The organism is Burkholderia sp. Ac-20365 (genome assembly GCF_017104715.1).
Lineage (GTDB): Bacteria > Pseudomonadota > Gammaproteobacteria > Burkholderiales > Burkholderiaceae > Paraburkholderia.
The window spans coordinates 288,358-346,028 of the sequence record NZ_JAAGPI010000006.1 but is presented as its reverse complement, the minus strand read 5'-3'; the positions used below and the strand labels follow the sequence as shown (position 1 = coordinate 346,028).

Below are 57,671 nucleotides of genomic sequence, written 5' to 3'. Positions count from 1 at the left end.
GGTTCGACAATTCGAATCCGCCGTTCACAAGGTCAATCTTCTTTTCCACCTGAATGCCTTGAGTCGTATAGCGTGGCGCCAGCAGTATCCACGGTGGTCCTGGACGCGACTGCCTACCGTGATAGTTCATGTTCGCCTGCAGATAAAAGATGAACTGCGGTTCGTCCAGTTCATGCCCGAACGTCGGTGTGAGTGCGCCCAGTCGCATGCCCACTGGCCTCGGATTCTCGAAGTAATCATCTAGCCACGTTCCCACGATGTGTACCTCCGCTTATGGGCCTTCAACGTGAGGTTGAAGCGTGATTGTGAGCGTCGTACTTGCAGATTTTGTGGCGTCGCCCCAAGCCGTTGCGGTCCCGTTCAGAACGATGTACCCGCCCAGCGTCCCGATGTTTGTCGGACACAGCTGCAGGTCATAGCCAGGCGTCGACAATGAAGCATTGAATGCATATATCTCGAAGCCCGTTGTCTTCACGCTGTTAGCGTTGTCGGTGTATGAGAAGTTGTCGATGGCGCGCGTCTGCTTGGGGCCATCGTTGTGGAGCACGCGGACCGCCCTGGGGGGTTTCCCGCCTACGATGTAGGTGATAGTGCCGCATTGAACAGCGTCAAGATTGCCGCTGGTCGACACGCTGCCAACCCCGCCAGGACTGTTCGCGTTGAAATACACCGAGAAGGTATGGCCACCGACGACGTCTGCCTGGTACTGACCCGGCGCGACCGTGGTTAGAGCGAGCTGAGTGTTGGCCGTCTCGTCCCGTATCTGCCATCCGACGGTCGGCGTGGCAGGTGGCGCATTCACGCCTGGCGCGCAAGCCTGGAGCAAGGGGACGAGGACTAGAGCAGATGCGGAAATAGCAAAGCGTAGAAGCATGGCAACCTCCGAACAGCACGACAGCTTAAAGGTGCCGCAGTAGCAAGGCGGCCTGGCCAGGCAACGCCGGTACGGCGCTCGTGAACGCTATCGGTTGGCTTCGGGCCACCGATAACCTGGAGCACCAGCAGGTCTACTTGAGGAAACGGCGCACCATCGCACAAATTGAAAAGCGGCGCGATAGCAGGAGGTGCAAAGACAGAGCCCCTCGCTAGAAAGGCTGCCGGGAGCCGGACGGGGCCTGGCTCCCTTCTTCGACATTGAATCCACCTGCCCGACTTACCTAACTACGGCGTGGCGGAAAGCCAAAAGTCCAGCTCGGCGTTCGGTTTTCCCTTTCCAGCCGGGAAATACTGGTCCTGCCATCTGTCATTCGGCTGGAGCCCCTGCCAGCTGTCCTTCGTTCCATACTCGGCCAGCAGGTAGCGCCAGCGATAGTGGTCATACACGTCAAGTACATGAACCGTGTACGCGCGGGCAAGGCTTTCGTTGCCGCGGATGACAAGCAGATTTTCGTCGTTCGTGTAAGACGCCTTGTACCCGAGATTGTGGCTGCCAACCACAACGATGCAGTTTTTTGCGTCAAACGGGTCGATGACGACAATCTTGTCGTGAATGACTGCGTGGCCTGCGTTGAGCAGTTCCTTTTCCCACATGCCGAAGGTATCGTCGATGGCTTTTGCAGGGATGACCTGTGCTGGGTCATCCGGTTTCCGCCCGTTATCGTGTAGGTCAATAACAAAATTCCCTGCACGGTCGGCGTTGGTCAGCGCACCGCGGATGAACAGCTTGGGGTTTGCGTTCAGGGCCGCGGCCGCGGCGTCTACCACGCTCGGATTGCCTGGGTCGAAGCACAGGAACAGGACGGCCTGCTTCGCGGACTTGATAAGCTCCTCGATGTCGGCCATGTCGACAGGCGCTTCAGGGTTCTTGGGCTTGTTCTTTTGTGGAGTGTTGGGAGAAAACCAGACGGTCGCTTCGGATGCTCCTGGTACATTGACTTTGACAGGCGTCTGGTTGGCGGTGCGGAACGTCTTCCCCTGCAACGCGTGAGCATCTCCCTTTGCGTCATCCGTGTCCTGCTTGAGCCTGTCCCAGTAGTCCGAGTAAGCCTGCGCGACGCTAGGCGAGCGAACAATTAGGCTGTTGTTCGTCTGGGCGCACAGACCTGTGGACGTCCAATTCGTGGAGCCCGTCAGCACTGCCGTTGGCGCACCTTTGCTGTTCAGATAGAGGACGAACTTGTTGTGTCCGATATGACTGCCATCAGGCAGCATGCGGTCAAGAACGTCCGCACCAGAATGGTGGAGCGCATCCCGGGCCGGCTTGTTCTCTTTGTCAGGGTCGCCACTCTTGCTGTCGAACGTATTCGACAGAATCAGGTGCATGCGTTTATTTCCCGTGAGGTACGACTCCAGTTCCTTGTCATGCAATTCGTAAAGGGCCGCATAGCAGTCTCCGCCCTTCTCCTTCGCCTCGTTAAGTAACTGCGGCAATGCTGTCGTGAGGTCACTCGACAGGGACTTACGCAACGGGTCCTGTGGGTCGGCAATCTTTTTCAGCAGCGCACCCGCATCGGGCGCACCCGTCTTCTTGCTGATGGGCACCTCGTGGGTCAACGCCTGGGTCGCCAGAATCCCACGATTGAAGTAAGCCTGCAAAGAGGACGCGTCCTCGGCGTCGCCATGGTCCGCTGTGAGCGTCACGGGATTGGAGAAGAGCGGATGCACATCTGGATACGGAGTGAGCGTGGGAACGCCCTTGCCATCAAAGGTGCCCTTGAGCGGAATGACCTGATAGATGTATGGACCGGGCGACGTGAGGTCCGTTGCAGCCAGGTCCTTCCAGAAGAGCTTCTGGATTGGTGCCTGGGCGGTGGTCCGCCCACTCTTTCCGGCGTTCGGGTCGCCGGCAAATCCCGCCATGGCGGGGAGCGACTGGCCCTGAGGCTCCCCGCTTTTGATGTCAGCCGAACTGGCCGGAATGCGGCGGACGTCGCAGCCAACGCAACCTTCAAGCTTCTGCGCGAAGGTCCAAGCCACCATAATCACATCATTATTTGAAAACGCAATGCATTTCGTCGCCATGTCTCTCTCCATGTGAATGCGCGCGATGCGGGTTGACCACTGGCGGTCAACCCTGAGAGCGTAGGCGGCGAAGACGTCAGTTTTGAGGCGGGACGGTGACAGCCTAAGGGTACTGATGGGCCGCTGCCGCCAATCATCGAAGCTTCTGGGCTCAATGTCGCAAACTACCTCTTTACTGAGGCGTCGCGGCACTCCGATAGCGACCGCTCAGTCAGGTAGGGTTGCCTGCAGTTCCTCGTTGCCAGCCAGAATGCGCCCCGGAATCCGGTACTCTTCGAAGGCTTAAGCGGGAGCGGCGTTGAAGATGATGTCTCGACGCCCACGAAGCCAAAGCCTTCGATATTCGCAACTCAGTTCAGGCAGCCGATGTAGAGCATGCTGACGGGTACAAGCAGGAGTATCTTTATGCGATGGTCGCAGTTGCCATGCGCGACTTTATTCATCAGGCACGGCGAGTAGCGCCTCACCTCAGTGTTTTCAACGGAGGCAGCGATGAGCAAAGGAGCAAGCGGCAGCCAAGGTGGCACACGCGGCAGCGCGGGCGGTGCATCGAAGGGCTCGTCCAGCGGGGCCAAATCAACAGGAAGCGACGGCCGGTCTGGCAGTGGCTCTTCCGGTGGCAACTGGCCGAGTACGACTGGAAATTCGTCAGGCGGTAGGCGTGGCAATGCTGCGCCTCGCGGAAGTCGTTGACGAACTGTTCGTTGAGGGTCGCACACCCGCACAGCCAACCCTTCTGAAATTTTTTTGCTGGCAAAACTCCCACGCTCACGGCCAGTTTTCCGAGCGCGTCCTTCCGATGCGAAATCATCACCCCTGTTGCGCGGTATACATACTGCTGCCCATTCCGCGGTGCAGCCGCGTGACTGGTCGGACATCAACGGCAGCGGTCACGGGATAGCCGGTACTGTGGGATAGCCTTGAGATACCGGACAGGGTGGCGAAGTTAGCGCCCTGAGGCGAACGGCTGACGGGCGACGCTGGCTCCGAGGGGCATCTCACGATGCTTTGGAACGTGTCTGAAGGCCTCGCTCTGGATAAGGCGGGGCTCAACTTCACCAAGGGGCATTCATGAAAAGCGAAGTATGTAGGCTAGAGAGTATTGGTGATTGGACACTCGGGTAAACACAGCTAGACGGTAACTCGGAATACACCATCAAGCGCTCTACGGATTAAACCCCGAACCCGGCTCGCGCGACAAACGTATGAGTTCGTCGATAACGACCCGTACTCTGGGTTGAATATATTTGGTTCTCGGCCAGATTGCGTGTATCGGCATTCCGCCGCCAGTCCACGCTTCAAGCACCTGAACGAGCGCACCACTGCGAACGTGTTCGCCGACCAACCAGGTAGGCAGTTGAGCGAGACCGCATCCCGCAAGGGCCGTATTGAGCATTGCCTCACCATCACCTAACTCGTGCCTGACTTTTACAGTGACCGGCTCAAAGTCGCCCTGCGAATTCTTCAATAGCCAGCCTGCCGGCTGGCCTCTACGCAGCCCTACTATGCAGTCGTGGGTATGTAGGTCGTCTCTCGTCTCCGGTACTCCATGACGACTCAGATACGTGGGTGAAGCACAGATTACCAGGCGCTGCTCACCAAGCCTGCGCGCAGCAATATCCAGGTCGTCCTTGAGCGTCCCAATCCGAACTGCAACGTCGACTCCGTCGGCAATCAGGTCCGCCAGCCGTTCACTGAAATTCGCTGAGAGGTCGAGTCGAGGATGACGGCACGAAAGTTCCAGCAACGCTGGCAGCACATGCCGACGGCCGAAGGTCGCAGGCAATTCCACCCTCACCTTCCCTACCGGTTCCTGGCGGCCGGTCGTCAGAAACCCCTCGGTTTCCTCTAGTTCATTGAGCACGCGAAGGCAACTTGCGAGATAAGCCTCGCCCTCGCTGGTCAGCGTCAGCCGCCGAGTCGTGCGGTGGACCAGCTTGGTGCCGAGACGCTTCTCGAGTCGGGTAACGGCTTTGCCTACCGCGCTACTGGTTAGGCCCAGTGCGGTACCTGCTGCCGTAAAGCTTCCCTCCTGGGCGGAAAGGACGAACTCGTTTAAGCCGGAAAACCTGTCTTTGAGCACGATTTTAGAATTCAAGGATGAAGTCAATGGAATTCTAGGTGGTTAATGGCTCTAGCGAACAAAATTAAAATTAAGCAACTGGAGAATCACATGAATTCCATCGCCGAACACGACCTCACCGCCGCGCTCACCGAGCAGCCAGCCTACGCTCGCCTCTTCTCCCCGGAAAAGCTCACCGTCGGCTTGATTTTGCCGTTGGAAACCCATCCCGATAGTCCCGCACCGACGATGCGAGACCACGTCGCCATGGCGCAGAAGGCTGATGAACTGGGCTTCGCAGCTCTCTGGATGCGCGATGTCCCTTTCTATGACCCGCTTTATGGCGATGTCGGACAGGTATTCGACCCCATCCCGTATATGGCGTATCTCGCTGCCTTCACGCGGCACATCGCGCTGGGAACGGCCGGCATCGTTTTGCCTATGCGGGAGCCCTTGCTTCTCGCGAAGCAAATCGCGTCAATTGACCAACTCTCTGGCGGCCGTGTGGTGCTCGGCCTATCGTCTGGTGACCGGCCTGCGGAATACCCGCTCTTCGGCATTGACTTCGAAACACGTGGCGACCGATTCAGGGATGCATATCAAGTATTGAAGACTGTCCTCGAAGAGGACTTCCCCAGTTTCTCGTCGCCGCGCTTCGGCAATTCAATGGGTACCCATGAACTCATTCCGAAGCCACCGTTCGGCGCCCTCCCGACCATCGCAGTCGGCCAAGCCCAGCAGAGCCTTGCGTACATCGCGAAGAATATGGACGGCTTCATCGGCTCCGCGCCAGTCCCGCAACAACTGCAGCCATTCGCGAAGCGATGGCACTACCAAGTCAGCGCGTCGTGCGGCCCCGAACGGTTCAAACCCCTTGGCATCGGCGGCTTCCTTGACCTCGTCGACAACCGAAATGAACCGTTTATCCGCACTCGCGGCGGCATTCGGTCTGGAAGCAAGAGCCTCGCCGATTTTCTTCATAAGGCACAGGCTGCGGGCGTGAATCACATCGCGCTCAATCCAAAAGTCAGCCGGCGCCCCTACTGGGAAATCATGGACGAACTGGCATCGGAGGTTCTCCCGCACTTCCCGTCCAACTGAACACAAAGCAGTTCAGCTAGCACCGAGTGTGTGCCTGCAATCACCGAAGGTTCCCTACTGCGCCATCGCAGTAGAGGACCCGATACTGACGTGAGCTACCCAATCGCATCTGTGAAGCACAATGAGCAACCACAAACCAACCGTAGAACAGCGAATCACCAGACTTGAAGATATTGAATCCATCACGCGACTAAAGGCTGAGTATGCGCGCAAACTCGACAATCATTTCGATGGTGACGGGCTCGCTTCCCTTTTTGTTGAGGATGGCATTTGGACCATAAAGGGCGTGGGCGGCGAAGCTAAAGGTCGCGACGGCATCAAGCACCACTGCTGCAATCTTCGTCAGAGCATCAGTTGGGCGCAACACAACATCCTCTCCGCCATCGTCGATGTTAGCGCTGATGGTTACCGTGCCAACGCAAGCTTCTACCTGCTATGTCTGCTAACTATGAAGGCATCGCCAAACTCCCCGAAAGAAGAGGCAGTGGTGCTCTCTGGAAAATACAGTGACAAGTTCATCAAAATCGACGGTAAGTGGCTGATTGAAGAGGTCTCCGGAGTCATCGAGCAATCTGCACCATGGACACAGGGTTGGGTTGCGTCTCAACTAGTGAAGGAATCCTGGTAACAGCCATCTTCGGCGAACTCTGGTAGTTGCCTTCGTAGCCAGATTGCATCGCGCAATTTTATAGTCGCATCAAACCCAAATCATGAATAATCTATTCGACTCATTCAATCTCGCCGGCATGGTTCTCAAAAACCGGATTGTCATGGCTCCGTTAACGCGCGCTCGTGCTTCGCGCGACGTTGCAGACGAGCGTACTGCCCTGTACTACGCACAACGCGCAACTGCAGGTTTGATAGTCAGCGAGGGCACGTCGATTTCGCGCGAAGGTCGTGGGTATCTGTTTAATCCCGGCATTTTCACTGCAGAGCAAATCGCCGGCTGGCGACTCGCAACCGACTCCGTTCACGCCGTTGGTGGCCGGATTTTCGCCCAGCTCTGGCATGTCGGCAGAGTCTCTCACCCCTCTATCCAGGACGATGGGAAGCTGCCCGTGAGTGCGACCTCAAAACAAGCGATGAACGCAAAGGCATTCGGCTATGACGAGAATGGAAAGCCGAGCCCCATTGATACGCCCGCACCTAGACCGCTGTCGACAGACGAAGTCGCCCGGGTCGTTGAAGACTTCGCTCAAGCTGCCCAAAATGCTATCCAGGCCGGATTCGACGGCGTCGAAATCCACGGTGCGAACGGCTATCTTTTCGAGCAGTTCATGAATCCGCTGGTCAACGACCGTACAGATTGCTATTCAGCTGATACCCTCGCGAACCGCTTGCGCTTTACCCTCGAAGTCATCGACGCCGTTACGGCACGTGTCGGCAAGGAAAGGGTCGGGATTCGCATATCGCCCTACGGCAAGCTCTTCGACATGCCGTTCTACCCCGAGATTGATGAGACGTACACCGAGCTTTGCCGCGAAATCGGTCAGCGCGAACTCGCCTACGTGCACATCATGAATCAGTCTGGATACACACGTCTCGACAGTGCTCTGGAGCCAGTGGCTGAATCTGGGTTTTACGGATTGCTGCGAACATTGAAGAGCTTTCTGCCGCATACGGCACTCATCCTGGCAGGCGGTATGACCCGCGAACGCGCCGAGCAAATGATTGCTGACAAAATCATCGACCTCGTGGCTTTCGGGGCAGCCTTCATCAGCAACCCCGACCTTGTTGCTCGCCTGAAAAATAGCTGGCCGCTTACGCCTGCGGACCCTAACACCTTCTATGGAGGCGGCGCAAAAGGTTACGTCGACTACGCACCGTATTCGACCCAGTAATAAATCACCGCTGTCCGAACCGCACCGTGGACGGCACTCGCGGCGCCGCCTCCTCCCGCCGGCTAAAGCGCAGCCAGATGTCGTCCGATATTACGAACAGGACGGCGCTCGCCCGCCAGCGGAATGCTGGACGGTCTACACCGTTTGTCATTTATATCCATTGAGGACATACGGTGAAAAAAAGTGTTTCCAGTCTCATCCCTCTGAGCGGCTTCTGGTGCGGCCGGGCCGTATCCGGTGTTTTGTCGCTCGGAAATGACTTGGTCGGCGCCATCCTGGACTATTGGATGTCTTCACGGTTCCAGCGGTTTGCATTTCTCATATTTGCGCGCATCAACGCACGGAATTGCCTGATTGCCTGCATCGCTGGAACCGTCTTGTTTGCGCATCTGCATCCAGCCCAGGACGCGACCACAACGAGCGGCCTCGCAACTGCCCTACTGCTGCTGAATGTTGTTCCGCTCCAGAGCATGTATTTCCGTTTGCGTCGCGGGCCCGGTGCCATGCTGGTCACGTCATGCTACGGCAGGGAATTGCGCGTTCACTTTCCGAAGACGAGTCTCAAGTCTTCCGATGTTCCTGAGCTGCGCGCCCAGGTGATGGAGCTCGTCGGGATGGCACATACCTGCCGTGCGCAGACGTTGACGTTCCGGTCACCACTTCTGGCTGCGAAGTCCACGAGCACACTGCTTTCGCGTCAACTCGATGCGGCCGCTCGCTGCGTGGGCGCCGACCTAAGCGTGTCAATTCACGAGCCGCATGAGGTTAGCGCCGTCTCCAGCGGGATGCTGTCAGCTTTTAAAGGGAAATACGCAGCCTTGCGTGATGGTCGACTTTTGGTCGGTGCTCACGGACGGTTGCTCTCGCGCAAGGTCGAAGTCAGATTCCGTTGAGCTGCAAGCGGTAAACGCATAGCGCCCAGTGAGCAAGTGAATCGCTTGCTCACTGGGCGCTATTCCGCACGAGTCATTCGCTTCGAATTTCGTGTTGAATCCGGTTGACGATGAGCAGGTCGATAGTCGTCCAATACTCTGACGCCGCGAGGTCCATCTTCAGCGACTCGTGTTCTACGATGCTTGCATTTGCCGGGCTGGTAACGAAGTCTTCAAGTTCCGCGAGACTAGCGAAGCCGAGGAGGCTCACACCATCGATTTGCGCGGCTTGAGGATGATAGAACGGCTCGTCGGCAGTGGTCCCGCCGACGTTATGGAGCTGTACGTATCGCTTGACCAGCTCTTCTCCGCGCAACCGAGCGCTGACGTGCTGAGCATGCTCGTCGAGCCACCACTGCTGGAACGTATGGCGCGTTTCCCCGCCCTTGCGCACGTGGAGCTTCACAAGGGTTATCGCCTCGTTACCCGTTACGCTCGGGATAATGACCTGCTGCCGCGCGAGCACCGGCGCGATGTCTCGGAACATCGCCTGGTCTTCGGGAAGAATCTTGGTTCGCACCCGCTCGTTCGCGAAAACTGCCGCTATATCATCGCGCGTTGCAAAGTTCAAATACGCGACGCCATCCCAACGCGGGCGATGATACGGTGGAATGTGTCCGATAACCCCAGGCCACAACTTGCCGTTCGCATCTGCAGGTGCACGGTACGGTGGCGCATCGGTACTGGTCGGCCCGGGCGCGAAGCGATGGAGCTGGTCATATCTCAGCAATCGCTCGAGACTTACATCGTCCGGCTCCTCCACATGCGTGAACCGAACACCGTGTACCTTCCTCCAGTATTCGCCCCAGTGCTCGAAGCTGACATTGGCGTCGCTTTCAAAGCCCACTGAAGCCGGGTCATATGCAGGGTCCGCCATCAACGTACCAAACACATTCAGAGAATGCCCATCGGCAACACGTCGCGCCTCGCGCGTGCTGTTGTCAGCACGAGAAAGCAAAGAAAACAGAACGGTCAGGGGTTCGCTAGTCCCTTTACGGGTCGCTATATGCGGGGCCCGAAACAGCTTTTCGACGACAAAATTAGACATTGCGTCGCCCTTTGAAGGAGTGAAAGAAGGAAGTAATCAAGGCAACAGCACCAGCAATGACGCCAACTGCCCACAAACCATCGCGCCCATGAGTTTGCAGCGCCACACTGCCAATCGCCGCGCCGATTGCCATCCCACACATCGCGCCCGTCATCAGCATTCCATTCAAACGGCTTCGCGCGCTCGAGTCCAGTCCGTTTATCAGGTGTTGATGAGAAACCAGAGCCGCCATCACGCCCAGGTCGAAAATCAGTGCGCTGACGCCCAGAGCCCACAAGCTCGGCGGGAACAGCAAGAGCGCTCCGAATGCTACGACAACCAGACAGCAACCAATGCGAACGGCGTGCAAAGGACCCGACCTGTCGGCCAACCCGCCAAATAGCGGCGCGGCCAATGCCCCTGCTGCGCCGGCGAATCCGAATGCACCGGCCACTGCCGAACCTTGATGGAATGGCGCCGCAGCAAGAACGACGGACAACGAAGACCAGAATGCCCCAAGTGTTGCAGCGAGAACCGACTGTGTGACTATCACGAGGCGCAAAGGTCGGTGCGCCTTCCACAGGGTCCACAAACTACCCAAAAGCGCGCTGTAACGCGCTTTCGTCGTAGGCGGGATGGGAGGAAGTGTCCACGTGACCAGTGTGACCAGAACCATCGTCGCCGCGGCAATTTCCTGCATGGCGCGCCAACTGAGGCATTCAGAAACCCACCCTCCCAAGGCACGTGAGAGGAGGATGCCGGTCAGCAACCCCGTCGTCACAGTGCCGACCGCTTTTCCTCGCTGCGAGTCGGACGAAAAATGCGCGGCGAGTGGAATGAAATCCTGCCCGATGCTACCCAGGATTCCAATTATCGCGCCAGCAGCCGCCAACATACCGAGTGTGGGTGCTATCGACGCCGCGAGCAAAGCGACAATCATCAATATCGCCTTGATAACAATCAGGCGTCGCCGCTCGAGTACGTCGCCTAGCGGCGCAAGGAGCAGCATGCCCAATGCGTAACCAACCTGCGTCAATGTCGGAACGAGCCCCACCTGAGACGCAGAGACGCCAAATTCGGATTGGACCTGGGACAGGCTGGGTTGGAGATAGTAGACGTTCGCTACTCCCAGCCCGCAGCATACTGCGAGCGCAAGCAGCGACCCATTCCGAGGGACGGCTGCAATTGATGATTTGGCGTGCATTCGGGCAACCATGAGCGAGTTAACCAGGGTACTGGTAATAACCCTAATGATATTGACGAAATCGCGTCGAACAAAGACCCAGCCAATACAATGTAAGTTGACTAAAAATCGTCAATCCCAAACTATGGCAAATTTTGACCCATTTCGCGGCGTCGCCGTGTTTATGCAGGTCGTGGAATCGGGAAGTTTCACCGTCGCTGCCGAGCGTTTAGACATGACTAAATCGGGCGTCGCCAAGAGCATCAGTCGCCTCGAAGAGATGCTTGGCGTGCGACTGTTCAACCGGACGACGCGGCGCCTCAGCCTGACAGACGAGGGTGCGGCTTACAGTGAGGGTTGCGCTAAGGCCTTGAGCGAACTGGACGCCGTGCAGAGTTATCTGAGTTCCCACAGCCAGCAACCAGTGGGAAAGCTCAGAATCAACCTGCCGGTCGTATTCGGCCGTCGTTGGGTGCTACCCACCCTGCTTGACATTGCCGCTACGCATCCGGCGCTCGAACTTGACGTCACCCTGACGGACCGACCGGCCGACCTCGTCGAAGAGCGATATGACATTGCGATTCGAATTGGACCATTACGCGATAGCGCGACGCTGATAGCAAAACCGCTCGGTGTGCAAAAAGCCGTGCTGTGTGCTCACCCTTCCTATCTGGAAAAGCAAGGATGCCCGGAGACAATCTCAGATTTGAAAGGGCACCAGTGCGTGACGTTCGGCAGCGGTGCCCAGGCAAGAACGTGGAACTTTATAGACTCAAATGGCCACGGCTTTCCTTTCTATGCAAATGGCCGGGTTGCAGTGAACCACAGCGAGGCGATTTTAGATGCAGCTCTGCGAGGTGAAGGGGTCGCGCTTCTGGCTGACTGGCTCATCGCAGACGCTTTACAGGAAAGGCGTCTCATCGAAGTATTGCCGGATGTTCAGAAGGAAGGATTCCCTATTCATGCCATCTGGCCCAAGAGTGCCCACTTGTCCGGAAAAGTTCGCCTTGTAGTCGACTCGCTTGCTGCTCGCTTCCTGCCAAATGCACCGTGGGAGTTGGCCGCCTCGTAGCGGCCAACTTTTTTTCTCATCGACTTTGAGCTCGGCATCCTCTACAGCGGACGGGGACCCAGCAACAGGGTGAGCTTTCGCCCTATTCGTCGTCCGCGAGGTCCTGACAAACTCGACCGCCCTGCTTGTCGTCGTCGCTGTCCCAGTACGGGAGGCTGGTATTCCCTTGCGGCTTGAAGCAGTTCGCCTTCAGCAACGGCAAGTTCAGCGAAGACGGAGAGTTGGGTCCGAAATAAAGAGCCACCGTGCTTCCCGTCAAAGACACGACTTGAGGATGAGTCGGGAAGCACGCATCGGTACCAAGAACCGGAGAGCACTGAGAATTCGCCGGCGGCGGTGAGACGACACCGTTCGACTGCTGTGATGGGGTCTGGGTGCTCACGATGAGTCGTACCTTGCTCCCAGCGGGAATCTGCGCGAACTTCGGAGATATTAAGAAATCATATTTCCGGATTTGTCCTGCAGGAACGTAGTGGTCGGCGACATACTCGCCGTACGGCTTCACGGGTACACCCTTCCTGTCGACCCAAGACCGATTGGGGTCATTTGTCGCGAGACTACCGAGAACAGTACCCGAAGAAATGGGCGTGACGGTGCCGTCGGACGCGACCAATTCAACGGTCGCGATAAGCTCCAGATTGGTCGTGGTAGACGACGCATAGAACGATGCACTCATGGGGCCTGCGAGCGTCGCTCCCTTTTTGAGCACAGGACTATCAAACTGCAACGAGCTACCAGTTCCCGGCTGCGCCCACAACAGGTTGACCGTCGCCCATTTCGCTGGCGGAGTCTTCTGCAATGCGCCTTGCGCCGTCAGGAAATACTGTTTGTATGTCGGCGCAACCGGGTATGACGACGTGCTAATCCAGTTATTCGACAGCAGTTCATGCACGTGAATCGGCTGTGTCGTATCGGCCATCCCGGTTTTCTTGCCTTTGAGCCACGTGTCAAACCATTCCAACGTTATATTGTTGGCGATGTTTTGACCCGTTGTTTGCTCTTCGAACTGGCAATGTCCCCCTTGGCTGATAATAACCTGGTACCGGCCCGTTGCCTTTTGATTGAGCTGCATGGGGCCGTACATGTATTGCCCGCTATTCGCATTCTGCATGTACGCATACATCGACATTGAACTTTCCGCGTAGATGTCTTGATGCGTGCTCCAAATCAATGTGGGGATTCCGAGGTCGACTACCTGACGTACGTAGTTTCCTGGCGTTCGGATTTTCCAGAAATCGCGATAGTAGGCCCGCGGTCCTCCCGCGTCGATGTCATCGGCCAGAGATTGCCCGTACGCCGTCGCACCATGATTGTTTCCAACCGAAGGCCCAAAAAACAGGGGGAATTGTCCCGTCTGGGTCGGGATGCCGCCCGCAAAGTAAGTCTCGCGATAGAACTCTGCTCCCGAGCAAAAAGGGGCGAGCGCCTTGATGGGCGAGTTTCGCCCTGCCGCCACGGCAGTGTAGAACTGATTCAGCCCTGCCCATGAACCACCCTGCAGTCCGACCTTTCCATCCGAATTTTGCAGTTTCGTCGCAGCCCATTGAGCCAACTCGGCACCGTCCTTCGCATCTCGGTCACTGAAGAACGAAAAATCACCACCAGAGTTTCTGGTGCCTCTGACCGACGCAGTTACGAAAAGGTATCCGCGTTGGACGAAGTAATCTCCAGCGGTGGAAGGCGTGCCGAGATAGGGCGTCTGCGTTATCAGAACCGGAAACTGACCTTTGGCGCGAGCCCCGGTCTTCAAGTCGGTTGGATACGAGACGTCGACCATGAGGACCGCCCCATCACTCATGGTGACCGGAATATTCGTATCCAGTGCCGTCCCGTAGCTCGGATTTCCAGGCGTCCACACTCCTCCAGGAAAGGGCGTCGAGCTCGCGGTGTCTGAAGCGGAGGCCGGTACCGATACGCCGACCAATGATGCGACCAGCGCAGCCAAAAGCCACGCACTTGTTGAACGTTTCATTTCGTCCCCTTCCGATGTCGAGCCAGAATGTTGGTCAGTCTTAATTAAGTACACCTAACCTACCTTGCTATGCGTAAGCTGTAAAAATCATTAACATTACACATTGGCAAATGTATTTGGCCTCATCTAACCGAATATTGGGATGCGGACATACCCTATCTCGGACTTTTTACCGCACGGGGGTGCTATTGCAGGGAAGTGAAACGCCACAGCTCAACACATCGCGTGCTGCATGCATGGCCTTGGCTGCCGGAAAAAGTTGAACAGGCACCCTCCGTGCCTGAACTCAGATTTCCGATTGTGAGAGCATCACAACGATGCGCCGAATCGAAGCTGCTCGAATGCCCTAAATAATTCTGTGCTCTTCGACGAGGAACGCTGTAATTCCTGAAAGGAACGTCTCCGCGTGTGCCATAGTCTTGACGCCCACTTCCGAGGCAAACGCGAACTGCAACGAGTCTGTGCTTTCAAACCAGAATTCAACGACACCGTCGATGGGCAGGTCCTCGTAAGCGCACGGCTGCCCTTTGTGCACTTCGCGTTGAACGACAGCATTCTGTCGGTAGCCCAGAACGCCCGGCATCTTCCGGACCCAATCGGCATGCACCTTCCACTCGTTCAGGAAGTCTTGTTCGGACAGTTCCGGACGCCGTCGAATCAGCGACATCCGTTTTTTGACCTTGCCTCGAACGTCGTCCTGCGGAACGTCGACCACGGTTGTCTGTTTGACAGTGAGGATGTGCAGCTTTCCAAGGAAGTGATTCTCGTCTGCGAGAATCCTCCGCGGCAGTTCACCATCGCCGAAAGGCTTGTTCGGGTCCGAAATCCACAGTTGCGAGAATCCATCAAACTCCCACGGCTCTCGCGCGAAGCCGATACCGCGCTGTACACGGTCGACGATGTGGTTCTGCCTGTATTGGCTGAGCCCGGGGGCGTTCTTGACCAGGGGGCCGTGATGACCGAGCCAATACTTGTAAAACTCGTCGTGTGACCATTCGGGCTTCTTCGAAATAAGCCCCATGCGTACCGTGCTCATCAATCCTCCAATGTCATCACTTCAAGTAGATTAGTCGGCGCGATTAATGCGCGCCGAGGTAAGCTGCCTTCACCTTCGGGTCATTGAGCAAGTCACGACCAGTACCTTCGAGGGTAATGTTGCCCACCTCGAGCACGTATGCCCGGTCGGCCACGCCGAGCGCTTGCTTTGCCATCTGCTCGACCAAGAGAATCGTCAAGCCTTCTTCGCGCAGACTCCGGATAGCGTCGAAGATGTCTCGGATGACCAGTGGCGCGAGCCCGAGTGAGGGTTCGTCCAGAAGGAGCATGCGCGGCTTGCTCATCAGCGCGCGAGAGATTGCGAGCATCTGCTGCTCGCCACCGGAAAGCGTCCCGGAGAACTGGTTCTGGCGCTCACGCAGACGGGGAAAACGGTCGAACTCTCGCTCCATCGATGCTTCGGTTTCCGCCGCCGACTGCTTGCGCGAATATGCACCGAGTAGGAGGTTTTCGCGCACGGTTTGGTCGGGGAAAACGCCGCGGCCTTCAGGAGACAATGCGATACCGAGGCCAAGTCGCATGTGGGGCGGTAATTGAGTGCAATCACGACCACCGACTGTGATGCGACCGGACGCGACGCTTTGCAGACCAGCAATGCTCTTTAGGAGACTGCTCTTGCCGGCTCCGTTCGCGCCGATGATGGTCACAACCTCCCCTTCACGCACTTCAAGGCTGACCCCTTTCACGGCTTGAATCGCGCCATAGGACACTTTGACCGAATCGATTTTCAGCATATCTCCTCCTTTAGGCCGCTTCGGCTTCGTCGACACCCAGATACGCCTCGACGACTCGAGGGTTCGCCTGGACATCGGAAGGCTTGCCTTCTGCAATCTTGACGCCGTAGTCGAGCACGATGACGTGGTCGGATACGGACATGACGAGGTCCATGTGGTGCTCGACCATCAGGATGCTCACACCATACTTTCCGATACGCAGGAGCAACTGACCGAGTTCAGCCGTCTCCTGGGGATTCAGACCTGCGGCTGGCTCATCCAGAAGCAGCAACTGAGGCTCAGTTGCAAGTGCCCGTGCAAGCTCCGCCCGTCGTTGAAGTCCATACGGCAAGCTGCCCGCAGGCCGATTGGCGAGATGTCCGAGCTCGACGAGCTCCAGCAACTCGAGCGCGCGTTGTCGCGTGATTTCTTCCTCGTGCCGCGCACGCGGTGTGGCGAAGAGCGATGCAAAGATGCCATTCTTCATCCGGCTATGTCGCCCAAGCATGACGTTGTCGAGCACCGAAAGCTCGGCGAACAGCCGCAGGTTCTGAAACGTTCGACCCATGCCGAGACTGCAAATCGAATGGACCGCACTACCGCCAATCTCTTTTCCGTTGAACAGGATGGAGCCGGCGTCCGGCTTGACCACGCCGGTGACCATGTTAATCATGGTGCTCTTGCCCGCCCCATTCGGTCCAATTAGCGCGTGGATGTGACCGCGCTTGAGAGCAAATGAGATTTCGTTCGCGGGTTTCACACCACCGTAAGCCTTCGAGACCTTTTCAACAGTGAGCAACTCGTCGCCATTAGCGCGGCCATTTCTAAGCAGCGTGGTCACTTGCCCACCTTGGTGCGCGTCGACAGCTACGGTGTCGTCTTTCTTGCGACCAAACAGGGACGAGAGCGTACCAACGACGCCGCCCGGCATCACATAGAGTGCGAAAAGCAGCAGCAACCCGTAGAGCGTGTGTTGAACGGACGGCCAACGAGCAAGAAGCGCGTCCAGCAGAGTCAGAACCACAGCCCCGACCACTGGACCCAGCTTCGTTCCCGCACCGCCGAAGAGCACGAGGAGCAGAATGAAGATGGACAGCTGAAACGAAACGAAATCCGAGTTGATGTACTGGTTTTGCTGCGCGACCATGGCGCCGGCGAGCCCACAGGTCACTGCAGCGATGACGAAAGCGATGACCTTTCCCCGATAGACCCGAACACCTACGGACGATGACGCAATCTCATCTGCCTGAAGCGAAAGGAAAGCGCGACCAAATTTCCCGTTCAGCAGGTTACGCAGCAGCAGGTGCGTGACCGCGCAAAAGATGACTGCGACGCACACCCACTGAGCCAGCGACATCGGCTGACCACCGATTTGCGGGCTGCGGATTCCGTAGATACCTTGCGCCCCACCGAAGACGTCCGTCCAGTCGCTCACCAGTCTTTCGACCACGATGCCGAAGGCCAGCGTGACCATCGCGAGATACGGACCCTTGACTCGAAGCGACGGGATGGCAACGATGACGCCACAAACACCGGAGATGGCGGTTGCTGCGACCATGGCAAGCCAGGGATTGATGCCAGTTTGAGACGTCAGGAGAGCAACTGCGTAAGCGCCCGCGCCGAACAGGCCGGCTTGCCCGAGCGATTTTTGCCCTGCGAACCCAACGAGGACGTTCATCCCCGCCGCGCACAGGTAATACACGCACATCATGAATGCGATGTGCAGGTAATAGTCGTTTCTGACGAGAAGCGCGCCGGCGCCTAACACGAACGCAAGGGCGCAGACGCACACGATATGGGAATACTTTCTCATACCTTCTCCACCAATCGGCTACCAAAAAGCCCCGTCGGCCTGAACGCCAGAACAAGGATGACGACGGCAAAGACCGCGATTTCACGCCACTGCGCTTGCCACAGGTTCACGGTCGATTCAAAGACACCGAGCGCGAATCCACCTATGACGCATCCGCGCGGATTGTTCAGCCCTCCAATCATGGCGCCCGAGAAGCCCTTGAGACCAATTGCAAGTCCCATAAAAAGCGAAGCCTGGGTGATGGGTGCAATAAGGAAGCCGGAGAGTCCTGCGAGCGCAGAACTCACCACGAAAGCGCCAATCATGACGGCGTTCGTGTTGATTCCCATCAGGCTCGCAACGCTGCCGTTGGCAGCCACGGCTCGCATCATCTTGCCGACCATGGTCTTTCTCATGACGACGTCGAAAACAATCATCACGGCAACGGCCACACCCAGAAGCAGCATTTCCTGTGGACGAACGCCAATGCCAAATATCTGGATAACGGAGTCGCCGACTGGCGATGGGACGACCACGGGCTTCGGACCCCAGATGGCCAGACCGATAGAATCAAGGACGACGCCGAATCCAAGCGTGCTCATGACCCACGCCATCCCGGGCTTCTTTGCGAAGGGACGCACGCCGAGCACGTAGAGCAGCCACCCCAGCGCGCCCATTACGACAAGCGCAGCTACCAGCCCCAACAACTGGGCGGTCACACTCGGGACTGCGCCGCCGAAGGTGGTCGACGTAATCGGCTTTCCGAGCAGAAGCAGCATCGCGCTCATGCCGATGAACGCGCCGGCAGATACAAACTCTCCGTGAGAAAAGTTGAGCGTTTTGGTAGTGGTGAATGTAATGCTGAAACCAAGTGCGACCAGGGCATATGCGCCGCCGACGGCCAGGCCACTGATGACAGCCTGAAGAAGTGCTTCCATCATTTCTGTTCTCCGCGTTGACGGCGCGATTGCCGCGCCGTCGCTTGCAGGGTTGCGGTTACTGCTTGTAGTCGGCCGGAGTCAGAGACGCGACGAGAGCATCCGAGTACGGGAGCAGCTTCCCGTCCTTCCAGTGAACCCAGACGAAGTCCTTCGCCAGCAACGCTTCGTGGTTGGTCTTGGTGAACGGTTTGTTGTACGTCTTGAGCAAACCTTGAACGGGGCTATTCAGATTCTCGAGCGCCACGCGAATGGCCGAGCCGTCGGTACTGTTCGCCTGCTTTATTGCTTGCGCGAGCAGCAACACCGAGTCGTAGCCGTGAAGTGCGAAGGAGAACGAGCTGGGCGCCTTCAACTGGGAGCCGACTCGAGCGAACAGCTTGTCCTGTGCGGACGTGCGATTCTCGCTGACCGTGCGAAGAAACAGCGGCTTCTCCGCCAAGTTCTTGCCTGCCGCGTCGTAGAACGTGATGTTGTCAGCCGCCCATGAGCTCAAGACTCGCGGGTAGTAGTTGATTTTCTCCATGCTGCGCATCACCTGGGCAATCGGAGTTCCCTGCGCCCAGATAATTATCGTGTCCGCGCCCGCCGCTTTGAGCTTGTTCAGTTGCGACGTCATGTCGGTGTCACCGACACCAAACTGCTCGATGTCGACAGGCGTGATTCCTTGCGCCTGAGCAATGTCTTTCATGTCGCGGAGGCCGCCCTGCCCATAGCCAGTGGTCTCGGACATGAACCCGACCTTCTTCGATGCGCTCGAGTTCTTCTTCACGTAAGCCATCAGCGCTGCAATCTGTTCACGGTCGACCATAGAGACGCGGAACATATAGTTGTCGGCGCCGGCACTCATCGGCTTGGTGATGTCAGTGCCAGCCGATACGTTATCGATGACTGGAATCTTCTTCTGATTCACGATGTGCTTCCATGCCATCGCATTGCCAGAGTTAGTCGGCCCGAAAACGGCGACCACACCCTCGTTGTCGATGAGGTCACTCATGTTCTGGATTGATTTCGGCGGTTGAGATACGTCGTCTCGAACCACCAGAGCGAGCTTCTTGCCGAGTACACCGCCTGATGCATTGATGTCCGCGATGGCTGCCTGCATACCCAGTACAGCAGCTTGTCCGCTTTGCGCAGACGGCGACGCAGAGAGGTCTCCATTGAATCCAATCTTGATTTCCTGCGCGAACGCCGCGGACGAGGCGACTACGAAACTGGCAGCGGCAACTGCCGCGGCGATGATACGAATTGCTTTCATGATGTCTCCAACCGGGTTGCTTCATGTCATGAGGGGAGCACAGGTCCCCTTCGTCGATTCGGTCACTCAGAACTTGCTGACAATGCCCAAACTCACAGCCAACATCGAGCGGCTCGCGCCAGGGGTGCCCTGGAAGCTGTCGCCAATGGACGGTGTTGCGTTGATGACGGTGCCCGTGCCCGGGTTGCCGAGCGTCTTGCCAGATGCACGCTGAAAGCCTTCAAGGGCATACAGACCGGTTCGCTTCGACAGCGCGTAGTATTCGGAAAGGACGATTTGATGGTATTTCGCGGCGTCTGAAATGCCATTTGCCTTCGACGCCCACGTGTAGCTGTAGCCAGTGGCAAGGTCCAACGCGACCGTGGGCTTCCAGTGGAGTACCGTTCCTACCGTGTTCCAGACGGCAGTGTCAGTAAACTTCGAGTTGATGCCAGGGATGTACTGGACGTTGGAATACGCGAACGAGATGTCCCACGAACTGTTGAACACGTACCCACCGTCAACCGCGAAACGCTGTTGAGCCTGAGCCTGGTTGAAGCCATTGGTGATGGCCGACACCCCTTGCTGCCCGGACGAGTTCACAGCCGAATCAGCGCCGTACGGACCGCCGCCCGCCGTTGAGTTGTTGATTCGCCAGAATCCAGCCGCGAGACCGAAGCCGTTGACCTTGTATTGCAGTCCCGCACTCCAGGTCGCCCCCTGATTGAGACTGCCTGGCACACCCGCGAGCGCGTATTGGCCACTGGCTGTAAATCCATAGAGATTCGGCGTCGTATAGGTCACCGCATTGTTGGAGCGATAGTACGTATCCATGCCGTCGAGGTCGCCCGGGTGCGAGCCGTAACCTGTCTGATACCAGGCGGGAACCCAGGGCGAAAGCATCGTGTAGTACGCGCTATATTGGCGACCCGCTGAGAGTGTGCCGAACGACTGGTTAGTCACATCAATGCGCGCCTGTCGGCCAAACATCGCGTTCGTGAACTGTTGTCCGCCCGTGGCGAGATTGAAGCCAGACTCCAGAACGAATACCACCTGCGTGCCGCCACCGAGGTCTTCAACACCGCGCAGACCAAAGCGGTCGCCGTTCCACACGCCGGATTGCATCCGCACGTTCGAATGACCGGGCGTCGTCGAACCCAACGTCGTCTGACTGTTTTGATACGTGATTGACGTATCGACAATGCCATACAGGGTCACGCTAGCTTGTGCAAAAGCCGAAACGGCGCACATACTCAAACTGGTACCCAACGCAAACTTTGCAACCCGCTTCGCTAACATTAAAAGTCTCCTTAGTAACCTTTGAATCGATGTATTTGTGACGAGCGCGGCTGCGTATCGCGGGCACCACCCTTCCGGTCTGCTCAATTGAGCCAGCGGAACCTGTAGGACTACGAATTGCTCGAACGATTTTTTGATTTGCGACCCGACATCGGACTTTGCGACAGCGGTTTCTGGACAGCTCTCCAGACATGGCGATGAAGAATTGGCCTTGCACTCGACGCTATCGGGCATGCATCGTTAGGCCAGATACTACGCCACGAAATTAAACATACGCCACTGCTTTTGCATAGGTGCAATCCCCAGGCGTAGCTGAGACAAAGAACCTGCCCGAACAGTTAAATAACTCAGAACAGTGCCCCATAAGGCCCGGGAGGACATGCTTCACGTGTCTTGAGCGCAGGCTTTGGGGTGCGTCAGTCCGTTTTTTGCACACACCCGGTAATTACACCTATGCAAATACATATGCCACGATGCAATCATGCACTTACTTACCTTGGCAACCTGCCGCAAGTGCACAAAATCAAAAGGAGTCGTCATGCCGTTCCCTAATTTCGTAGCTCCGCGTCTGCTGGAGAACCGCCTCGCGTTTGTTACCGGTGCCGGTCAAGGCAATGGACGCGCGCTAGCGCTCGGCCTCGCGCAAGCCGGCGCAAAAGTCGTGGTCAACGACATCAACCTGGGACTCGTCGAAGAGACAGCAGCCCTCATCGAGGCGGAAGGTGGGAGGGCGTGGGCTTTCGAGCTGGACGTGACCGACGCAGATGCTTGCAACAGCCTCGCAAGCAAGGTAAGCAAGGAAATCGGCCTGGTTGATTTGCTCGTGAACAATGCCGGCATCATCATTCGCGAAAACTCCTCGAGCCCGAACGCCGCGAAGAACTGGCACAGGGTGATGGACGTCAATGTGCAAGGCACCTTCAACGTGACCTATGCTTTCATCGAGTCAGTGAAGGAAACCAAGGGCGTCATCATCAACGTAGCCTCCATCGCTGCCTTCGCTGGTCAAGGCGCAAGCCTCGGTTACTCTCCGTCGAAAGGCGCAATCAAGATGTTCACTCAGTCGTTGGCTGCTGAACTGGCGCCGTTTGGAGTACGCGTGAATGCGCTTGCTCCCGGCGTCATTGAAACGCCGATGACGGCGGCCACGCGCGAGAATCCGCAGCGTCTGGAAGCCTTCATGTCGCGCATCCCCATGGGGCGCGTCGGTCAAACGGAAGACCTTGTCGGCCCCTCCGTATTCCTCGCGTCCGGAATGTCGCGCTATGTTACAGGTGTGACCCTCGCCGTGGATGGTGGATTCCTGGCCATCTGAACTTTGCACGGAAACGAGCCCGCCTTGCGGGCTTGCTCCGTGTCCGCTTCGCTGTCAGCGAGCCCAGGCGCTCTCGTTCTCACGCACGCAACTACTCCATCTCTCACGCCGTCGCCGGAAACCGACGGTCGCCTATTAGTCCTCTTCCTGCAGATACCAATCGAGTTTTCCGAACCGCTCGCGTGCGGGACACAGGCGGTTCGCGCTCGCTATTCCGTTTAGATTCTGAGCTCTCGTGAGGACAGCCTCTCCGACAGACGAAGCAGTCCTTTGGCGACGCTACCATCGTCAGTAGTATCCAGACTGCGTGATGGACCGAAAATTGTCACCGAAAATATCAGTTGCCCGGCGCGGTCGAACACAGGTGCACTCAGACTATCGACCCCAGGAATTGGCACGCCCAGCGTTCGTGAGAGGCGTTTATTTCGCACGTCCTGTACGACACGCTCAACTCCCCTGTCGAGGCGACTGGCAGAAATAGCTTCCACCCCTTGCACCTCGCGGGCGAGCAGCGGGTCTATTGTTTGTCTCGGCAGGAACGCGGCAAACAGACGCCCAGTGCTGCTGTGCGCGATAGACATAACCGACCCTACGTGCAAACCGACATGCACATACATTTCGGGGCCGTGATACTGGATAACTGTCGGTCCAGAATCCGTCCATATTGCGATAAACGCCCCATGCGTATGGTCCTCAAGCAACTCTGCAGCCAACTCAATGGTTTCGTGCAACGGGTATCTTTGCGCCAGCGCTCGCAGTCCAAGCTTCAACGCTAGCGGACCGGGCTCAAAGCTATGAGTCATTAAGTCACGTCTGACCAGCCCCGTACGAACCAAGCTCACCATATAGGTAAAAACCTGGTTCAGTGGTAAGGCCGTCGCGGTACTTAGACCGGTCATAGAGACAGGTTTGCCTGCGTCGGCCAAATATTGCAGCAGCGTGCCACCGACCTCCATCGCGTGAATACCCCTTTGCTCTTTCACCTTACTTGGACCAGGTTGCTCGACGCTTTCAACTGCTTCCATACCCCTCCCTTGCGCCCATCACCTTGCGTACGCGATGGCAAATGCGTGTCCAACTCTATTGCGTGGACGGCTCCAAAACAAAAAAGCCGTGGCTGCTTGGTCAGAGCAACCACGGCAAATACGCACGTCGGAGTTCCTGCGTATCGTTAGTGGGACACCACTGCGAATTTGGTAGCCGGAGTTTCAGTCGCCGCCCGCTCGTTCTGCGAGGCGCCGGTCGACGCGATTGCCTTCCCAGCGATGTAGCCAAACGTCAAAGCCGGCCCCAGCGTAATCCCAGCCCCGGGGTAGTTGCCACCCATGATGCTGCATGCATCGTTACCAACCGCGAAGAGGCCCTGAATCGGCGAGCCGCTGGCATCGAGAACGCGGCACGCGGAGTCTGCCTTCAGGCCCGCGAATGTCCCAATGTCTCCGATACGGATTTTCAACGCGTAAAACGGGCCCTTCTCAATCGGCGCCACACACGGGTTTGGCGAATGAAGAGCATCACCCTGGTAACGGTTATAGGCCTTGCTGCCCTTGCCGAACAGCGGGTCACGGCCGAGACGAGCTTCCGCGTTGTAGCCTCGCACCGTCTCTCTCATATTCAGCGCATTCACGCCAATCTTGCCGGCCAGCTCATCAATCGTCGAGGCCTTCGTCAGATAGCCTACGCGAAGGTAACGGCCGATGGGCATCGGGAACGGAGCAACGCTACCCAAACCGTAGGTTCGAAGTGTCTTGTGGTCACAGATGAGGTGCGCGGAAATCTCCTCTCCCTTCGGCGTCGCCTTCACCAAGGCCTGGACGAAATCATGGTACGAGTTTCCTTCGTTTGTGAAGCGGCGGCCATCTCGAAGCACCGAGATGACACCTGGCTTTGCTCGGTCAATGAAGTGAGGCATGATGCCCGTCGTCCCATCCTTTCTCGTCAAGGTCGAAACGGGTACCCACGCGGCTGCGTTCGGCAGGGTCGTCGATACCTGGCCGCCGACGGCTTCGGCCATACGCAATCCGTCGCCTGTGTTGCCCGTCGGAGAAGGCGAGAAATGCTCAGTACCGGTCGGCGCATGCGGGAAGAGCTGTTTGCGACGCTCGATGTCGTACGGAAATCCGCCGCTCGCGAGAACAACAGCCCGTTGTGCCGTGACTCTCACTTTCGAGCCGGCCCTGTCGAGCAACGCCCCCGTGATGCGGCCATTTTCGCTGGTGAGACTGAGCGCCTTGGTGTTAAGCCAGAGAGGGACGTTCAGGTCGAACAGCGACTTGGCGAGTCTGCCGGCCAGAGCATTGCCATTCGTCAATGTCATACCCCGTCCATGCTTAACAACGTCGGCGAAATGACGCGATAGCCGCTTTGTCACATACCATGCGGACTTGATGGACTTCGTCACCCGCATGAAGTGCACGATTTCCTTGCCGGAACCGAGCATCATCCCAAACACCGTCAGTTCTGGCAGCGCCGGAGCCAGGTCCTTGATTGCGGTGCCGAGCTCCCGGCCGTCGAACGGCCGAGTGACCATTGAACGACCACCTTGCGTTCCGCCGGGCGCTTCAGCGTGATAGTCGGGGAACACGAGAGGCATGTCGAATCGCACTGCTGTTTTCGACGTAAAGAAGTCGACTGCTTCCGGCCCATTCGCGATGAACGCGTCTACGCGCTCACCGTCAAAGCTCGAGCCTGCCTCGTGCTGAAGATAGGTACGGGCGGCGCCATCCGGTTCATGAATACCTTGCACCTTCGCAAGCGCAGTATTCGGAATCCACAACCAGCCACCAGAGCGGGCCGTTGAACCGCCAAATTTGGGCTCCTTCTCGATAACAAGGACCTTGAGCCCTTCGAACGCCGCTGTGATTGCTGCGGACATTCCCGAGCAGCCGGAACCAATAACCAGCACGTCACAACTGAATTCGCTTTCCTGCTTCATCACGTCTCTCCGATAGTGAAGACGCGGCTTACTCAGGTGCGTCCCCATAGTCATCCCCAGTTCCTTGGGCCATGGTCAAATAATACGCTCAAATTACACATACGCACATTGATTTGCGTAGGTACAATCCCTATGGCTTATTTGCGTGCGTGGACATGTACATTGAAGGCTCACCGGGAAGCGTTTGTGGCGGTCCTCAATCCATGCAACAGATTGAGCATTGAGTGGACCAAAGTACGTCACCTGCCACTGCCGGTTACGTTCTTTTAATGTGGAGACGAAATGATTAAGCGTATGACTTTGCTATCGCGCAAAGAAGGCACGTCGACAAGCGACTTCCGTGCATATTGGTCCGGCTGTCACGCGCAACTCGCGTTGTGCATGAATGGCATTACGAACTACACACAAAATAGGGTCGACAAAACTCTGTGGCGCTCATCGGAGGGCCCAGCATGTTTTGATGTCGACGGAGTCGTCGAGCTGTGCTTCGAGAATGACGAGGTCATGGCAGAAGCGCAACGTTCCGCAATCGGAAGCCAGTACATTCCACAAGATGAGCCAAACTTCCTGCGGGGATGGACACTCTGCGTGGTGGACCACGAAGATGAGCCAAAAGAGCATCCAGGCGTAAAAGTGCTCATCGCCGCTACGCTGAATCCCGAGGTTTCACGGACAGACTTCAAGGCAGCAATTCTCGAAGCCAACGGCGCCCAAACTCCACGCGCTCTGGTGTCGTTCAACTGGACAAACAAGAGCGCAAAACGCGAACGCCTTTGGGCTGAGCCGGTCTCGCCGACGGCGCTGGTTGCATTGTGGTTCAAGGACATCGCACAGGCCCACGAAGCATTTGGTGCCGAAAGCAGTTTTGTGTGCAAACTGCTCGGTTTGACGAACCGTGCGGCGGCATATCTTATCGACCCGTTCGTGGTCCGGTAGCTAGTGGACCCAGCCGCCGGCACTTGTTGCCGGCGGCTGGTCGAGACTTTGATTCTGGTAGAAGATGCGCGCGCATAGCAGTCCATCCATATGCCGATTCGTACCATGACGACCTCCGAAAAAGCACAGTCCACAAAGTCAACGGGCGCTCGAAACTTCGAGCGCCCGCGTTACTTCATGTTCAGCCTTTGATTTACGCTTTTTGCGTATTGCCAGCGCGCTCGAATCTCAGTGCATACGCCATCGCCACACAGGCAACGGCCAGAAGAACCGCGATGAAGTAGAAAGCGTTGCTCATGCTTCCCGTGTAGGTCTTGATGAGACCGATGAGGTACGGGGTGATGGTCCCGCTCGATACACCGATACTGCTCACCAGCGCGATGCTCGCCGCGGCATTGGGACCGCGGAAGAAAGTCGCAGGCACAGACCAGAAGATTGGGTGAGCCGCGTACACAGACACCGCCGCAGCCGTCAACAGCGCCATGGACACTGTGAATCCGATACCGTGCGCAGTCAGTAAGGACAGTGCCGCGGCTGCAATAGCACCGCACACGACAAAGTGCCACTTGCGCTCATTGCGCCGGTCAGAGCGTCGGGCAATCAGGATGACGCCGACAGCGCCGATTGCATTCGGAATTGCCGAGTACAAGCTAATCTGGACAATGTCCGTGATGCCAAACTCCTTAATCATCGTCGGCATCCAGAAGAGGAGCAGAAGAATCGCCGACGTCAGACAGAAGTATACGAAGGCAAACAGATAAACATACGGGTTACGCACGGCATCAAGCAGCGAGTGGCTATGCTCGTCGGGCTTTCCTTCGAACGCAAGCAACTCTTCCAGACGCCGCTTCTCGTTAGCGCCAAGCCATGACGCATTTGCCGGCTTGTCCTTCAGATAGAAGTATGCGATGACTCCAAGGATGATTGCCGGCGCACCTTCAATGGCAAGCATCCATTGCCAGCCATGAATTCCGTGCACCCCGTCCATGCCGCGCATAATCCCGCCGGACACGAGGCCGCCAAGCACACCCGCTACGGCGACACCCGCATAGAAGATTGAGAGTGCGCCTGCACGACGGCGTGCCGGAAACCAGAAAGTCAGATAGAAGACAATGCCCGGAAAGAAGCCAGCTTCGAACACACCAAGCAGAAAACGCAGAACGTAGAACTGCGTGCTGGTAGACACCGCAACCATCATGACCGAAGCCGCGCCCCACAGCACCATGATTCGCGCGAAGGTTTTTCTTGCGCCGAATTTATGCAGGAGCATATTGCTGGGCACTTCGAACAAGACGTAACCAACAAAGAAAAACACCGCCCCCAGGCTGTATGCAGCGTCCGTGAACGACAGGTCATGCTTCATCTGCAATTGAGCGAAGCCGACGTTGCTTCTATCAAGAATGGCTACGACGTAACAGAAGAAGAGGAACGGGATGATGCGTAGCGTTACTTTGCGAAAAAGACTGTCATCGGACGTGCCGACAGAGGGGGGAGTTGCCGGTGTCGGGACTGCGCCGACTGAACTTCGCGTTGTCATCAGAATCTCCAGTGCAGTTATTCTCAGTTGTGGCCGCTATCGGTCGAAGTAGTCACGCCGTTCGACTGACTGCTGACCCACTTAGAAGGCAACCGCACCATGGCAGGTTCACGCTTCTTGATTACATATTAGCGCTTCACTTCGCATATATGTAATTCTCGTTTTTACCTAGCCCTATCCGCTAAGCACTCCCGCGGCACCAAAGTCAGGGTTAACCCCGGTCAGCGTTAAGATTGGTTCAATTGCCGAAGCTATTCGCCCGTCTACACCCCAAAACACCCCCGTCGCTTCGGGAAAAACATCACATCAGGGAAAATTCGATGTATACGTATTTTGTTGCATATATATAATTAATCAGAAAGTATCTTCACGCGCCTTCTGACCTACATGGAGAGCCGACTTGTCCGCGAGAATGTTGTGGCTTCTGAGTACGTGCTGCTTTGCCAGCATGGCGTCGATGCGGGTCTGCGATTCGCTGCTACCGTCGTTGCAGGCTGACTTTGGTGTAACGATGGGTCATGCGGCCCAGGCCATCTCGGCGTTTGCTCTCGCGTATGGGGTTATGCAGCTCGTGTTCGGCCCTGTCGGCGACCGGTTCGGGAAAATACGCGTAATAGCACTGGCAACGCTGGCATGCACCGCCGGCAATCTTGGCGCAGCCCTATCCCTTCATATGGGTCATCTCGTCGCGGCTCGCGTGCTCTCTGGCGCATCGGCTGCGGGAATCGTGCCGCTAACAATGGCGTGGATTGGTGACAAGGTCCCGTACGAGCGGCGCCAGGAGGTTCTCGCGCGGCTACTCGGTGCAACAGTTTTCGGGATGATTGCGGGCCAATGGCTTGGAGCGTTGCTCGCTGACGCCTTCGATTGGCGAGCTCCATTTGCGTCGCTCGCTGCAATTTGCCTCGTCGCCGGAATCCTCGTGATGCGTGAAGACCATGGCTCCGACACGAACGATGCATTGTCGGGTGGCCGGTTCGCCACCCGGGCAATTGAAGTATTGACGATTCCGTGGGCTCGAACAGTGCTTCTTGTAACCTTCATCGAGGGTTCGCTCGCGTTCAGCGCCTTGTCCTTCATTCCAAGCTATTTGCACGCTGTGTTTGACATCCCGATGTCGAGAGCGGGCGGCATCGTGGCGCTTTACGGAGTCGGCGGCCTCCTCTACAGCCGCTGCGCGCGTCGACTCGTCCATCGACTTGGAGAAGCGAATCTCGCGCGGCTAGGCGGTGCGTGCTTGGCGGCTTCCTACGGCGGACTTGCAGTTCTAAGTAACTGGTGGCTGGCAGCTCTCTGCTGCTTCCTGGCCGGCTTCGGCTTTTACGCGTTGCACAATACCTTGCAAACTCACGCCACACAGATGGCGCCCGAGATGCGTGGAACCGCCGTATCTCTCTTTTCTTGCTTTCTTTTCTTCGGGCAATCGCTCGGCGTCGCTTGCGCGGCGTGGTTCATCGACAGGTTTTCTGCACCACCTGTCTTTATCTGCAGCGCCTCTGGCCTTCTCGTTCTGGCCTTCGCGTTCTCTTCGCTCGTTTCCCGCCAAGCCGGGCAACTGGCGAGGACATGACCTATGTCATTAATCCAGACGTATTCGGCGGAGCCAGTTGCCACGTGGTCACAGCGACCCTGCCGAAATACGGTCCTTCGGCTAGACGACCGGTACGGAAGGGCCCGAATTCTTTTCCGTCAGCAGTTTGGTGGTCTCGAGAAGACTGGTCGCCAGTGGCCCCTTCCACGAGACATCGAAGTTCGCTGCAACACCGAAGAGCGTCAGCACGAGGACAATCTCGCCGTTGCTATCGAACACTGGTGCGCTGATGCTGTTGATGCCCGGAATTGGCATTCCTTCGCCGCGAGCGAGCCCGCGTTTTCGAATGTCCGCCAGAATGGCATCGAACTGCGCAACAGTAAGGTGCTCGCCCTCCGGAGTCTGCGACCCCATGTCCGCCATGACCCGTTCGACGAGTTTGGGAGCTTGCTTGTGGGCGGCGAAAACGCGACCGGTCGTAGAATGCACGAGCGACATGACCGTGCCCACGTGAACGCCAGCGTGCAAAGAAGCAGCAGGCTCAATACTTTGAAGGACTGTCGGGCCTCGGTCTCCCCAAGCGGCGAGCAGCACACTCTGTTCAGTGCGTGTCGCGAGCTCAATGGACGGCTGCATCGCGTTTCGGACTGCAGGCACCATGCGCAGGGCATGCAATCCCATCCGAAGAGACAAAGGACCAGGTTCGAAACGCAAGGTGACCGGGTCACGTTTGACCAAACCAGTGCGAAGCAGGCTAACCATGTACGTGAATACCTGGTTCGTCGGGATACCACTGCGGGCGCTGAGCTCCGCAAGCGTCACTGGCTCACCGGCATCCGCAAGATACTGCAGGAAGCGGCCACCGACTTCCATGCTCTGAATGCCCCGCTGCTCCTTGCGAGCACTTGAGTCGTGACTGTCCGGATTTTCTTTTGCTTGCTGCTTCGTTACCATGCAATCCTCTATGCACGAACACACCGCGATTCGCTGATTTTACCGGCTTCCTGCTTACCGCAAGGCACACCCGGACTCTGAATCCGACAAGATACGCAAATGGACACCGAAAGCACCGAAAAAGCCCAACGGGGAATTCAGTCAGTCGAAGTGGGTAGCGAAATTTTGCTGGCGTTGACGCAATCTGAGTCGCCCATGCCACTGAAGGAGGTTTCGCGCGTGACGGGCATGTCACCTGCGAAGCTCTTCCCTTATCTGGTAAGCCTCATCAAGCTCCAACTGGTGCAACGGATGGAACCTTCCGGCGATTATGCCCCAGGTCCCCTCGCACTGCGGCTAGGCTTGTACGGACTGCAGCGATTGAATCCACTACGCGAAGCCGAAGCAGACGTTTTGGCGCTCGCGTCGAAGACCGGCCAAAGCGTCTTCCTTACGACCTGGGGTCCGAATGGTCCGGTGGTCGTCCGGCAGGAAGACCCGTCCTACCCGCTTCACCTCACGCTCCGAGTTGGCACCGTGATGTCGCTTGTAAATACCGCCACCGGGCGGCTGTTCGGCGCTTATATGCCAGAACCCTTGGTGCAGAAGGCGCTCGCCGACGAAGGCATACGTCTCAGCGGTGCGACCGCCCTGAAAGCGGCCGACAAACAGGAGTTGTTCCGCACATACCAGAAAATTCGGGAAGACGGAATGACCCGAACATCCGGCCACCCGTTGCCGGGTGTGAACGCCATCGCGGCACCGGTGTTCCTGTTTAACGGGTCGATAGCGTTGGCCATCACGCTCGTCGGACCGGCTGGCACGTTCGACACTCGCTGGGACGGCGAGCTTGCCTCGACCCTGCGACAGACGACCTCCGACCTCTCATACCGACTGGGCTACTCGCCCGCACCTGGCGCTGAAGCGTAGTCGACATCGGGCTGGCGGGGGTAGCGGCCGGCAGCCCAACATGAACATTCACTTCCCTGGCGCTCGCCGACACGCCGTTCCGACACTCCATCCCGGAGTTGCGGCTGTCGAATTGCGGTGAAGCACTTTCGTCGCCCACCAATTTCGCAACCAAGGCAGCTCCGCGACTGAAAGCGCGGACACCAGCCTTGCCGGCGCCCACAGGCACATTCAGAAACACCGCACCGCCCCAACTCGGACAGTGGGTTTCGCCACCCGCACTCTCCGCGGCAATCCTTCGCCGCACTCGCCCCTTTCTGCTGCCGAATCCGTGCGCTCCTCGTGCGAAGGCGCCATCATGATTCGGCCCGTGTCCCGGCGCTCATTTCCTGCACTCCCGGTCCACCCCGCGAAATTTCAGCGTCCAGGTGCGCTGTGCTCTTCGGGTATTGACCGCTCCCAGGTGACTGCCGTCACGAGTAGCACCCCGCCAGGAAAGCTCCTTCGCCCGTACGGGAAATTATCTATATGCGATTATGTTCGCTTATGTATAATTCATTCAACGTCAGGGTTGATGGACAAAACCCGCCCTGTCCCTTCAATTTTTCCTGTAGAGGTCTCCTACCATGGCGACAGAAAAGAAGTTTGCTTCCCACGCGGACGTTGAAGAAAAGAAGGTCACGTTCGAACAGCTTTCCGAACATGCGTACGCGTACACCGCCGAAGGCGACCCGAATACCGGCATCATCATTGGGGACGACGCTGTGCTCGTCGCCGATACACAGGCCACGCCTGTGATGGCTCAGGACGTTATCCGCCGCATCCGCGAAGTCAGTGACAAGCCTATCAAGTACGTTCTGCTGACCCACTATCATGCGGTCCGCGTGCTCGGCGCCTCGGCCTACAACGCTGAGCAAATCATCGCCAGCCAGGACACCTACGACCTCATCGTCGAACGCGGTGAGCAAGACATGAAGAGCGAGATTGAACGCTTTCCGCGTCTCTTCAATGCGGTTGAATCTGTGCCGGGTCTGACCTGGCCGACCTTGACCTTCCAGAAAAAGATGACGCTCTGGATGGGCAAGCTCGAGGTGCAAATCCTGCAACTGGGCCGCGGACACACGAAGGGAGACACCGTTGTCTGGCTGCCGCAAGAAAAGACGCTCCTCTCCGGTGACCTGGTCGAATACGGCGCAACTCCGTATGCAGGCGATGCGTACTTCCAGGACTGGCCTGCCACGCTCGATGCCATTGCCGCACTGAAGCCCGAAAAACTCGTCCCCGGTCGTGGCGCTGCACTCAAGACGCCTCAGGAAGTCGCCGACGGGCTCGCAGGTACGCGAGCCTTTATCAGCGAGCTTTACAGCGCGGTGAAGTCGGGTGCCAGCGAAGGTAAGGACCTCAATGCTATCTACAAAGAGACCTATTCCACGCTCAAGCCGAAGTTCGGCGATTGGGTCATCTTCGACCACTGCATGCCGTTCGATGTAACCCGAGCACACGACGAAGCCACGCAGTATCCCGACCCGCGTATCTGGACCGCTCAGCGCGACAAGGAAATGTGGGAAACGCTCGAAGGCTGACCGTTCGCGATGGTTTGGCCGCAGATGAATTCCGGCCGTCGCTGGATTGAATAACCCATCTGGAGTTTCAAAGTGGAACAAACGACGCAAGATGCATCTATTCGGCGCGAATCGATTCAGCCTGCAGCCCTACGTAACGAGCAGTTGAAGCGCGCGTCGTCGGCGTCGGCACATTCTGCGCATCCGGTTGGCTATCAGTCCGGGTTTGGCTGCGAGTTTGCGACCGAGGCACTGCCGGGCGCCCTGCCGGCCGGTCGTAACTCGCCTCAGCGCGCACCCTACGGACTCTATGCAGAGCAACTCTCGGGTACCGCGTTCACGGCACCGCGCTCTCACAATCGACGTTCCTGGCTGTATCGGGTGCGTCCTGCCGCCGTCCACAAGCCCTTTAGGCTTCTGGAAAACAGCAAGCTTGTTGGCGATTTCTCTCGCGTCCCGCCTACTCCGCCGGACCAACTGCGTTGGGACCCCTTGCCCATTCCCACAACACCGACCGATTTCGTCGATGGCCTCGTGACGATGGCAGGAAACGGCTCAGCCGATGCGATGGTCGGGTGCGCCATTCATCTGTATGCGGCCAATCAGTCGATGTCAAATCGCTTCTTCTACAGCGCTGACGGCGAACTTCTGATTGTCCCTCAGGCCGGCCGGCTGAGCATCGCGACGGAGTTGGGTCTGCTCGAAGTCGCCCCGCAAGAAATCGCAGTCATTCCGCGCGGCGTCCGCTTCCGCGTCGAATTACCGGACGGCGAAGCGCGCGGCTATATATGTGAGAACTTTGGCGCCCTCTTGCGCCTTCCCGACCTGGGTCCGATTGGTTCCAACGGCCTAGCCAATCCGCGCGACTTCCTGACTCCACTCGCCGCTTACGAAGTGCGTGAAGGAAACTTCGAGCTTGTCGCCAAGCTCAATGGCAACCTGTGGCGCGCCGACATAGGCCATTCACCGCTGGACGTCGTCGCATGGCATGGGAACTACGCACCGTACAAGTATGACCTGCGCCTGTTCAACACCATCGGCTCCATCAGCTTCGACCACCCAGACCCGTCTATCTTCCTGGTGCTGCAGTCTCCCAGCGACACACCGGGTGTCGATACCATCGACTTCGTCATCTTCCCGCCGCGCTGGCTCGTCGGCGAGGATACCTTCCGTCCTCCATGGTTTCACCGGAACGTCGCTAGCGAGTTCATGGGCCTGATTCACGGCGAGTACGATGCCAAAGCAGAAGGCTTCGTCCCCGGTGGAGCGAGCCTCCACAACTGTATGTCGGGTCACGGTCCAGACGCAGGCACATTCGAAAAAGCTTCAGTCTCTGACACTTCGAAGCCCGTCAAGGTTGATTCGACGATGGCGTTTATGTTTGAGACCCGTACGCTCATCAAGCCAACTCAATTTGCCCTCGAGACGTCCCAGCTTCAAAACGAATATTTCGAATGCTGGCAAGGCCTCGTCAACCGCTTCACCCCGGAAAACCAGTGATGACTTCAACTACCGACAACGCGGGCTCAGTGGCCGAGACCACCCGCGCAGACCTCAAAAGTTGGGTCGAATCAGCCAACACTGAAGACACTGACTTCCCAATCCAGAACCTTCCGTTCGGCGTCTTTTCCGATGCCCGGTCTAACCTTGCACGCGTGGGTGTCGCAATCGGGGACTGGATTGTTGACCTTGCAGCGCTCGAGTCCGCTCGTTTGCTCGCGGTGCCCTATACGGTCGTGGACGACGAAGGAAATCCGAAGAGCGTTTTCCGGCAAAAGCGGCTGAACGACTTCGTAGAGTTGGGCAAGCCCGTCTGGAGAAGTGTACGCAGCCAGCTGTCGGCACTACTCTCGACCGATGCGGCAACGTTGCGTGACGACCATGACATGCGTGAGCGTGTAATGGTCCGGCAGTCAGATGCTGTCATGCATCTGCCCTTCGAGATTCCTGGCTACACGGACTTCTACTCGTCACGCGAACACGCTACGAATGTTGGTTGTATGTTCCGCGACCCGGAAAATGCACTGATGCCAAACTGGCTCGAGATTCCCATTGGCTACAACGGGCGCGCTTCGTCCGTTGTGGTCAGCGGTACGCCGGTACGACGCCCTAACGGTCAACGCAAGGACCCGAGTTCTGCACGGCCAATTTACGGGCCGAGCCGCAAGCTGGACATCGAACTCGAAACCGGCTTCTTTGTAGGCATCGGCAGTACGCTCGGAATCCCTATCTTTGCGAAGAACGCGGACGACCACCTGTTCGGGATGGTACTGCTGAATGACTGGAGCGCCCGCGACATTCAGCAATGGGAGTATCAGCCGCTTGGCCCGTTTAACTCGAAAGGCTTCGCGACTACTATCTCGCCGTGGGTGGTGACGATGGATGCATTGTCGCCGTTTCGCGTCGAGCAGCCAGAACAGGAACCGAAGCCGCTCGAATATCTGCGAGGCGCAGCCAACGCAGGTGTCGACATGAATCTTGAGGTTCAGTTGAAGCCCGAGTCCGCGACGAAGCCAACGACGATTGCCAGGACCAATTTCAAGCACATGTACTGGTCGATGGCGCAACAATTGGCACATCACACATCGTCGGGCTGCAACACCCGCGTGGGCGACCTCATGGGCTCCGGCACTATCAGCGGACCCAAATCGGATTCGAGTCACGACAACGTCGGAACCTTCGGTAGCCTTCTCGAGTTGACGTGGAACGGAAAGACGCCTCTCAAACTCGGTGCTGGCGAGGAACGCGCGTTTCTTGAAGATGGCGATGAATTGACGCTTCGCGGATGGTGCCAGGGTAACGGCTATCGCGTTGGCTTCGGCTCGTGCGTCGGGACCATCCTGCCGGCCCTCGATGTCGCTGCGGAGAATAACGGATGAAGCTGTATAGCTACTTCCGAAGCTCCGCGTCGTATCGCGTTCGTATTGCGCTGGCCTTGAAAGGGCTGCCGTATGAGTACGCCGCCGTGCATCTCCTGAAAGGCGGCGGGCAGCAGCTCTCCAGCGTATATCGTGAGCTCAATCCAGACGGGCTGGTTCCGGCGCTCGAAGATGGGACACAGGTTCTCACCCAGTCTCTCGCAATCATCGAGTATCTCGACGAGTTGTATCCGGCCCCACCGCTGCTCCCGTCAGCACCAGCGGACCGCGCATACGTCCGCTCCGTAGCACTGCAAGTGGCGTGTGAGATTCATCCCATCAACAACCTGCGCGTACTTCAGTATCTGAAAAAGCGCCTGAGTATCTCTGACGAGCAAAAATCTGAGTGGTATCAGCACTGGATTGATGCTGGCTTCAGTTCGCTCGAACAGCGGCTAAATTCAGAGCGTCGCGTCGGTGATTTCGTGTTCGGTAGCACGCCAACCATCGCAGACCTGTGTCTCGTCCCACAGGTTTGGAATGCACGCAGGTTTGAAATTCCTTTGAATCGCTACCCCACCATATCGCGGCTCGCTGCAAATGCGATGGCCTTGGATGCGTTTTCACAGGCGGAACCTTCGAAGCAACCGGACGCGGAATCGTAATCGCGTAGGGATGTACCGGCCTGCCGAGCGGCGCTCATTAGCCAACTCGATTTGTGATGCTCGACGCAATCTTCCAGGCTTGCCGCACGGGAACGCGGCAAGCCTAGGCGAGCGGTACGCTCAACCGACCGCGGTTTCGACGACCCTCTTGGGCGGCTTCGTGGCGGCCGTATATGCCACCTCTGCGACCTGACTAGCAGCCCCCAAGCTCGATTTCCAGAAGGCAGCAATAGCGTCTCCGCCCGGTAGTGCGCTCTTCGACATGCTGTCCAACCACGCCTTCGGTTCTATCGAAGACTGCTTGAACACCAGTCTCGCCGCGTCCTCGAACTCGGCCTGCGTGCCCGAAACTATTTCCGTCACGTGTTTCCAATATTGCTGGGTCTTTTGAACTCCAACCTGAAGTTGCTTTGTATGAGTGACAAGGGCGTCCTGAGGACCTTTGCCAATCGAAGGTTGAACAACAAGTTCCCGTGCTTCGGCCAAAGCTGCTTTGACGGTTTGGGCATTGAGTTCAAGCAGCATTCCGAATCCCTGTAAGGCTTTGCCAGCAAGACCGAAAGCTGTGTCGACGCTTGCCTTAGTGGCGCTAATCGCCTGTTCCGGAACGAACGTGGTCATGACTACCTCCAAAAATAGGGGCACAGTGCCCAATTCGTAATGCTGCATCGCAGCAATTCATACCTCTATCCTAACGGAGAATTCCTTGAAGTCAAATCAAAATTCGGAGGTTGCGCGGCCACAGTTGACATATAAATAGCGAGCTCTGACGATGAGTCACCGTCGAACATTTCCTACGTCTGACCCCACTCCCCCTCAACGCTGCAACGCAGCAATATCAGCCGCGACTGTGCCATTCGACTACCCTCGTTGCATGTCGGACGCAGATACGCTCCCGCCCACACCGCCTCCTGGTGTGACTTTGTTACAATCCCCAAAAAACACTTAATTCGAGGGGACCGTGGCAAAGACCGCCAAAGCGAGCGGGAGTACCGCAACGACAGAGTTGCCGGCGCCAACACCATGGCCCGGCGCCAACGCGCGAATGCTCGGACTAGGAGTTGGACTTCCCGTTGCTCCCTTAGCTCGCCTCGCTCAATTCAGCGCAGCAGATTTTGAGAGATTTACGCTCGAATGGGCGACCGACTACCTCGCAAAACAAACTCAGGTTTTCGAGGTTCAGTCGCGGGGAGGTTCAGGCGACAAAGGTCGAGACATTATTGTGTGGCTTGATGCGGCGAATAAAGCCCCCCGCCGCTGGCAGCTCTATCAATGCAAGCACTATGATGCAAAGCTCGGCCTGTCCAAAGCGGGTATCGAAATAGCGAAGGTTTTGTACTACACGCACATTGGCGACTACACACCGCCCGAGAGCTATTATTTTGTGACCCACAAGGGCGTCACTTCGCCATTCCAAGACCTTCTCGACAGTCCCGAAAGCCTCAAGAAGGAGATGGTTGATACGTGGGATACCTACTCGAAATCTATAACTTCGACGAAGACTATTACACTCTCCCCTGAACTCGAAACACACATTTCGAACTTCGATTTCAGCATCTTTGCCGCGAAGCAGCCACACGACTTGCTCGCTGAGCATGCCCAGACCAAATATCACCTGATGGTCTTCGGCGCTCCATTGGTGAATAGGCCGCCGCCGCCCCCTCCTCCATCGACTGTCGCGGCTATTGAAGCAAAATACATCGAGAAGTTGTATCGGGTTATCGGCCACGATATTGGCATCACGGTCGGCGACGCTGCAGACTTCGAAGATAGCCAGTACCACTCCCGCATGTTTGCGCGCTCGCGTTTGACGTTCTATAGCGCCGAGGGGCTGAAAGAGGTGGCACGAGACCAGATGGCAGACCAACAGTTTTTCGATACATTGCTGGACGAGTTTTGCGACGGACTGTACTACCAGTACACCGAGCCCAGCGGAAGCCCGATTGACCGCCTGAAGGCAACCGTACGCGCGGCACAGAACATCCAACTCGGGTCACACCCGCTGGAGCCCCATGTCACCAGCAAAGACCGTGAAGGCATGTGCCATCAAATGGCTAACGAAGACCGCCTCGATTGGTGCAATCCATGAATAGTACGGAGAAGCCATCCCGAACGCCTCAGGTTCGCCCGTTCAATTCGGCCTTGGAGTACGGTTTCCGGACCCTGTTCATCCTGAACGCTGCACGCGGTCACGCAATGGACCTCGAGCGGCTCGTATCCTACGACTACCTGCTCGTCCATTCCGGCGACGTAGACGATGGCCCCATCAGCTTGCACCCGGCGATGCCCCATCGAGGAACGGAATTGCTCGTGAAGCGCAGCGTCATTCACGCCGGGCTCACCCAGATGCTGACTAAGGAATTGATTCAAATCGTCTTCGCTCCGCAAGGATTTTTGTATCGAGCCACCGAAATGACGGCCGCGTTCATCAATCTCTTGAAAACGGCTTACGCGCAGGATTTGGTCGCCAGGGCAGATTGGATAATCGAGCGGTTTGGCCGATACACGGACCAGGAGCTTGAGTCATTTATGTCGCAAAACGTTGGACGCTGGGGCGCGGAGTTTGACCGCCTCACTGCTGTCGATTTACTGGAACTCTGACCATGTTTCAAATCAGAAAGATTCTGCTCCGGGGCGCTGGGCTGGAAGATGCACTCGTCAAATTTTATAGCGGCGCCAACGTGCTTGCAGGCGAGTCCGATACCGGGAAAAGCTTCCTTCTCGAATGCCTCAATTTTATTCTCGGGGCAGATAAGCTGAAGTACGTCGACGAAGCGGTGCCATATACCCACCTCTTCGTCGAATTCGAAAACTCACGTGACGAAACCATCACCTTAGTGCGCCCAACCGGTGGCGGCAATCTGACGGCATATCGGGTACCGATAGCAGATATTTCTGAAGGTGGTGAGGTAATAGCGCCGACTAGGAAAGGGTTAAGCAAGGGGCCTGACGTCACATCAGTCCTGCTACCGTTTGCAGACATCCAAGAAGCTCGCCTGCGAAAGAATGCGGGTGGCGAAACTCAACGCTTTACCGTCAGGACAATTGAACCACTATTTCTCATCGATGAAGTCGCTGTCATCGACCAACACTCCCCGGTAACAGGGAAGCCCGGCTTCGGCGATACCGCGCGGAAGCGGGCCCTTTCGTACATCTTGACAGGGATTGACGATGAGAGCGTCGCTGCCGCTGAAAAGAACGAAATTGTGAAGGCGCGGTTGAAAGCGAAGCTCGAACTCGTGGACGAAATGCTCCAACCGTTGAACGAACGCTTCGCGCATCCAGACGGGTTGAGTGCATCGACAGACGATGCAGAGTTAGATTCTTTGATTGGCAGCCTGACCGAGGAGCTAGATGAGATTGGTTCCACACGGGATGTTATCCAGCAGAAATCACAGGAAGCAACTCGCAATAGCTTGAAAGCTGATTCTCAACTGCTCGGCATACGTGAACTTCTTTCGAGGTATCGGCTGCTGGACGAGCGATACAACTCCGACTTGGATAGGCTGGACTTCATTTCAGAAAGTTCTTTCTACTTTGACGCTCTTCAAGATGTCCCGTGTCCCGTTTGCGACCAGTTAATGACCCCGGGTCATTCGCACGGTTCGAGTTCCGACGCGCGGCCAATTCGAGAGTCGGCTGTCGCCGAAGCCGCGAAAATACATGCTCATCGCACCGATTTGGCGGCCGCGGTTCGCGACCTCGAGATTCGTCGAGCGCTCGTGGAAGGTGAAAAGAAAGAGGTCGACTCGGAGCTCGAATCATTGCAGGAAGACTTGAATCGCACTTTGACCCCACGACTGGAATCCACGACGCAGCGCCTCGAACAACTCGTGAGTCGACACACCGAACGTGAGACTATGCGAGTAGAACGAGAGCGCTGGCAAAGTTTAGTCAAGCTCCAGAACGACATCACATCCAGTCTCGCCGATAGTGGCGTGCCGAAGCAGACCTGGGCCGGCCTCCCGCCTGACGAACTTCGCGCGTTCTGCAAAGAAGTGGAGGCGGTCTTGGTCGAGTGGTCATGGAAAGAAGCTCCACGAGTCGAGTTCGACGAGAAGGCTTTCGACATAGTTGTCGATGATAAGCCGCGCCAGTCGCATGGCAAGGGTGTTCGCGCAATACTTTACGCAGCGTTCACCATCGGTCTCTTACGTTATGCCGCTAGCAACAGCCGACCACATCCTGGGGTCATTGTTATCGACTCGCCGCTCACAAGTTATAAAAAGAAGAATACACAGTCGGTGCAGGGCGAACTCGGTCAGATTGCCGCGGGCATTGAAACAGCCTTCTGGCAGTCGCTTGCGAGAACGTCAAAAGACATACAGGTCATCGTTATCGAGAACAAAGAACCGCCGAGCGACGTGGCCGACCAGGTTCATTATCAGTGGTTTGCAGGCAAGGGAGCTAAGGGCAGTGAACGTGCGGGATTCATACCCCCAAAATCGTGAGCGAGCGAGTTGGCTAGACGCGTGCAAGTCGGACCCTTCTTAGGTCGGCCGGCCACCTCGCGCGTTGATTAAGAACTAGGCGCGTAGGTACCACTCGCCAGGGCCGTAAATCCTGTTCTGCGTATCGATGTCGCGCTTGTAACCGAGTTCCTCTCCAAACCCCAACGACCGCAACACTCCCCGCACGCGCATGAGCTCTGGCTCGTCTTTCCAATCTCGTGTGTAAGCGCAAATCACGTGACCATCACGTCCCATGCTGCGCAGAGCCGTTGATACCTTGGCGAACAAGTGCTTGTCCTCTTCGATGGCGCCTTTAACTTTGCTCCATGCCGAGTCGACATCGGATTGCGCAACAAAGACACACCACTTACCTGTCGTAGGTCCAGAGGAAATGATTCCGCAGCTAGGGGATTTCCGCATCAGCCAGCTCCGACTGAAGTCTTCGGATGGCCGGTCTGACTGTCTTGAGAGCAGCTCTTCGAAACGCGATTTTTCGTTCATTTCAGTCTTGTTTTCCAAGCATGTTCCGAAGTCGCTGAGCGCGCGCGATTGGTGGACTCCACTTATCTCTCCTTCTTCGTTGTCACCCGCTGAAGCTCGATGGGCTCTTGCCGCAGCACGCTGTTGCGACTGACAGGCAGCACTGACACTTTCGTCAGGAGCCGGTCGTTCTCAGCTCTGTGGCGATGCTTGAGTTTCCCTTGCTCAAGTAGCTTCACAACATGCAGGCGAGAAATGAATAGCAGTTTCGCTGGGTCAGCGATGGGCACGGCATCGACTTATGGGCGAGCGACCCGCTTCACGATGTCGATTTATCTGGATTCTCACCTGTCTTCTCTAACAGCAACTCCTGCGCACGCTTCATAACCCAAGCAATCTCCGCTTGCGAAACGTCCCAGTCGCCCGAGCCGACCTTCAATCTCACGCCCTTCTCGGCCCTGGTCAACGCCACGTCTGGCGACAGACCAGAGGTAGCAACCTTTCGCAATACATAGGCAGAAAGCTGGGCTGCAAGGTCCTCACACGCGTCATAGCGCATCCACAGTTGCTCCTCCGACAGACTGCTTTGATAGCGCCCGTCGACTTCGCGAACGAGGACTTTCGGTTGAACTCCAGTTACGGAACCTAGGTCTGGCTCCCTCGGAAAATCATCGGGCACACGCCGGTCAATCATTCCTTGCTCCATGACTGTCGCAGACTACGCGCCCAGACTTATTCACTGAGGTCTTGTTCCGTAGGAAACAGCCGAGCGTATTGCTCCACGAAGCTTTTAGCGTCCTCGACTACCGGTCCAACATCTCCAGCCGATAGCCTTTGAAGCGGCGTAGCACCGTTCAAGGACGCTATCGGGGTCGTGAAAAAGTCGAACATAGTCCACGAATGGGTTTTGCCAAGAGCACGTATGACCCTTCTGAAGTCGTCGCGAAAAATCGTGGTCGAGAGAAAAAACGCTGGGTAGTAGGCTTCGGGACCGAAGAAGACGGGGAATAGTCTCTGTGATTCGACAAGCTTAGCCAGCTTCTTTTCTGTAAGGGCAGCCGAGATGCAGAAGTCGTGCTTCCGAAGCACTTTTCCTTGGAGCACAAGCGGATAGCGCTTCGTGTTGGCATCACGGTACCTAGGGGCAGGTTTTCTCTCCGGCGTCCGTTCCGCCTCAGGTCTGACGCGCTTGCGAAGCCTATCTTCCTCCTCGTTAAGCGCAGGGAAGTCGATGCCATAGACCATTGCTTGGCCAACGGCCTTGCAAAGATGATTCTTGAACATGCGTCCAAGCGCCGCGTCAGGAATTTCGAGCAGCGTTTCGGCGACTCTCGGGTCAAATAGGATGGCGGCAATCGCAGCGCGATGGATGATATGTTCCACCCATTCGTTTTGGGGCGACGTTTCGGGCTTTGTCGCGCGCGTAGAACGCGGCATGGTCATTCCTTTACCTAAGTGAGGCTAAAACCTTTCGTCGCCGATTCAGCGATACGCAAATTTGTTGAGACCTCTCACCTGGTTTCGAAGCTCATCACGCTTACCAACCGTGGTCTCTTAACACGATTACCGGACGTGACAGGCGAACACCGTCTTGGCTCTCCGTCGGTGGTCGAATACCAGTAGTGCACGACATCGCTATCGTTGCCCTCTGCCTCCCGCCACAACCCGCTTACTCGGCAGAGCGTGACGGAATCGTCATCCTCACTACGAGCCAACAGGTGAACCGAAAAGCTGACATCGCCAAGTTGCAGTACCAGTTGAATCAGCGCCTCGGCACCGTCCACCACCCAACCATCCGCGCTCGCGCAGTCCGCACCGCGAGAGGAGGCCACGACAAAGAAGTTCGGCGTGAGGTCCGTCCATCCAACGCAGCGCCACGCAAGAAGCGGTTGCATGAGCCTCTTCTTTATGGGATGTGGCTCTTCCCAACTGCTGTCAGTAAATAGCATGACACCGGCCTACAAGCGTTTTAAAGGTTGAGTTCGTCGACCGCATAAGCTGCTTTTTTAAGAGGCGTATCTGTTGCAGGGACCTCAGCAAACGCGAGCATCGGCCCACCCATTCATCATCGAGCGATGGTTCCTTCTTCGTGGCACGCGTAGACCGCGGCATGGTCATTCCTTTACTCAAGCGAACCCGCCAATCGTCGGTGTAGAGCGGCAACTCACAAACTTCGGGACCGTCGTCCTGAGGCGGCTTGCGTGGACTCCAGACTATGTCGTCGAACTGCGGTGAAACAGACACCGCTCCACGCCTCGTAAGAACCGCACGTAGGGGCGCAATGTGGATGCTAAGTATTGCTATCACTCACAGCGTTCCGCACAACTGCCCGGTGACATCTTTGGTGGCACCACCCTCTCTGCGAAAACAGGTGTCCCGAACTTCGACAACAGTCCAAAAGAATCCTGGTGCACCGAGCAATCGGTAGGTAGAACCGTCGCTCGTCTGCGCTTGCATCGCGTCTTGGTCGAACTTAACGAGAGCAGAACTGACGCAGCCTTGGTCGAGATTGTCGAAGCCGACCAGTCGCTTTAGGCCGTCGTCGGTCTCGATAATTCTCCATCGTGATAAGAGGACAGCAGGCTCAGACCCGATATGAGTATTGGACCAACGGGGCATACAAATCTCCTGAGCGCTTGCGCGCGTCATTCTGCTGGGCTCTGACACGACCGCCTTCCGGCGCCGCCTTTGTCGCCCGCCGGAGCGATGGGTTCGACAAAAATTCCCATGCATCAGTTAAGCGCCGACGGCTTGACCACGGCAAGCTGTCAGGTGCATATGGTCGCCTTGACGAATTGCAGCTAACCGATATACGTGGGGAATACTCGTGGCTCGTCCAATTCTACGAATTACGTAGAGATTCCACAAGCGAATACTACGATATTCGTAGAATGACGAATAAACAACCCATATCGCTCTTTGGTCGTCGGCTGCGAAGTGCACGACAGCACGTGGACATTCCGCAAGACAAATTGGGGGTACAAATTGGGCTTGATGAGCACACGGCGAGCGCACGAATTAGCCGATACGAAACGGGCGTGCATGAACCGCCATTTGAAATTGCTCGAAAATTGGCAAACGCGCTACGTTTGCCAACGGCATATTTTTACTGTGAGGACGATGACCTAGCCGAACTGGTGCTCGCTTGGGGACGGCTACCTAAGTCAGAACGTAAGCAACTGAAAAAGGTCATTGAGGCTAAGTGGACAAGCAACCCCGTGAAATGAAAGTGTGATTCCTGTCGCCGCGGCATTGCCGGCTGACCGGATAACACCGCCGAGCATCAGCGTGCGCGCCTGCTCGGGGCGATACAGTTGGTCGCGGGTCGCTGGACTTCGAAAAAGAGAGACACTGCATTCCACACCTCACGGGCCTGGCAGCCGTCCGACTCCGGTCGGCTCCATTCTGTCTGGCGTTTCGGCCGCAGGGAGAATTCCGACACCGCTGTCGACGAGCCCATGAAGCCTCCGCTCAACTAGCCCTTCCAGTCTCAGCTCTACTTGAGCGGTCGACATATGGTCCTCGCCCGCCGGCTAGCTAGAGATAGTTGCACCACTTTCTCGTTACCTGCCGAGCACCCTCGCCGATGGCAGCTGCACCCCGACACGCTATACGTCAAGCATTAATGCGGCCCTATATCTTCTAACGAACGGGACGCCCGTTCGTGCGTCGCAGCGCTCTCAATCTGCACGTCATCTGAGTGCGTCTGCGCGCTATCAAAATCATACTTCAATAGCAAAATTCGCGAGAAATTGTGCTCTGCACACAAATCTTCGCAGTTCCCGCACACTTTGCTGTTCCTGAACGGGGGATTTCGCGTTCCCGCACACTTTGTTGTGCCCCGATAAAAATCAAAAATCGAACTTGACGAACTATCTTTAGATATATATCTTACGATATATCTTAAGACATTCGGAGATATCAACATGCGTCATCACCACCGTTTTTCCCGTGAGTTCGCCCGCGACGCCGCTTTCTCGCGCGATCCTTCTTTCTTTGGCTTCTATGAGCGCTTCCAGATGTTCAGGGACGCGATCGGCCGTCAGCGCGGCGGCGGCGGCCGGCATGGCGGTCCTTTCGGCGGCGGTCCGGGCGGCCCGTTCGGCGGCGGCTTTGGTGGCGGCTTCGGCGGCGAAGGCGACGGTTTTCCGCGCGGCCGCAAGTTCACGTCCGACGACCTGCAACTGCTGCTGCTTGCGCTGATCGACGAGCAGCCGCGACATGGCTACGAACTGATCAAGGCGCTCGAAGCGCGCTCGAACGGCTTCTATACGCCGAGCCCCGGCATGGTCTACCCGGCCCTCACGTATCTGGAAGAACTCGGCTACGTGACCGTGCAACTCGAAGGCAACCGCAAGCGCTACTCGCTCGCCGATGCCGGCCGCGAATACCTCGCCACCAACCGCGAGCGCGCCGACCTGATGCTGGCCAAGCTCTCGCACATCGCCCGCAAGATGGATTCGGTACGCCGTGCGTTCGCGGGCGAAGCGGGCCAGGCGGGTGAAGGCGGCGACGATGCAGCCGAATACGGCGGCTGGCTGCCGGAATTCGTACAGGCGCGCCGCGCGCTGAAACACGCGCTGCTGCTGCGCGACAACGCGTCGCCCGACGAACAGCGGCGCATCGCAGCGATTCTTGCGCGCGCCACGGCCGAGATCGAAAGCAAGCCGCGCGAAACTGGCAGCCAGAGCGGCAACGGCGGCACGACGGACGAGCAGGCCTGATACGGACAACGATTTTGAGAGAACAGACTATGGAAGCAACCCGAACCGATTTGACCGTGACGCGTGTGCGTCATCCTTTGAAATTCCGTCTGCTGCAGGTGAAGCGGGTCGAGGCTGTCACGCCGCATCTGATCCGCGTGACGCTGACGGGCGACGATCTGCGCGACTTTGTGTCCGCATCGTTCGACGATCACATAAAAGTGTTTTTCCCCGCGCCCGGCGAAGACAAGCCGACGCTGCCCGCAGCCGGCCCCGACGGCCCGGTGTTCCCCAGCGATCGTCCGCGCCCCGTTGCGCGCGATTTCACGCCGAAGCGTTATGACCGCGATGCACTCGAACTCGATCTGGAGTTCGCGATGCACGAAGCCGGTCCCGCTGCCGAGTGGGCAGCGCAGGCGAAGGTCGGACAATATCTCGGCGTCGGCGGGCCGCGCGGATCGTTCGTGGTGCCAACGGGCTTTGACTGGCATCTGCTGATCGGCGACGATACCGCGCTGCCCGCCATCGGCCGGCGTCTCGCAGAACTGCCGCAAGGCTCGCGCGTCGCGGCCGTGATCGAAGTCGCCGATCCATCCGCGCGCATCGAATTCGACACGCAGACCGATCTGTATATCGAATGGCGCTATCGCAGCGAAGGCGCGTATCGCGGCGCAGAGTTGCTGAAAGCCGTGCGCGAAACCTTCCTGCCGGATGGCGAAGGCTACGTGTGGGCCGCGGGCGAAGCGGCGACGATGCGCGCAGTGCGCACCTTCCTCGTCAACGAACGCGGCATCGACAAAGCGCGTATCCGCGCGTCCGCATACTGGAAACAGGGCGAACAGGCCGTCCACGAGAATCTCGACGACTGACGCTCAATCGACTGGAGCCACTCCTTGCTCTCATTGAACGAATCACGCGAGCGGCGCCTGCTGTGGCTGCTCGCACTTACGCAGTTCACGATCATCATGGATTTCATGGTGATGATGCCGCTCGGCCCGCAGATCATGCATGCGTTCGAGATCTCGCCCGCGCGGTTTGCAACGGCTGTCTCGGCGTATTCGTGGTGTTCCGGGTTGTCTGGACTGCTTGCCGCGACGTATATCGACCGCTTCGACCGTCGGCGTCTGCTGCTTGCCATTTACGCGTTGTTCGCGCTGTCGAATCTTGGCTGCGCACTCGCGCCGAACTTTCCGATGCTGCTGGTGGCGCGCGCGTTCGCGGGCATTACGGGTGGCGTGCTGGCGTCGGTGGTGATGGCGATTGTCGGCGATGTGATTCCTGTCGCGCGACGCGGCGCGGCGACGGGCACGATCATGACGGCGTTCTCGCTTGCGGCGATCGCGGGCGTGCCGGCGGGCGTGATGCTTGGCGCGCATTTTGGCTGGGCGTCGCCGTTCGTGCTGCTAGTCGTGCTGTCGTGCGTGATCTGGCTGGGTGGGCTGCGGATCGTGCCGTCGCTGACGGAGCATCTGCAGCGGGAGCGCGTGCCGCTTGGGCAGGTGTTGCCCGACTTGTGGAAGCTCTTTTCGAACGTGCGGCATCTGAACGCGTTTGCTCTGACCTTTGTCGTGATGGTCGGGCATATGCTGGTGATTCCGTTCATTGCGCCGATGCTGGTTGCCAATCATGGTGTCGAGCCTGCGAAGCTGTCGTGGCTGTATATGGCCGGCGGCGCGGCGACGTTTTTTACTTCGCGGCGGGTGGGTGAGCTTTCGGATCGTTATGGCAAGAAACGCGTGTTCAGGATTGCTGCGGTGTTGTCGATCTTGCCTGTGCTGTTTGTCACGCATCTGCCTGATGTGCCGTTTTATGTGATGGTGTTGTTCTTCCCAGTGTTCATGGTCGCGATGTCGTCGCGGATGGTGCCGATGCAGGCTTTACTGACCACTGTTCCCGCGCCGCAGACGCGTGGGGCTTTTCTTAGCGCCAATAGCGCGGTGCAGGCGATGGGGACCGGGTTTGGTGCCTGGTTTGGTGGGCTTCTGCTGTCTACCACTGCGCAGGGGCAGATTGCCGGGTATGGTGGTGTTGGCTGGCTGGCAGTTGGTGCGGCGGTGGTCGCCTGTTTGTGGATTGGGCGGGTGAAAGGTGCAGGTGCAGGTGCAGGTGCTGGGGCTGGTGCTGCCGGCGGCGCTGTTAAGTCTGCATCTGGGGGTGAGATAGTGGGCGAGGCTTAGTGCTTTTCGTTTGTCTTGCGACGCTTGGTTTGGTTTTGGGTTTTCGCTGGCATCCGCGGTTTGTTTTGCCTTGTTCACGCGTCGCCCCTGTGCGGGGCGGCACTTACTTTCTTTGCCGCCGCAAAGAAAGTAAGCAAAGAAAGCGGGCTAACACCGCCAATTCTTGACCACCGCCTGAGGGCCCCCAGTGGGTCCTCTCCTTCACACGGCAACTTCTCAGTCCCCGCCCGTTGCCAGCGCCCTGAACGTGCGCCTCACCCGCCTCGATCACCCGTAGCACAGCGAACGGCAGCGAATGGTTACGGCCGCCCAGGTGGCAAACTGTGTGTAGGTCGTAGTGCTTCACACCGCGGCGCTCTTACGACACCGCTCGTGCTTTTCAGTCCGGAGTGGAACGCATAAGCCGCGAAATCCGACACACAGTTTGCCGCTATAGAACGTGGGCGATGCGATCGTGCATGTGACGACGCGGGAGCGTGAAGCGGGTGATGAGCCAATTCGAAGCATTGGCAGCGGGCATCGAGAAGAGCGATGTCGGGAACAGGACGGGGCCGTTGGGGGCCCGTGGGAAACCGTCAAGAATTGGCGGTGTGAGCGGCTTTCTTTTGCCTACTTTTCTTTGCCGCGGCAAAGAAAAGTAGGTGCTGCCCCGCACAGGGGCAACGCCTGAAGTACGAAGGCATATCGCGGATGCCACCAAAAGCCCAGGCAAAACCAAAACCAAAACCAAAAACCAAACCGCTAATTCTCCCCTCATTCCCATCCCACATGATGTCAACAACCCAGCCGCCAGGCGGCAACACAGACACAAAACAAAAAAACAAAACCCACATCAACAGACATTCAGGAGCAAACCATGGACTTCCACCCACCCTTCGTCATCTTCTGCACCCTCGCCGCGAGCGTGATGATCGTTTCAGTCTTGCTGGCGATCGTCGCCGAAAAAATCGACAACTGGCTCACACGACAAACGGCGATCTGCCAGAACCACCACCCCGTTATCCATCGCCACGCAGAAACCTCGCATTTCCTGTAAAAACTGCGCCCCGGGGCGATCGCAAATCGCCGCCAACCCTGCTGCGAAAAGATCATCGTCATGAAACGCCTACATGCCATCGTTCCGCTAGTCGCGCTGCTCGCCACCATCATCGCGGCCCCCGTCGAGGCAAAAACCGTCAGTTATCAACCGGAAAACGCCTGCCCAATCGTCGCGAGCCGCCCTGATCGCATAGCATCAATGCGTGAACAGATCGCACACACGCCGCAAGGCGACATCGCGTATTACCGCTTCGGTCACGGCAGTCCCATCGTCCTGCAGACAGGCTTTCGCGCCACCGTTTCCGAATGGGACGCAGCCTTTCTCACCGACCTCGCGAAACACCATGAAGTGATCGTCTTCGACAATCGCGGTATCGGCCGCTCCTTGCCGGATGCATCGAGCTTCACCGTGCAGGACATGGCAAACGATCTCTCCGCGCTGATCGATACGCTGCAACTGCGCGACGTCACAGTGCTCGGCTGGTCGATGGGCGGCGCCGTCGCCACGCAGCTCGCCATCGATCATCCCGCGAACGTGCAGCGCATCGTGCTGATGAGCGCGCCCGCGCCCGGACGCCTCGGCGTGCCCGTTCCGCCCGATGTCGAAGCGACGCTCTCAGGCAGGCCCGGCACGACATTCAACGACGTCATGAAGGTGCTGTTTCCGCCGTCGGCCGCCCACGCCGCAGGCGAGTGCTTCCGCAAGAACATGTTCGTGCCCGCCGGCTATGCATCGCCGACAATCTCCGCCACCGTGACGGCGGGCCAGACCGCCTTGCTGCGCGCATGGGAACAGGACAACGCCGCCGCCGAAGCGCTGCGCAACGTCCACACCGACACGCTGGTCCTGACAGGCGCCGACGACAGCATCCTCTCGAAGCAGAACGCCGACGTGCTCGCCCGCGCGCTGCCCGATGCGCAACTGCTCGTGGTGCGCTCGGCAGGTCACGCGATGATGTATCAGTATCCGCAAGCGCTCGCCTCCGCCATCGGCCACTTCATCGCGCAATCGCCCGCACGCCAGATGGTCAAGGCAGCGCAATAGCGCGACGAGGCGTAACATCGAAGGCCTTCTTCGATGCACAACGCCGCGTTCTGTTGCGACCCTCGCGGAGGTGGCGATGACGAACGAAACCTGCCCGATACGACGCCTTCAACTCCTGCTTCGCGATCCGTACCGCAACGACACCGATCGCGAAGCCGTGCGGCGCGCCGCCGAACAGCTCGGCATGCAGATCAGCGGCGAAGGCCACGCTTCGCTATCCGCGCGTATGCCGGATGACGCATTCCGCCAGCTTTTTTCCTCTTCTTCCATCGCGAGCGGAACCCTTGCCGTGCCCAGCAGTCTGGAACCGTACGTCTCGTCGATCAGCGAAGCGCCGCAACATCTTTCATTCGATTGAACTGCATTCGTCTTGCATGTGACGGAGTGGGCGCAACAGCGCCCGCTCCCGCCGATACAGGAGAGAAAGCGATGAAGGCCTACGATCCCAAGGACGCAGCCGCACGGCCCGCGCGCGGTGACGCCGCCAACCAGGAACTGCGCGTTGCCGTCACCTTCAACCGGCCGGGTGAGGACTTCGGGCCAACACGGTTCGGCGCGCGCATGTCGACGCAGACCGTCGCGTCGTTCATCCCCGATCCCGCACAGGCCGACCTCGCGCTCGCCGAACTCGCGCGGCGCGGCTTTACGCTCACGGGGCGCGGCTCGCTGTCGGCGTCGATGCGCTGCACGGCCGCGCAGTTCGAGGCGGTGTTCCAGACGCGCCTGAAGCGCATGAAAGCGCCTTGCGCGTCGGCGGCGCAGTTCAGCTCGGTGCTCTATCCGCCCGACGGCGCGCCATGGAATCCCGATCCCGCCATCAAGTCGCTGCTCGACGACGTCTATATCCAGTGGCCGCACATTTACATGGCGAAGGCGGCGGCAAAGTCCGCGAAAGCGAAGAAGACGACTACGGCGGCAAAGAAGCGCCCTGCTGCCTCGACACCGCAGGAGGCCGACGCGCCGTCCGCGACGCCGCCCGCCGTGCCCTACTTCCATCTCGCCGCGCCCGCGGACATCGCGCTCAAGCTCAACGCGACGCCCGTGCATCAGCAAGGGATCACGGGCAAAGGCGTGCGCATCGTGATGATCGACAGCGGCTTTGCGCACGGCCATCCGTACTTCAAGGCGCACCACTATGCGTCGTCGGTCGTGCTCGCGCCGGGCGCCACCGATCGCCGCGCCGACGGCAATGGCCACGGCACGGGCGAGTCGGCCAATATCTTCGCGATTGCGCCTGGCGCCAACTTCATCGGCGTGAAGCTCGACAACGAAGCCGATCCGTCGAGCGGCGCGTCGGTGCTGGAAGGCTTGCAAGAGGCGCTCAAGCACGATCCGCAGGTGATCTCCGTGAGCCTCGGCTACGATCTGCGCGGGCCCGGCGACACGCCGCTCAACACGCTGCCGAACGGACTCGTCGCGCTCGAGGCGGAAATCCAGGCGGCCGTGAAGCGTGGCATCGTGATCGTGTTCTCGGCGGGCAACGGCCATTATTCGTTCCCCGGCCAGATGCCCGAGATCATTTCGGCGGGCGGCGTATTCGTCGATCAGCACGGCGCGATGCGCGCCTCGGACTACGCGAGCGCGTTCACCAGCCTGATCTACTCGGGCCGCAGCGTGCCCGATGTGTGCGGGCTGGTCGGCATGCTGCCGCACGCGACATACATCTCGCTGCCCGTATCGCCCGGTTGCGAGATCGACCGCGAGAACGCCGCGTTCGACGGCACCACGCCGACCGACGGCTGGGGCGTGTTCAGCGGCACGTCGGCGGCCGCGCCGCAACTGGCGGGCCTGTGCGCGCTGCTGTTGCAGAAGGACCCGAAGCTCTCGCCCGGCGACATCAAGGCGATCCTGCGCCGCACCGCCCGCGACGTGACGAAGGGCCACGCGAATCCCGCCAGCGATCCGAAGGGCCGGGGCGTGGCGGCGGGCGTCGGCGAAGACGGTGCGACGGGCGCGGGACTCGTCGATGCGCTGGCCGCCGTGAAGCAGCTCTGACGCTTCCACGCGCAGGCGGGCGATCTGTGAGGGACGATCGACCGTCTGCGCCGCGCCGGACGCCGTGCCATACTTGCGGATCGTCCCGGCCCACATTCCAACCCAATGATCGTCCCTTCCGCTGCCATCGGTTTCAATCTCAATCAGCTCGACCGCCGCTCCGACAAGCGCGACGACGAAGCCTTCATCGCCCGTCTGCGCAACGATTCCGCCGCGCGCTTTCTCGTGTTCGACGGCGACGTGCCCGTGCTCAGGCGCGGCGAGCGGCACGACCCATGGTTCACCGCGAGCGAGGCGGCCGCATTCGGACCGGCGCTGCAAAACGTGTTTCTCGGCCATGACAGCGAAGACAGCGGACGTTTCGCGCTCGGCTTCGCACCCGGTCTCCTGCCGACTGAAGGGCAATCGCAAGACACGCCTTACGATCGCATCGATCTGCGCTCGATCGCGCTGCAAGGACTCGTCGCGCAGGAACTGCTCGGCGTGCTGGGCCAGGCCAAGTCGATGCTCGACTGGCATCGGCGGCATCGCTTCTGCGCGAACTGCGGCGCACCGAGCCGCGCGACGGCGGCTGGCTGGCAGCGCGCGTGCGATGCTTGCGGCGCACGCCATTTCCCGCGCGTGGACCCCGTCGTCATCATGCTGACGATCGACGGCGACCGCTGTCTGCTCGGCCGTCAGCGTCAGTTCGCGCCGGGCATGTACTCGGCGCTGGCGGGCTTCGTCGAGCCGGGCGAAACCGTCGAAGATGCCGTGCGCCGCGAAGTGCATGAAGAAGCGCGCATCGATTGCGCGGAGGTGGTCTACTTCGCGTCGCAGCCGTGGCCGTTTCCTTCGTCGCTGATGATCGGCTGCTTCGCGCGCGCCAGCAGCAAGGACATCGTCATCGACATCACCGAGCTCGAAGACGCGCGCTGGTTCACGCGTGCTGAAGTTGCCGCGATGTTCGAAGGCACGCATCCGGACAAGCTGTCCGCACCGAAGCCGTTTGCGATCGCGCATCATTTGCTGCGCGCCTATGTCGAACACGGCGAAGCCGTGCTGCGCGGTTGAGCCCTCGCGCTTCGCGTTGCCCTTCATGATCTGATCCAGCAGTCGTGCCACGGAAAACCGTGGCATAAGCAAACCTGTACGCGAACGTTCACGTTGACGTATAATGCCAGCCATCCTGATCGAAGGCTGCCGCTTGTCCCGCATGTCCACCGAAGACTCACCCGCCTGCACGCGCCACGTCGCGGCGAGCGTTCGCACGTAATCGCCATGTCGACCTCGACCGCACAGACGCCCCTTGTCGCCAGGCAGTTTCGCGTGGACCTCTTTCCGTGGGCTATCGCGCTTGCCACCGGCCTCGAGTATTTCGACAACACACTCTTTTCGTTCTTCACCAGCTACATTGCGGGCGGCATCAATGCGTCGACGGATGAACTCGTGTGGGCGTCGAGCGCCTATGCGGTCGCGTCCGTGCTGGGCATTCTCCAGCAGCAATGGTGGGTCGAGCGGCTCGGCTACCGGCGCTACATCGCCGGCAGCCTGCTGCTGTTTGCGGCCGCCTCGGCGGCGGCGGCGCTGTGCGAGTCGTCGGTCGAACTGGCTTTCGCGCGCGGCGCGCAGGGCTATTTCATCGGCCCGATGATGAGCGCGTGCCGCATCCTCATCCAGACGAGCTTCACGCCGCAGCGCCGGCCTTCCGCCGTGCGCGCGTTCCTGTGCATGATCCTGCTGGCAAGCGCGCTCGCACCGCTGGCGGGCGGCTATCTGCTTGCCTTGCTCGAATGGCGCGCGCTCTTTACCTGCACGATGCTCGCAGCCCTGGTGCTCGCTGTATTCGTGCTGCTCGTCGTGCCGCCTACCGGCAAGCTGCAACGCGAAGCACGCGGCGACGCGCACTTCTGGCCGTATATCGTCTTCGCGTTCGCGCAGGGCGCATTGCAGATCGCGATGCAGCAGGTGCGCTTCGAACTGTTCGGCAGTTCGCCGCTGCTGATCGGTTTGACGCTGGCGGGGTGGCTGGCGCTCGGCTGGTTCGCGTGGCATCAGTGGCATCATCCGAACCCGCTGGTGCGGCTGCACGCGTTGCGGGAGCGGACGTTCCGCACGGGTATCGCGCTGTATGTGCTGTTCTATTACCTCAGCAACGCGATGAGCTATCTGGTGTCGCGCTTTCTGGAAGGCGGCCTTCGCTATCCCGTCGAGAATGCGGGCCGGCTGGTCGGCTTCACGTCGTTCGCGTCGCTCGCCTTTGCGTTCGTCTATTTCCGCGTGTCGCCGCTCGTCAAACACAAGCGCTGGCTGATTGCACCCGGCTTTCTGATGGCGGCGCTGATCGGCGGCTGGATGGTCAGCCTCTCGCCCGATGTCAGCATGCCGTGGCTCTTGCCGCCGCTCATTCTGCGCGGGCTGCTGCTCGTATTCATCGTATTGCCCGTCGCCAATCTCGCGTTCCGCATCTTTTCGATCGACGAATTCAGCCACGGCTACCGCTTCAAGAACATGGTCAAGCAACTGACCTACTCGTTCTCGACCGCCACCATGATCATTCTCGACCAGCACCGGCAAGCGCTGCACCAGACGCGTCTGAGCGAATTCGTGAATCCGTTCAATCCCGCTTTCCAGAATTCGTACGACGCGCTGATGCGGGCATTCGAAGGCATGGGGCATCCGGCGACGGAATCGAAAGGCCTTGCGCTGGTGGAAATCAGCCGCGTCGTCACGCAGCAGGCAAGTTTTCTGAGCGCGCTGGACGGCTTTTATTTCCTGATCGGCATTGCCGTGTGCGGCGGCCTCTTTGCGCTCTACCAGCGCCAAATCGATTGATCGCGTATTCTGCGAAGCGTCATCAACATCGATTGCGAATCGCAGTGCGCAAGCTTGAAGAAGGTGCGCGACGCGCACTGTGGAGCGTTTGACCAGTGGATACTCTCACCAGCATGCGGATCTTCGCTCGCGTAGCGGAGGAAGGCAGCTTTACGGGCGCGGCACAGCGCATGAACATCACGGTGCCCGCCGTATCGCGCGCCGTCTCCGCACTCGAAGCCTATCTGCGCACGCGCCTGCTGAACCGCAGCACCCGCCGGGTCGTACTGACGGAAGCGGGACATCGTTACCTGCTACGCTGCGAGCAGATTCTCGCCGTCGTCGATCAGGCCGAAGCCGAAGCCGCCGATGCGCAGATCGTCCCCACCGGCCAGTTGCGCGTGCATGCGACGTCGAGCTTCGGTCAAACCTATGTGACGCCCGTAATCGTTCGATACCGGCAACGCTATCCGTCCGTCTCGGTCGAGTTGACCTTGTCGCAGCATATGCCCGATATCATCGACGAAGGGTATGACGTGAGCGTGCAGTTGAGCGTTGCCGAGTTGCCCGACTCGAGCCTCGTCGCGCAACGGCTCGGCACCGTGCATAGCGTGCTGTGCGCGGCGCCTTCCTATTTGCGCGAGCACGGTGTGCCGCGCGACGTGCACGAACTGGCCGCGCACGCGTGCTATCAGTTCGTATCGCCCGTTTATCCGACCGACCGCTGGTTGCTCGAAGGCCCCGATGGCGCCGAGACCGTGCACCTGCGCGCGGGCGGCTTTCGCATCAATTCGGCGGACGGGCTGGCTGTCGCGCTGAAGGAAGGTATCGGCATCGGCGCGGTGCCGATGTCGACGGCCGTGTCGGCGCTGCGCGACGGCTCGCTGGCGCGCGTGCTGCCCGAATATCACTTGCAGCCGCTCACGGCGTACGCGCTGTACACGTCGCGCCGCTACATCGACGCGAAGATCAAGACTTTCGTCGAATTTCTGCGCGACGAGATTCCGCAGATGCTGAACGCTTCGGTAGCGAATCTGCGGGAGATGAAACAGGCACACGCGGACGCGTGAGCGCTGACGCGTAGCAACGGGTTCAACGCTCCCAATAGCCGTTCTGGTTGAACGCAGCCGTATAGAAATCGATAAAGGCGCGCACCTTCGACGACACGGTTTTCTTGCGCGGATACACGGCCCATATCGCAGGCGCGGCGCGCGTCGGCTGAACTTCCCATTCGGGCAGCAGATGCACGAGCTTGCCCTCGCGCAGCGCGGAGCCGACCGCCCACGTCGGCAACAAAGCGATGCCGCGCCCCGCAACCGCCAGCGCGATCAAGGCTTCGACGTCATCGACACGTAACCGGCCTTGCAGTTGCACCGCTGTTTCCGCGGACTTTCCACGGCGTGCGCGATCGAAGAAGAGCCAGCGGTCATCGGCGGCGAGCGGCGAGCGCAGCGCCGCGTGGGTGGCGAGATCGTCCGGCGCGGCGGGCTCGCCATGCTGTGCGACATACGCTGGGCTTGCGCACACGATGCGCCGCTGCACCGCGAGTTGACGCGCCATCAATTGCGAATCAGGCAACACGCCGATGCGGATCGCGAGATCGATGCCCGAGTCGATCACGTTGATCGTGTCGTCGGTCATTACGGCATCGACGTCGATCTTCGGATAGCGGTCCATGAACTCGGGCAGATGCCGTATCACGTGTCTGACGCCGAACGAGCGCGGCATCGTCACGCGCAACAGCCCGCGCGGCGACGTGTTCAACGACGACGTGATCTCGCGCGCATCGTCCAGCGTCCGGATCACGACGACAGCGTGTTCGCGGAACACGCGCCCGCCTTCCGTCAGCACGAGTCCACGCGTCGAGCGATTAAATAACGCAATGCCGAGATCGCGTTCGAGTTCGCTCACGTAGCGCGATACCGTCGACGTCTTTACATCGATGCGATTGGCCGCCTTGCTGAAGCTCCCCAATTCGGCAGCAAAAAGAAATGCACGTATGGCAGAGAAATAATCCATGTGTATGCCGCGTTCCGAGTGAGAAGCCGGACTCAGTGTATTGCAACGCCTCGTCCGCAGTGATCCCCGCAGTTATCCCTTTTCTGCAAAGCTGATTTCGGGTTCGAGTGATTCTGTCACACGAATCGCGTTCTTATAGTTGAGTCAACGCCGTTGCATCAGGACCCGTTGGCAAACAGCCGCCTGCAGCGACGCTTCCCGCGCGAGAAGCGCTTCACTCTCATTCAGGAACACGATCATGCTGGACAAAACCGCACCATCGACGCTGCAATTCGACGATCAGGCCGTGACACTCGACGCCGAGTACTTCGAATACACGTCGTCGGCCAATCCCATCGGCGCGAAGCTGATTTCACGCGTGCCGTATCGCACGTTTCCCGCTTCGCTGTACGACAGCGGGCCGACGCGCATGGTGCCGCTCGATCTGTCGTCCGAACTCGGCTGCGACTATCCGGCAACGGGCCCTGGTCTGATGGCGCATTTCCTGCGCATCGTTGCGGGCGAATCGCTGACGGTTCATCCGCAGGCGACGTCGCAAGTTTTCTATGTGCTGGATGGCTCCGGGTCGGTCACGCAGAGAGGCACGGCTTTCCGTTTCGCGCA

General features: G+C 58.3%; 53 protein-coding genes (2 of these 53 only partly in view). 28 read left to right on the top strand and 25 right to left on the bottom strand.

Going from position 1 to position 57,671, the window contains the following annotated elements; genetic code table 11:
- The 4 genes from G3O01_RS14410 to G3O01_RS14395 form a co-directional block, all read right to left on the bottom strand.
- Positions 1–208 carry the 5' portion of a hypothetical protein gene (locus G3O01_RS14410; RefSeq protein ID WP_205805691.1) on the bottom strand. It extends 176 nt beyond the left edge of the window, so the window shows 208 of its 384 coding nt (coding positions 1–208); it begins with the start codon at positions 206–208; its stop codon lies off the left edge, out of view.
- A 63-nt stretch (positions 209–271) separates the two neighbouring features.
- On the bottom strand, positions 272–874 hold the full coding sequence (locus G3O01_RS14405) for a hypothetical protein (RefSeq protein ID WP_205805689.1): 603 nt from the start codon (positions 872–874) through the stop codon (positions 272–274).
- A gap of 287 nt (positions 875–1,161) precedes the next feature.
- Positions 1,162–2,961, bottom strand: a complete 1,800-nt coding sequence (locus G3O01_RS14400; RefSeq protein WP_205805686.1) for a phospholipase D-like domain-containing protein — start codon at positions 2,959–2,961, stop codon at positions 1,162–1,164.
- Positions 2,962–4,126: 1,165 nt separating this feature from the next.
- The gene (locus G3O01_RS14395) at positions 4,127–5,059 is read right to left on the bottom strand and encodes a LysR family transcriptional regulator (protein WP_241023933.1); all 933 of its coding nucleotides are present in this window, start codon (positions 5,057–5,059) and stop codon (positions 4,127–4,129) included.
- Positions 5,060–5,134: 75 nt separating this feature from the next.
- Between G3O01_RS14395 and G3O01_RS14390 the strand changes: the two genes are divergently transcribed.
- The 4 genes from G3O01_RS14390 (at position 5,135) to G3O01_RS14375 (ending at position 8,858) form a co-directional block, all read left to right on the top strand.
- A complete protein-coding gene (locus G3O01_RS14390) occupies positions 5,135–6,124 on the top strand; it encodes an LLM class oxidoreductase (protein WP_205805684.1) in 990 nt (329 codons plus the stop codon).
- Between the two features lie 121 nt (positions 6,125–6,245).
- A complete protein-coding gene (locus G3O01_RS14385; protein WP_205805683.1) occupies positions 6,246–6,752 on the top strand; it encodes a nuclear transport factor 2 family protein in 507 nt (168 codons plus the stop codon).
- Positions 6,753–6,834: 82 nt separating this feature from the next.
- On the top strand, positions 6,835–7,965 hold the full coding sequence (locus tag G3O01_RS14380) for an alkene reductase (RefSeq protein WP_205805681.1): 1,131 nt from the start codon (positions 6,835–6,837) through the stop codon (positions 7,963–7,965).
- Positions 7,966–8,138: 173 nt separating this feature from the next.
- The gene (locus G3O01_RS14375; protein ID WP_205805679.1) at positions 8,139–8,858 is read left to right on the top strand and encodes a hypothetical protein; all 720 of its coding nucleotides are present in this window, start codon (positions 8,139–8,141) and stop codon (positions 8,856–8,858) included.
- A 73-nt stretch (positions 8,859–8,931) separates the two neighbouring features.
- Here G3O01_RS14375 and G3O01_RS14370 read toward each other — a convergent pair whose 3' ends face one another.
- The gene (locus G3O01_RS14370; RefSeq protein WP_205805677.1) at positions 8,932–9,945 is read right to left on the bottom strand and encodes an EthD domain-containing protein; all 1,014 of its coding nucleotides are present in this window, start codon (positions 9,943–9,945) and stop codon (positions 8,932–8,934) included.
- Complete coding sequence (locus G3O01_RS14365; RefSeq protein ID WP_205805676.1) at positions 9,938–11,128, bottom strand: MFS transporter; 1,191 nt, start codon at positions 11,126–11,128, stop codon at positions 9,938–9,940. Before G3O01_RS14365 ends, G3O01_RS14370 begins: the two co-directional genes overlap by 8 nt.
- A gap of 124 nt (positions 11,129–11,252) precedes the next feature.
- On the opposite strand from G3O01_RS14365, the gene G3O01_RS14360 reads away from it, so the two are divergent.
- Positions 11,253–12,179: a LysR family transcriptional regulator gene (locus G3O01_RS14360; RefSeq protein ID WP_205805673.1), complete on the top strand. Its 927-nt coding sequence runs from the start codon at positions 11,253–11,255 to the stop codon at positions 12,177–12,179.
- 82 nt (positions 12,180–12,261) lie between these two features.
- Here the strand turns inward: G3O01_RS14360 and G3O01_RS14355 are convergent, their stop codons facing one another.
- The 7 genes from G3O01_RS14355 to G3O01_RS14325 all read right to left on the bottom strand — a co-directional run bounded on the left by G3O01_RS14355 (position 12,262) and on the right by G3O01_RS14325 (position 21,138).
- On the bottom strand, positions 12,262–14,151 hold the full coding sequence (locus tag G3O01_RS14355; protein WP_205805671.1) for a CocE/NonD family hydrolase: 1,890 nt from the start codon (positions 14,149–14,151) through the stop codon (positions 12,262–12,264).
- 346 nt (positions 14,152–14,497) lie between these two features.
- Positions 14,498–15,187 (bottom strand): EthD domain-containing protein, encoded by a 690-nt coding sequence (locus G3O01_RS14350; RefSeq protein ID WP_205805670.1) that lies wholly within the window; start codon positions 15,185–15,187, stop codon positions 14,498–14,500.
- Between the two features lie 43 nt (positions 15,188–15,230).
- A complete protein-coding gene (locus G3O01_RS14345; protein WP_205805669.1) occupies positions 15,231–15,941 on the bottom strand; it encodes an ABC transporter ATP-binding protein in 711 nt (236 codons plus the stop codon).
- Between the two features lie 10 nt (positions 15,942–15,951).
- Complete coding sequence (locus tag G3O01_RS14340; protein WP_205805668.1) at positions 15,952–17,733, bottom strand: branched-chain amino acid ABC transporter ATP-binding protein/permease; 1,782 nt, start codon at positions 17,731–17,733, stop codon at positions 15,952–15,954.
- Positions 17,730–18,653 carry a branched-chain amino acid ABC transporter permease gene (locus tag G3O01_RS14335; protein ID WP_205805667.1) on the bottom strand — a complete coding sequence of 308 codons (924 nt, stop codon included), beginning with the start codon at positions 18,651–18,653 and terminating at the stop codon, positions 17,730–17,732. The genes G3O01_RS14340 and G3O01_RS14335 overlap by 4 nt, the downstream gene beginning before the upstream one ends.
- A gap of 55 nt (positions 18,654–18,708) precedes the next feature.
- Complete coding sequence (locus G3O01_RS14330; protein ID WP_205805666.1) at positions 18,709–19,908, bottom strand: ABC transporter substrate-binding protein; 1,200 nt, start codon at positions 19,906–19,908, stop codon at positions 18,709–18,711.
- 66 nt (positions 19,909–19,974) lie between these two features.
- Positions 19,975–21,138 carry a porin gene (locus G3O01_RS14325; RefSeq protein WP_241023963.1) on the bottom strand — a complete coding sequence of 388 codons (1,164 nt, stop codon included), beginning with the start codon at positions 21,136–21,138 and terminating at the stop codon, positions 19,975–19,977.
- A gap of 586 nt (positions 21,139–21,724) precedes the next feature.
- On the opposite strand from G3O01_RS14325, the gene G3O01_RS14320 reads away from it, so the two are divergent.
- Positions 21,725–22,501, top strand: a complete 777-nt coding sequence (locus G3O01_RS14320; RefSeq protein ID WP_205805665.1) for a glucose 1-dehydrogenase — start codon at positions 21,725–21,727, stop codon at positions 22,499–22,501.
- A 218-nt stretch (positions 22,502–22,719) separates the two neighbouring features.
- On the opposite strand, the gene G3O01_RS14315 is transcribed toward G3O01_RS14320, so the two are convergent.
- Positions 22,720–23,526: a helix-turn-helix domain-containing protein gene (locus G3O01_RS14315; RefSeq protein WP_205805664.1), complete on the bottom strand. Its 807-nt coding sequence runs from the start codon at positions 23,524–23,526 to the stop codon at positions 22,720–22,722.
- Positions 23,527–23,672: 146 nt separating this feature from the next.
- The gene (locus G3O01_RS14310; protein WP_205805662.1) at positions 23,673–25,436 is read right to left on the bottom strand and encodes an FAD-dependent oxidoreductase; all 1,764 of its coding nucleotides are present in this window, start codon (positions 25,434–25,436) and stop codon (positions 23,673–23,675) included.
- A gap of 282 nt (positions 25,437–25,718) precedes the next feature.
- On the opposite strand from G3O01_RS14310, the gene G3O01_RS14305 reads away from it, so the two are divergent.
- Positions 25,719–26,372, top strand: coding sequence for an EthD domain-containing protein (locus tag G3O01_RS14305; protein ID WP_205805660.1), 654 nt, complete (start codon positions 25,719–25,721; stop codon positions 26,370–26,372).
- A 193-nt stretch (positions 26,373–26,565) separates the two neighbouring features.
- Here the strand turns inward: G3O01_RS14305 and G3O01_RS14300 are convergent, their stop codons facing one another.
- Positions 26,566–27,909, bottom strand: coding sequence for an MFS transporter (locus tag G3O01_RS14300; RefSeq protein WP_205805658.1), 1,344 nt, complete (start codon positions 27,907–27,909; stop codon positions 26,566–26,568).
- Between the two features lie 400 nt (positions 27,910–28,309).
- Here G3O01_RS14300 and G3O01_RS14295 point away from each other — a divergent pair, with 400 nt between their 5' ends.
- A complete protein-coding gene (locus G3O01_RS14295; RefSeq protein ID WP_241023932.1) occupies positions 28,310–29,479 on the top strand; it encodes an MFS transporter in 1,170 nt (389 codons plus the stop codon).
- 81 nt (positions 29,480–29,560) lie between these two features.
- Here G3O01_RS14295 and G3O01_RS14290 read toward each other — a convergent pair whose 3' ends face one another.
- On the bottom strand, positions 29,561–30,394 hold the full coding sequence (locus G3O01_RS14290; RefSeq protein WP_205805657.1) for an IclR family transcriptional regulator: 834 nt from the start codon (positions 30,392–30,394) through the stop codon (positions 29,561–29,563).
- A 99-nt stretch (positions 30,395–30,493) separates the two neighbouring features.
- Here G3O01_RS14290 and G3O01_RS14285 point away from each other — a divergent pair, with 99 nt between their 5' ends.
- The 5 genes from G3O01_RS14285 (at position 30,494) to maiA (ending at position 36,367) form a co-directional block, all read left to right on the top strand.
- Positions 30,494–31,303 (top strand): IclR family transcriptional regulator, encoded by an 810-nt coding sequence (locus G3O01_RS14285; protein ID WP_205805656.1) that lies wholly within the window; start codon positions 30,494–30,496, stop codon positions 31,301–31,303.
- 605 nt (positions 31,304–31,908) lie between these two features.
- A complete protein-coding gene (locus G3O01_RS14280; RefSeq protein WP_205805655.1) occupies positions 31,909–32,865 on the top strand; it encodes an MBL fold metallo-hydrolase in 957 nt (318 codons plus the stop codon).
- A 144-nt stretch (positions 32,866–33,009) separates the two neighbouring features.
- Positions 33,010–34,344, top strand: coding sequence for a homogentisate 1,2-dioxygenase (hmgA, locus tag G3O01_RS14275; RefSeq protein WP_205805735.1), 1,335 nt, complete (start codon positions 33,010–33,012; stop codon positions 34,342–34,344).
- Positions 34,344–35,723: a fumarylacetoacetase gene (gene fahA / locus G3O01_RS14270; protein WP_205805654.1), complete on the top strand. Its 1,380-nt coding sequence runs from the start codon at positions 34,344–34,346 to the stop codon at positions 35,721–35,723. Before hmgA ends, fahA begins: the two co-directional genes overlap by 1 nt.
- Positions 35,720–36,367, top strand: coding sequence for a maleylacetoacetate isomerase (maiA, locus tag G3O01_RS14265; RefSeq protein WP_205805653.1), 648 nt, complete (start codon positions 35,720–35,722; stop codon positions 36,365–36,367). The genes fahA and maiA overlap by 4 nt, the downstream gene beginning before the upstream one ends.
- Before the next feature lie 120 nt (positions 36,368–36,487).
- Here the strand turns inward: maiA and G3O01_RS14260 are convergent, their stop codons facing one another.
- Positions 36,488–36,988: a phasin family protein gene (locus tag G3O01_RS14260; RefSeq protein WP_205805652.1), complete on the bottom strand. Its 501-nt coding sequence runs from the start codon at positions 36,986–36,988 to the stop codon at positions 36,488–36,490.
- 340 nt (positions 36,989–37,328) lie between these two features.
- On the opposite strand from G3O01_RS14260, the gene G3O01_RS14255 reads away from it, so the two are divergent.
- Genes G3O01_RS14255 through G3O01_RS14245 form a run of 3 tightly spaced genes read left to right on the top strand, consistent with a single transcriptional unit; the run spans position 37,329 to position 40,818 of the window.
- Positions 37,329–38,456, top strand: coding sequence for an ABC-three component system protein (locus G3O01_RS14255; protein WP_205805651.1), 1,128 nt, complete (start codon positions 37,329–37,331; stop codon positions 38,454–38,456).
- Complete coding sequence (locus tag G3O01_RS14250) at positions 38,453–38,968, top strand: ABC-three component system middle component 2 (protein ID WP_205805649.1); 516 nt, start codon at positions 38,453–38,455, stop codon at positions 38,966–38,968. Before G3O01_RS14255 ends, G3O01_RS14250 begins: the two co-directional genes overlap by 4 nt.
- Before the next feature lie 2 nt (positions 38,969–38,970).
- Entirely contained in the window at positions 38,971–40,818 is a 1,848-nt protein-coding gene (locus G3O01_RS14245; RefSeq protein WP_205805647.1) for a hypothetical protein, read from the top strand.
- 75 nt (positions 40,819–40,893) lie between these two features.
- Here the strand turns inward: G3O01_RS14245 and G3O01_RS14240 are convergent, their stop codons facing one another.
- From G3O01_RS14240 to G3O01_RS14220, 5 genes are all read right to left on the bottom strand, one after another.
- A complete protein-coding gene (locus G3O01_RS14240; protein ID WP_205805646.1) occupies positions 40,894–41,337 on the bottom strand; it encodes a putative phosphothreonine lyase domain-containg protein in 444 nt (147 codons plus the stop codon).
- Positions 41,338–41,617: 280 nt separating this feature from the next.
- Complete coding sequence (locus tag G3O01_RS14235; protein WP_205805645.1) at positions 41,618–41,992, bottom strand: hypothetical protein; 375 nt, start codon at positions 41,990–41,992, stop codon at positions 41,618–41,620.
- A 38-nt stretch (positions 41,993–42,030) separates the two neighbouring features.
- Positions 42,031–42,735, bottom strand: coding sequence for a hypothetical protein (locus G3O01_RS14230; RefSeq protein WP_205805644.1), 705 nt, complete (start codon positions 42,733–42,735; stop codon positions 42,031–42,033).
- 74 nt (positions 42,736–42,809) lie between these two features.
- Positions 42,810–43,193 carry a hypothetical protein gene (locus tag G3O01_RS14225; protein WP_205805643.1) on the bottom strand — a complete coding sequence of 128 codons (384 nt, stop codon included), beginning with the start codon at positions 43,191–43,193 and terminating at the stop codon, positions 42,810–42,812.
- A gap of 412 nt (positions 43,194–43,605) precedes the next feature.
- On the bottom strand, positions 43,606–43,917 hold the full coding sequence (locus G3O01_RS14220) for a hypothetical protein (protein WP_205805642.1): 312 nt from the start codon (positions 43,915–43,917) through the stop codon (positions 43,606–43,608).
- A 272-nt stretch (positions 43,918–44,189) separates the two neighbouring features.
- Between G3O01_RS14220 and G3O01_RS14215 the strand changes: the two genes are divergently transcribed.
- The 4 genes from G3O01_RS14215 (at position 44,190) to G3O01_RS14200 (ending at position 48,178) form a co-directional block, all read left to right on the top strand.
- Positions 44,190–44,525 (top strand): helix-turn-helix transcriptional regulator, encoded by a 336-nt coding sequence (locus G3O01_RS14215; RefSeq protein ID WP_205805641.1) that lies wholly within the window; start codon positions 44,190–44,192, stop codon positions 44,523–44,525.
- 699 nt (positions 44,526–45,224) lie between these two features.
- On the top strand, positions 45,225–46,022 hold the full coding sequence (locus G3O01_RS14210) for a PadR family transcriptional regulator (RefSeq protein ID WP_205805640.1): 798 nt from the start codon (positions 45,225–45,227) through the stop codon (positions 46,020–46,022).
- 29 nt (positions 46,023–46,051) lie between these two features.
- Complete coding sequence (locus tag G3O01_RS14205) at positions 46,052–46,870, top strand: siderophore-interacting protein (RefSeq protein ID WP_205805639.1); 819 nt, start codon at positions 46,052–46,054, stop codon at positions 46,868–46,870.
- Between the two features lie 24 nt (positions 46,871–46,894).
- Complete coding sequence (locus tag G3O01_RS14200) at positions 46,895–48,178, top strand: MFS transporter (protein ID WP_205805638.1); 1,284 nt, start codon at positions 46,895–46,897, stop codon at positions 48,176–48,178.
- Positions 48,179–48,753: 575 nt separating this feature from the next.
- Here G3O01_RS14200 and G3O01_RS14195 read toward each other — a convergent pair.
- Complete coding sequence (locus G3O01_RS14195; RefSeq protein WP_205805636.1) at positions 48,754–49,011, bottom strand: hypothetical protein; 258 nt, start codon at positions 49,009–49,011, stop codon at positions 48,754–48,756.
- A gap of 23 nt (positions 49,012–49,034) precedes the next feature.
- Between G3O01_RS14195 and G3O01_RS14190 the strand changes: the two genes are divergently transcribed.
- The 7 genes from G3O01_RS14190 (at position 49,035) to G3O01_RS14160 (ending at position 56,119) form a co-directional block, all read left to right on the top strand.
- Positions 49,035–49,214 carry a hypothetical protein gene (locus tag G3O01_RS14190; RefSeq protein ID WP_205805635.1) on the top strand — a complete coding sequence of 60 codons (180 nt, stop codon included), beginning with the start codon at positions 49,035–49,037 and terminating at the stop codon, positions 49,212–49,214.
- A 60-nt stretch (positions 49,215–49,274) separates the two neighbouring features.
- Positions 49,275–50,261, top strand: a complete 987-nt coding sequence (locus tag G3O01_RS14185; RefSeq protein ID WP_205805634.1) for an alpha/beta hydrolase — start codon at positions 49,275–49,277, stop codon at positions 50,259–50,261.
- 76 nt (positions 50,262–50,337) lie between these two features.
- The gene (locus tag G3O01_RS14180) at positions 50,338–50,619 is read left to right on the top strand and encodes a hypothetical protein (protein ID WP_205805633.1); all 282 of its coding nucleotides are present in this window, start codon (positions 50,338–50,340) and stop codon (positions 50,617–50,619) included.
- Positions 50,620–50,690: 71 nt separating this feature from the next.
- Positions 50,691–52,256 carry a S8 family serine peptidase gene (locus G3O01_RS14175; RefSeq protein ID WP_205805632.1) on the top strand — a complete coding sequence of 522 codons (1,566 nt, stop codon included), beginning with the start codon at positions 50,691–50,693 and terminating at the stop codon, positions 52,254–52,256.
- A gap of 105 nt (positions 52,257–52,361) precedes the next feature.
- A complete protein-coding gene (nudC, locus tag G3O01_RS14170) occupies positions 52,362–53,309 on the top strand; it encodes an NAD(+) diphosphatase (protein WP_205805631.1) in 948 nt (315 codons plus the stop codon).
- Between the two features lie 207 nt (positions 53,310–53,516).
- Positions 53,517–55,070, top strand: a complete 1,554-nt coding sequence (locus tag G3O01_RS14165) for an MFS transporter (RefSeq protein ID WP_205805630.1) — start codon at positions 53,517–53,519, stop codon at positions 55,068–55,070.
- Positions 55,071–55,165: 95 nt separating this feature from the next.
- A complete protein-coding gene (locus tag G3O01_RS14160) occupies positions 55,166–56,119 on the top strand; it encodes a LysR family transcriptional regulator (protein ID WP_205805629.1) in 954 nt (317 codons plus the stop codon).
- Positions 56,120–56,141: 22 nt separating this feature from the next.
- Here the strand turns inward: G3O01_RS14160 and G3O01_RS14155 are convergent, their stop codons facing one another.
- A complete protein-coding gene (locus G3O01_RS14155; RefSeq protein WP_205805628.1) occupies positions 56,142–57,068 on the bottom strand; it encodes a LysR family transcriptional regulator in 927 nt (308 codons plus the stop codon).
- A gap of 238 nt (positions 57,069–57,306) precedes the next feature.
- On the opposite strand from G3O01_RS14155, the gene G3O01_RS14150 reads away from it, so the two are divergent.
- A protein-coding gene (locus tag G3O01_RS14150; protein ID WP_205805627.1) for a cupin crosses the window boundary here: on the top strand, positions 57,307–57,671 show its 5' end (the start). The gene runs 583 nt beyond the window's last position; the window shows 365 of its 948 coding nt (coding positions 1–365); the start codon lies at positions 57,307–57,309; its stop codon lies off the right edge, out of view.

Bases quoted from the DNA above. Each gene is read 5' to 3' on its own strand.
- G3O01_RS14405 (WP_205805689.1), bottom strand. From the start codon at position 874: ATGCTTCTACGCTTTGCTATTTCCGCATCTGCTCTAGTCCTCGTCCCC.
- G3O01_RS14400 (WP_205805686.1), bottom strand. From the start codon at position 2,961: ATGGCGACGAAATGCATTGCGTTTTCAAATAATGATGTGATTATGGTG.
- G3O01_RS14390 (WP_205805684.1), top strand. From the start codon at position 5,135: ATGAATTCCATCGCCGAACACGACCTCACCGCCGCGCTCACCGAGCAG.
- G3O01_RS14385 (WP_205805683.1), top strand. From the start codon at position 6,246: ATGAGCAACCACAAACCAACCGTAGAACAGCGAATCACCAGACTTGAA.
- G3O01_RS14380 (WP_205805681.1), top strand. From the start codon at position 6,835: ATGAATAATCTATTCGACTCATTCAATCTCGCCGGCATGGTTCTCAAA.
- G3O01_RS14370 (WP_205805677.1), bottom strand. From the start codon at position 9,945: ATGTCTAATTTTGTCGTCGAAAAGCTGTTTCGGGCCCCGCATATAGCG.
- G3O01_RS14365 (WP_205805676.1), bottom strand. From the start codon at position 11,128: ATGCACGCCAAATCATCAATTGCAGCCGTCCCTCGGAATGGGTCGCTG.
- G3O01_RS14360 (WP_205805673.1), top strand. From the start codon at position 11,253: ATGGCAAATTTTGACCCATTTCGCGGCGTCGCCGTGTTTATGCAGGTC.
- G3O01_RS14355 (WP_205805671.1), bottom strand. From the start codon at position 14,151: ATGAAACGTTCAACAAGTGCGTGGCTTTTGGCTGCGCTGGTCGCATCA.
- G3O01_RS14350 (WP_205805670.1), bottom strand. From the start codon at position 15,187: ATGAGCACGGTACGCATGGGGCTTATTTCGAAGAAGCCCGAATGGTCA.
- G3O01_RS14345 (WP_205805669.1), bottom strand. From the start codon at position 15,941: ATGCTGAAAATCGATTCGGTCAAAGTGTCCTATGGCGCGATTCAAGCC.
- G3O01_RS14340 (WP_205805668.1), bottom strand. From the start codon at position 17,733: ATGAGAAAGTATTCCCATATCGTGTGCGTCTGCGCCCTTGCGTTCGTG.
- G3O01_RS14335 (WP_205805667.1), bottom strand. From the start codon at position 18,653: ATGATGGAAGCACTTCTTCAGGCTGTCATCAGTGGCCTGGCCGTCGGC.
- G3O01_RS14330 (WP_205805666.1), bottom strand. From the start codon at position 19,908: ATGAAAGCAATTCGTATCATCGCCGCGGCAGTTGCCGCTGCCAGTTTC.
- G3O01_RS14325 (WP_241023963.1), bottom strand. From the start codon at position 21,138: ATGTGCGCCGTTTCGGCTTTTGCACAAGCTAGCGTGACCCTGTATGGC.
- G3O01_RS14320 (WP_205805665.1), top strand. From the start codon at position 21,725: ATGCCGTTCCCTAATTTCGTAGCTCCGCGTCTGCTGGAGAACCGCCTC.
- G3O01_RS14315 (WP_205805664.1), bottom strand. From the start codon at position 23,526: ATGGAAGCAGTTGAAAGCGTCGAGCAACCTGGTCCAAGTAAGGTGAAA.
- G3O01_RS14310 (WP_205805662.1), bottom strand. From the start codon at position 25,436: ATGAAGCAGGAAAGCGAATTCAGTTGTGACGTGCTGGTTATTGGTTCC.
- G3O01_RS14305 (WP_205805660.1), top strand. From the start codon at position 25,719: ATGATTAAGCGTATGACTTTGCTATCGCGCAAAGAAGGCACGTCGACA.
- G3O01_RS14300 (WP_205805658.1), bottom strand. From the start codon at position 27,909: ATGACAACGCGAAGTTCAGTCGGCGCAGTCCCGACACCGGCAACTCCC.
- G3O01_RS14290 (WP_205805657.1), bottom strand. From the start codon at position 30,394: ATGGTAACGAAGCAGCAAGCAAAAGAAAATCCGGACAGTCACGACTCA.
- G3O01_RS14285 (WP_205805656.1), top strand. From the start codon at position 30,494: ATGGACACCGAAAGCACCGAAAAAGCCCAACGGGGAATTCAGTCAGTC.
- G3O01_RS14280 (WP_205805655.1), top strand. From the start codon at position 31,909: ATGGCGACAGAAAAGAAGTTTGCTTCCCACGCGGACGTTGAAGAAAAG.
- fahA (WP_205805654.1), top strand. From the start codon at position 34,344: ATGACTTCAACTACCGACAACGCGGGCTCAGTGGCCGAGACCACCCGC.
- maiA (WP_205805653.1), top strand. From the start codon at position 35,720: ATGAAGCTGTATAGCTACTTCCGAAGCTCCGCGTCGTATCGCGTTCGT.
- G3O01_RS14260 (WP_205805652.1), bottom strand. From the start codon at position 36,988: ATGACCACGTTCGTTCCGGAACAGGCGATTAGCGCCACTAAGGCAAGC.
- G3O01_RS14250 (WP_205805649.1), top strand. From the start codon at position 38,453: ATGAATAGTACGGAGAAGCCATCCCGAACGCCTCAGGTTCGCCCGTTC.
- G3O01_RS14245 (WP_205805647.1), top strand. From the start codon at position 38,971: ATGTTTCAAATCAGAAAGATTCTGCTCCGGGGCGCTGGGCTGGAAGAT.
- G3O01_RS14235 (WP_205805645.1), bottom strand. From the start codon at position 41,992: ATGATTGACCGGCGTGTGCCCGATGATTTTCCGAGGGAGCCAGACCTA.
- G3O01_RS14230 (WP_205805644.1), bottom strand. From the start codon at position 42,735: ATGCCGCGTTCTACGCGCGCGACAAAGCCCGAAACGTCGCCCCAAAAC.
- G3O01_RS14225 (WP_205805643.1), bottom strand. From the start codon at position 43,193: ATGCAACCGCTTCTTGCGTGGCGCTGCGTTGGATGGACGGACCTCACG.
- G3O01_RS14220 (WP_205805642.1), bottom strand. From the start codon at position 43,917: ATGCCCCGTTGGTCCAATACTCATATCGGGTCTGAGCCTGCTGTCCTC.
- G3O01_RS14215 (WP_205805641.1), top strand. From the start codon at position 44,190: ATGACGAATAAACAACCCATATCGCTCTTTGGTCGTCGGCTGCGAAGT.
- G3O01_RS14210 (WP_205805640.1), top strand. From the start codon at position 45,225: ATGCGTCATCACCACCGTTTTTCCCGTGAGTTCGCCCGCGACGCCGCT.
- G3O01_RS14205 (WP_205805639.1), top strand. From the start codon at position 46,052: ATGGAAGCAACCCGAACCGATTTGACCGTGACGCGTGTGCGTCATCCT.
- G3O01_RS14195 (WP_205805636.1), bottom strand. From the start codon at position 49,011: ATGTGGGTTTTGTTTTTTTGTTTTGTGTCTGTGTTGCCGCCTGGCGGC.
- G3O01_RS14190 (WP_205805635.1), top strand. From the start codon at position 49,035: ATGGACTTCCACCCACCCTTCGTCATCTTCTGCACCCTCGCCGCGAGC.
- G3O01_RS14185 (WP_205805634.1), top strand. From the start codon at position 49,275: ATGAAACGCCTACATGCCATCGTTCCGCTAGTCGCGCTGCTCGCCACC.
- G3O01_RS14180 (WP_205805633.1), top strand. From the start codon at position 50,338: ATGACGAACGAAACCTGCCCGATACGACGCCTTCAACTCCTGCTTCGC.
- G3O01_RS14175 (WP_205805632.1), top strand. From the start codon at position 50,691: ATGAAGGCCTACGATCCCAAGGACGCAGCCGCACGGCCCGCGCGCGGT.
- nudC (WP_205805631.1), top strand. From the start codon at position 52,362: ATGATCGTCCCTTCCGCTGCCATCGGTTTCAATCTCAATCAGCTCGAC.
- G3O01_RS14165 (WP_205805630.1), top strand. From the start codon at position 53,517: ATGTCGACCTCGACCGCACAGACGCCCCTTGTCGCCAGGCAGTTTCGC.
- G3O01_RS14155 (WP_205805628.1), bottom strand. From the start codon at position 57,068: ATGGATTATTTCTCTGCCATACGTGCATTTCTTTTTGCTGCCGAATTG.